At 69.0% G+C, this 57,671-nt stretch carries 45 protein-coding genes (1 of these 45 running past the window's edge); 14 read left to right on the forward strand and 31 right to left on the reverse strand.

Annotated elements, in window-relative coordinates:
* Positions 1-149 precede the first annotated feature (149 nt).
* Positions 150-1,067 (forward strand): EamA family transporter, encoded by a 918-nt coding sequence (locus KO481_RS41415; protein ID WP_215924047.1) that lies wholly within the window; start codon positions 150-152, stop codon positions 1,065-1,067.
* Positions 1,068-1,164: 97 nt separating this feature from the next.
* Positions 1,165-1,515, forward strand: a complete 351-nt coding sequence (locus KO481_RS41420; protein WP_308166987.1) for a metal-sensitive transcriptional regulator — start codon at positions 1,165-1,167, stop codon at positions 1,513-1,515.
* Positions 1,516-1,526: 11 nt separating this feature from the next.
* Here KO481_RS41420 and KO481_RS41425 read toward each other — a convergent pair whose 3' ends face one another.
* Entirely contained in the window at positions 1,527-2,075 is a 549-nt protein-coding gene (locus tag KO481_RS41425; RefSeq protein WP_245402272.1) for an anthrone oxygenase family protein, read from the reverse strand.
* 111 nt (positions 2,076-2,186) lie between these two features.
* Here KO481_RS41425 and KO481_RS41430 point away from each other — a divergent pair, with 111 nt between their 5' ends.
* Positions 2,187-3,092 (forward strand): LysR family transcriptional regulator, encoded by a 906-nt coding sequence (locus KO481_RS41430; protein ID WP_215924048.1) that lies wholly within the window; start codon positions 2,187-2,189, stop codon positions 3,090-3,092.
* A gap of 9 nt (positions 3,093-3,101) precedes the next feature.
* Here KO481_RS41430 and KO481_RS41435 read toward each other — a convergent pair whose 3' ends face one another.
* The gene (locus KO481_RS41435; RefSeq protein ID WP_215924049.1) at positions 3,102-3,935 is read right to left on the reverse strand and encodes an LLM class F420-dependent oxidoreductase; all 834 of its coding nucleotides are present in this window, start codon (positions 3,933-3,935) and stop codon (positions 3,102-3,104) included.
* Positions 3,936-3,976: 41 nt separating this feature from the next.
* Positions 3,977-4,849, reverse strand: a complete 873-nt coding sequence (locus KO481_RS41440; protein ID WP_215924050.1) for a hypothetical protein — start codon at positions 4,847-4,849, stop codon at positions 3,977-3,979.
* Between the two features lie 84 nt (positions 4,850-4,933).
* Here KO481_RS41440 and KO481_RS41445 point away from each other — a divergent pair, with 84 nt between their 5' ends.
* On the forward strand, positions 4,934-5,215 hold the full coding sequence (locus tag KO481_RS41445; protein WP_215924051.1) for a hypothetical protein: 282 nt from the start codon (positions 4,934-4,936) through the stop codon (positions 5,213-5,215).
* A gap of 9 nt (positions 5,216-5,224) precedes the next feature.
* Here KO481_RS41445 and truA read toward each other — a convergent pair whose 3' ends face one another.
* The 9 genes from truA to KO481_RS41490 form a co-directional block, all read right to left on the reverse strand.
* Positions 5,225-6,130, reverse strand: coding sequence for a tRNA pseudouridine(38-40) synthase TruA (gene truA, locus KO481_RS41450; RefSeq protein WP_215924052.1), 906 nt, complete (start codon positions 6,128-6,130; stop codon positions 5,225-5,227).
* A gap of 26 nt (positions 6,131-6,156) precedes the next feature.
* Complete coding sequence (rplQ, locus tag KO481_RS41455) at positions 6,157-6,669, reverse strand: 50S ribosomal protein L17 (RefSeq protein WP_215924053.1); 513 nt, start codon at positions 6,667-6,669, stop codon at positions 6,157-6,159.
* A 47-nt stretch (positions 6,670-6,716) separates the two neighbouring features.
* A complete protein-coding gene (locus KO481_RS41460; RefSeq protein ID WP_215924054.1) occupies positions 6,717-7,775 on the reverse strand; it encodes a DNA-directed RNA polymerase subunit alpha in 1,059 nt (352 codons plus the stop codon).
* 103 nt (positions 7,776-7,878) lie between these two features.
* Entirely contained in the window at positions 7,879-8,484 is a 606-nt protein-coding gene (gene rpsD / locus KO481_RS41465) for a 30S ribosomal protein S4 (RefSeq protein ID WP_215924055.1), read from the reverse strand.
* Positions 8,485-8,505: 21 nt separating this feature from the next.
* Positions 8,506-8,919 (reverse strand): 30S ribosomal protein S11, encoded by a 414-nt coding sequence (gene rpsK / locus KO481_RS41470; RefSeq protein WP_215924056.1) that lies wholly within the window; start codon positions 8,917-8,919, stop codon positions 8,506-8,508.
* A gap of 9 nt (positions 8,920-8,928) precedes the next feature.
* Positions 8,929-9,300, reverse strand: coding sequence for a 30S ribosomal protein S13 (gene rpsM, locus KO481_RS41475; RefSeq protein ID WP_215924057.1), 372 nt, complete (start codon positions 9,298-9,300; stop codon positions 8,929-8,931).
* 208 nt (positions 9,301-9,508) lie between these two features.
* On the reverse strand, positions 9,509-9,622 hold the full coding sequence (gene rpmJ, locus KO481_RS41480; RefSeq protein ID WP_056818299.1) for a 50S ribosomal protein L36: 114 nt from the start codon (positions 9,620-9,622) through the stop codon (positions 9,509-9,511).
* Between the two features lie 122 nt (positions 9,623-9,744).
* Positions 9,745-9,966: a translation initiation factor IF-1 gene (gene infA, locus KO481_RS41485; RefSeq protein ID WP_040804562.1), complete on the reverse strand. Its 222-nt coding sequence runs from the start codon at positions 9,964-9,966 to the stop codon at positions 9,745-9,747.
* A gap of 240 nt (positions 9,967-10,206) precedes the next feature.
* Entirely contained in the window at positions 10,207-11,460 is a 1,254-nt protein-coding gene (locus tag KO481_RS41490) for an MFS transporter (protein WP_215924058.1), read from the reverse strand.
* Between the two features lie 267 nt (positions 11,461-11,727).
* Here KO481_RS41490 and KO481_RS41495 point away from each other — a divergent pair, with 267 nt between their 5' ends.
* Positions 11,728-14,055 carry a MinD/ParA family ATP-binding protein gene (locus KO481_RS41495; RefSeq protein WP_308166989.1) on the forward strand — a complete coding sequence of 776 codons (2,328 nt, stop codon included), beginning with the start codon at positions 11,728-11,730 and terminating at the stop codon, positions 14,053-14,055.
* A gap of 207 nt (positions 14,056-14,262) precedes the next feature.
* Here the strand turns inward: KO481_RS41495 and tsaA are convergent, their stop codons facing one another.
* Entirely contained in the window at positions 14,263-14,688 is a 426-nt protein-coding gene (gene tsaA, locus KO481_RS41500; protein ID WP_215924059.1) for a tRNA (N6-threonylcarbamoyladenosine(37)-N6)-methyltransferase TrmO, read from the reverse strand.
* An 83-nt stretch (positions 14,689-14,771) separates the two neighbouring features.
* On the opposite strand from tsaA, the gene KO481_RS41505 reads away from it, so the two are divergent.
* Entirely contained in the window at positions 14,772-15,737 is a 966-nt protein-coding gene (locus KO481_RS41505) for a DUF3558 domain-containing protein (RefSeq protein ID WP_215924060.1), read from the forward strand.
* Between the two features lie 91 nt (positions 15,738-15,828).
* Here the strand turns inward: KO481_RS41505 and KO481_RS41510 are convergent, their stop codons facing one another.
* Positions 15,829-16,329 carry a DUF4254 domain-containing protein gene (locus KO481_RS41510; protein WP_215924061.1) on the reverse strand — a complete coding sequence of 167 codons (501 nt, stop codon included), beginning with the start codon at positions 16,327-16,329 and terminating at the stop codon, positions 15,829-15,831.
* A gap of 176 nt (positions 16,330-16,505) precedes the next feature.
* On the opposite strand from KO481_RS41510, the gene KO481_RS41515 reads away from it, so the two are divergent.
* Together KO481_RS41515 and KO481_RS41520 are read left to right on the forward strand one after the other, a co-directional pair.
* Complete coding sequence (locus KO481_RS41515) at positions 16,506-17,345, forward strand: GntR family transcriptional regulator (protein ID WP_215924062.1); 840 nt, start codon at positions 16,506-16,508, stop codon at positions 17,343-17,345.
* Positions 17,342-17,917, forward strand: coding sequence for a GNAT family N-acetyltransferase (locus KO481_RS41520; protein ID WP_215924063.1), 576 nt, complete (start codon positions 17,342-17,344; stop codon positions 17,915-17,917). Before KO481_RS41515 ends, KO481_RS41520 begins: the two co-directional genes overlap by 4 nt.
* Positions 17,918-17,933: 16 nt before the next feature.
* On the opposite strand, the gene KO481_RS41525 is transcribed toward KO481_RS41520, so the two are convergent.
* From KO481_RS41525 to eccD, 5 genes are all read right to left on the reverse strand, one after another.
* Positions 17,934-19,169 (reverse strand): DUF7373 family lipoprotein, encoded by a 1,236-nt coding sequence (locus KO481_RS41525; protein WP_215924064.1) that lies wholly within the window; start codon positions 19,167-19,169, stop codon positions 17,934-17,936.
* Positions 19,170-19,179: 10 nt separating this feature from the next.
* Complete coding sequence (locus KO481_RS41530) at positions 19,180-20,367, reverse strand: DUF7373 family lipoprotein (protein WP_215924065.1); 1,188 nt, start codon at positions 20,365-20,367, stop codon at positions 19,180-19,182.
* Positions 20,368-20,548: 181 nt separating this feature from the next.
* A complete protein-coding gene (gene eccCa / locus KO481_RS41535; RefSeq protein ID WP_215924066.1) occupies positions 20,549-24,598 on the reverse strand; it encodes a type VII secretion protein EccCa in 4,050 nt (1,349 codons plus the stop codon).
* 6 nt (positions 24,599-24,604) lie between these two features.
* Positions 24,605-26,032, reverse strand: a complete 1,428-nt coding sequence (mycP, locus tag KO481_RS41540) for a type VII secretion-associated serine protease mycosin (protein ID WP_215924067.1) — start codon at positions 26,030-26,032, stop codon at positions 24,605-24,607.
* Positions 26,029-27,504 carry a type VII secretion integral membrane protein EccD gene (eccD, locus tag KO481_RS41545; RefSeq protein ID WP_215924068.1) on the reverse strand — a complete coding sequence of 492 codons (1,476 nt, stop codon included), beginning with the start codon at positions 27,502-27,504 and terminating at the stop codon, positions 26,029-26,031. The genes mycP and eccD overlap by 4 nt, the downstream gene beginning before the upstream one ends.
* A gap of 216 nt (positions 27,505-27,720) precedes the next feature.
* Between eccD and eccA the strand changes: the two genes are divergently transcribed.
* Positions 27,721-29,544, forward strand: coding sequence for a type VII secretion AAA-ATPase EccA (gene eccA, locus KO481_RS41550; protein WP_215924069.1), 1,824 nt, complete (start codon positions 27,721-27,723; stop codon positions 29,542-29,544).
* 67 nt (positions 29,545-29,611) lie between these two features.
* Here eccA and eccB read toward each other — a convergent pair whose 3' ends face one another.
* Positions 29,612-31,237 carry a type VII secretion protein EccB gene (eccB, locus tag KO481_RS41555; protein WP_215924070.1) on the reverse strand — a complete coding sequence of 542 codons (1,626 nt, stop codon included), beginning with the start codon at positions 31,235-31,237 and terminating at the stop codon, positions 29,612-29,614.
* Between the two features lie 205 nt (positions 31,238-31,442).
* On the opposite strand from eccB, the gene eccE reads away from it, so the two are divergent.
* Entirely contained in the window at positions 31,443-33,242 is a 1,800-nt protein-coding gene (eccE, locus tag KO481_RS41560; RefSeq protein WP_215924071.1) for a type VII secretion protein EccE, read from the forward strand.
* 131 nt (positions 33,243-33,373) lie between these two features.
* Here eccE and KO481_RS41565 read toward each other — a convergent pair whose 3' ends face one another.
* From KO481_RS41565 to KO481_RS44615, 9 genes are all read right to left on the reverse strand, one after another.
* Positions 33,374-33,670 carry a WXG100 family type VII secretion target gene (locus KO481_RS41565; RefSeq protein WP_215924072.1) on the reverse strand — a complete coding sequence of 99 codons (297 nt, stop codon included), beginning with the start codon at positions 33,668-33,670 and terminating at the stop codon, positions 33,374-33,376.
* A gap of 40 nt (positions 33,671-33,710) precedes the next feature.
* On the reverse strand, positions 33,711-33,989 hold the full coding sequence (locus KO481_RS41570; protein WP_215924073.1) for a WXG100 family type VII secretion target: 279 nt from the start codon (positions 33,987-33,989) through the stop codon (positions 33,711-33,713).
* 86 nt (positions 33,990-34,075) lie between these two features.
* A complete protein-coding gene (locus KO481_RS41575; RefSeq protein WP_215924074.1) occupies positions 34,076-34,888 on the reverse strand; it encodes an ESX secretion-associated protein EspG in 813 nt (270 codons plus the stop codon).
* Positions 34,888-35,922, reverse strand: coding sequence for a PPE domain-containing protein (locus KO481_RS41580; RefSeq protein WP_215924075.1), 1,035 nt, complete (start codon positions 35,920-35,922; stop codon positions 34,888-34,890). The genes KO481_RS41575 and KO481_RS41580 overlap by 1 nt, the downstream gene beginning before the upstream one ends.
* A 5-nt stretch (positions 35,923-35,927) precedes the next feature.
* The gene (locus KO481_RS41585) at positions 35,928-36,254 is read right to left on the reverse strand and encodes a PE family protein (RefSeq protein ID WP_215924076.1); all 327 of its coding nucleotides are present in this window, start codon (positions 36,252-36,254) and stop codon (positions 35,928-35,930) included.
* Between the two features lie 31 nt (positions 36,255-36,285).
* Positions 36,286-37,836 (reverse strand): hypothetical protein, encoded by a 1,551-nt coding sequence (locus tag KO481_RS41590; RefSeq protein WP_215924077.1) that lies wholly within the window; start codon positions 37,834-37,836, stop codon positions 36,286-36,288.
* 4 nt (positions 37,837-37,840) lie between these two features.
* A complete protein-coding gene (locus KO481_RS41595; protein ID WP_215924078.1) occupies positions 37,841-38,146 on the reverse strand; it encodes a type VII secretion target in 306 nt (101 codons plus the stop codon).
* Positions 38,147-38,264: 118 nt separating this feature from the next.
* Positions 38,265-38,567 carry a YbaB/EbfC family nucleoid-associated protein gene (locus KO481_RS41600; protein ID WP_215924079.1) on the reverse strand — a complete coding sequence of 101 codons (303 nt, stop codon included), beginning with the start codon at positions 38,565-38,567 and terminating at the stop codon, positions 38,265-38,267.
* Between the two features lie 73 nt (positions 38,568-38,640).
* Entirely contained in the window at positions 38,641-39,105 is a 465-nt protein-coding gene (locus KO481_RS44615; protein WP_308166990.1) for a hypothetical protein, read from the reverse strand.
* A gap of 273 nt (positions 39,106-39,378) precedes the next feature.
* Between KO481_RS44615 and KO481_RS41610 the strand changes: the two genes are divergently transcribed.
* Genes KO481_RS41610 through KO481_RS41625 form a run of 4 tightly spaced genes read left to right on the forward strand, consistent with a single transcriptional unit; the run spans position 39,379 to position 43,212 of the window.
* A complete protein-coding gene (locus KO481_RS41610) occupies positions 39,379-39,774 on the forward strand; it encodes a hypothetical protein (RefSeq protein ID WP_215924080.1) in 396 nt (131 codons plus the stop codon).
* 34 nt (positions 39,775-39,808) lie between these two features.
* Positions 39,809-41,308 carry a hypothetical protein gene (locus KO481_RS41615; RefSeq protein ID WP_215924081.1) on the forward strand — a complete coding sequence of 500 codons (1,500 nt, stop codon included), beginning with the start codon at positions 39,809-39,811 and terminating at the stop codon, positions 41,306-41,308.
* Positions 41,305-42,141: an ESX secretion-associated protein EspG gene (locus tag KO481_RS41620; protein ID WP_215924082.1), complete on the forward strand. Its 837-nt coding sequence runs from the start codon at positions 41,305-41,307 to the stop codon at positions 42,139-42,141. The genes KO481_RS41615 and KO481_RS41620 overlap by 4 nt, the downstream gene beginning before the upstream one ends.
* Before the next feature lie 30 nt (positions 42,142-42,171).
* The gene (locus KO481_RS41625; RefSeq protein WP_215924083.1) at positions 42,172-43,212 is read left to right on the forward strand and encodes a serine hydrolase domain-containing protein; all 1,041 of its coding nucleotides are present in this window, start codon (positions 42,172-42,174) and stop codon (positions 43,210-43,212) included.
* A 22-nt stretch (positions 43,213-43,234) separates the two neighbouring features.
* On the opposite strand, the gene KO481_RS41630 is transcribed toward KO481_RS41625, so the two are convergent.
* Together KO481_RS41630 and KO481_RS41635 are read right to left on the reverse strand one after the other, a co-directional pair.
* The gene (locus tag KO481_RS41630; protein ID WP_215924084.1) at positions 43,235-44,839 is read right to left on the reverse strand and encodes a hypothetical protein; all 1,605 of its coding nucleotides are present in this window, start codon (positions 44,837-44,839) and stop codon (positions 43,235-43,237) included.
* A 152-nt stretch (positions 44,840-44,991) separates the two neighbouring features.
* On the reverse strand, positions 44,992-57,671 hold the 3' portion of the coding sequence (locus KO481_RS41635) for a WXG100-like domain-containing protein (RefSeq protein WP_443678008.1). Its footprint extends 12,901 nt past the window's final position; only the last 12,680 of its 25,581 coding nucleotides appear in the window; its start codon lies off the right edge, out of view — the gene reads right to left on this strand; its stop codon occupies positions 44,992-44,994.

A 57,671-nucleotide genomic window follows, 5' to 3' on the forward strand; every position in this document is an offset into this window, starting at 1 on the left:
CATCCGGTGCGAGACTTACGGCCCCCGCACCGGCCCGACAGATCAAATTAAGGACAACCCAGCAGGGCGTCAGTCGGACCCAGAGTCACGACCAGCGCAGGAACACGCCTTACATCATCAATGTCGGACCCTCGCGATACCGTCGCCGCGTGAGTGCAGTGCGGGCCGGTGTGTGGTTGACCGTGTTGAGTGGGTTGACGTTCGGGGCCTCGGGGGCATTCGCGAAGTCGGTGATGGGGGCCGGATGGTCGCCGGGGGCGACGGTGGCGGTGCGGCTGACGGGGGCCGCGGCGGTCATGGTCGTGATCGCGCTGATTGTGGATCGGCGGGGGCTGTTCGACAGCCTCGGGCAGGCGCGCACCGTGCTGGCGTACGGCACGATCGGCATTGCCCTGGTGCAGGCGACGTTCTTCTTCTCGGTGCGGTATGTGCCGGTGGGGGTGAGCCTGATGATTCAGTTTCTCGCGCCCATTCCGGTGATGGGATGGAACTGGCTGGCAAACGGCAGGCGGCCGAGTGCGGCGACGCTCGTCGGCGCGGTGCTCGCGCTGGTGGGCGCGGCACTGGTCATCGATGTCGTCCACGCGGGGCGGCTGAGCGTGGCGGGGCTGGCCTGGGCCACCGCATCGATGCTCGGCAACGCGGTGTTCCTGGTGCTGTCCGCGCACAGTTCCGCGATCCTGCGCCCGGTCGTCCTGCTGAGCACGGGCCTGACCGCCGCCGCGGCCACCGTCTGGGTGCTCGCGGCGGTTCGGCTGCTGCCGGTCGCCTTCGGCGATCATCCGACCACGCTGGCCGCGCATCGAATTCCCGTCGCGGTGCCGATGGCGTTGCTGATCCTGATCAGCACGGTCGTCGCCTACCTGTGCGGCGTGGCGGGTGCCGCGCGAATCGGGTCGACGCTGATGTCGCTGGTGTTGCTGAGCGAGGTGTTGTTCGCCGTGGTGCTGTCATGGCTGCTGCTCGGCGAGGCGGTGACACCGCTGCAGATGGCCGGCGGGGCCGGCGTCGTGGCCGGCATCGCGCTGGCCCAGCACCGGCGCGAACCGGCGCCGGTGCCCGTCTGACAAGACGAACCGGCCAGTGTACCCTAGGGGGGTATTAGGCGGGGCCGTGTGGGGCCCGAGCTGCAGGCCCCCGATGGACAGAAGCGAGGGAACACCGGTGACCGAGAACCAGACCGATCCCCCCGGCGAGGGCGCCGGCCAGGACGACACCGGGCACAACCATGCCGGGCACGGCTACATCACGGCCAAGGACGACTACCTCAAGCGCCTGCGCCGCATCGAGGGCCAGGCCCGCGGCCTGCAGCGCATGGTCGAGGAGGAGAAGTACTGCATCGATATCCTCACCCAGGTCTCGGCGATGACCAAGGCACTGCAGGCGGTCGCGATGGGCCTGCTCGAGGATCACATCAGCCACTGCGTCGTCGACGCGGCGGTGCAGGGCGGCCCCGAGGCCGAGGCGAAGATCAAAGAGGCCACCGACGCCATCGCCCGCCTCGTGCGCTCCTGAGGCCGTGCCCGTTACCGGGCCCGCAACAACGCCAGCGCGAAGGCGCCGAAGGAACCGGTGCTCACCAGGGCGCGGGCGATATTCCACGTCACCCACGGCCCCTCGAACCGGGCTCGGGCGCCGGCGGCGTCGGTCGGGCGCGCCGCGGCGAGCTGATCGTTCAACGGCACGCTGATCCCGCTGGTGATCAGGAACATGAGCACGTAGCAGACGAATCCCGCGATGATCAGGTACCGCACCGCCGGATCCCCGGTCCGCCAGTTCGTCACCACCGCGGCCAGCCCGACCGCCACACCGCCCATGAACAGCGTCATGAACAGCGGATTCACGATCGCGACGTTGATGTTCTGCATGACCTCGACGAAGGCGGCGTCTCCGCTGCGCTTCAGCCCGGGCATGACGGCGTAGGCGAACGCGGCGAACAACCCCGCCATCAGTCCCGCGACGATCGTCGCGACAACCAGTGTGGCCGAGCCGAACCCGCGCAGCGTCCCGCTGCCCTCGGCCGCCGCGACGGGGACGAAATGGGTGTTCTCGATCATGGCATTCCCTTTCTCCATGCATTTCCTTGGACAAGTGCCCGGATCAAGCATTAGAAATGGGGGTAACCGGGAACAACGACGCGTTGGGCAACGACCGTATAGACCCGCTCAACGATCGGGGACCAGGCAGTGGAGCGGCACGAGATCGAGGCCTTCCTCGCGGTGGCGGACGAGTTGCACTTCGGTCGGGCCGCCGAGCGCCTGCACGTGTCGACCGGCCGGATCAGCCAGACCATCAAGGTGCTCGAACGTCGTTTCGGCGCAGCGCTTTTCGAACGGACCAGCCGTCGCGTCGCGCTCACCCCGATCGGGCGGCAGTTCTACGAGGATCTGCTCCCGGGCGTCGAGCAGATCCGGACGGCGGTGTGTCGCGCCACCGCCGCCGGGCGCGGCCTCACCGGAACCCTGGACATCGGCTTCGTCGGGGCCGCCGCCGGAGAGCTGATCCTGGAGGTGCACAAGGCCTTCCGCGCCGAACATCCGGACATCGAGGTCCGCATTCGCGAGATCCAGATCAACGACGGCCTGGACGGGTGGCGGCGCGACACCTACGACATGGCGCTGACCGGCCGCCCGATCGTCGAACCCGATCTCGTCGTCGGCCCGACCCTCATCTTCGAGGACCGCATGCTGGCCCTGCCCGCCGCACATCCGCTCGCCGCCAGATCCTCGCTCTCACTGGAGGATCTGGCCGAGGTGACGCTGCTCCGCATGCCGCGCACCGTGCCCGATGCGCTCCTCGACGACCGGATCCCGAGCCACACGCCGAACGGCCGCCCGATCGCGCACGGACCGATCGCGCACACCTTCCAGGAGATCCTGGCCATGATCGGCGCCGGGACGGGCGCCTTCGTGGTCGGGGCCCAGGTCACCCGCTTCTACCTGCGCCCCGGCGTCCGCTACGTGCCCTTCCGCGACGCGCCGCCCGTCGAATGGGGTTTCGTCTGGCTTCGGGCCCGCGAGACCGTGCGGGTGCGCGCCTTCGCCGCGGCGGCCGCGCGACTCACGCGCGATTGCCGCAGCGAACGGAGTTGAGGCCCGCAACTACTCCCGGGCCGCCAGCGCGGAGGCGAGCGCGCGCAGGGTGGCGATGTAATCGGCATCGAGGGACTGGATGGCCACCTGATCCGCGCCCGCGTCCAGGTGGGCGGTGATGCCCGCCGCAATGTCGGCCGCCGTGCCGTGCAGGGCCAGGGCGTCGACGAGGCGGTCGCTGCCGGGCTTGGTCAGGTCCTCGTCGGTATAGCCGAGACGGCGCAGGTTGGAGGTGTAGTTCTGCAGGTCGAGGTAGAAATTGACGGTCTGTCGTCCGGTCTCGCGGGCCGTGGCCGGGTCGGCGTCCAGCACGACCTTCTGCTCGGCCACCAGCAGCGCGTCCGCGCCCAGGGTCGCGCGCGCCTCGCGGGTGTGGTCGGGGGTGGTCAGGTACGGCAGGGCGCCGGCGGTGCGGTCGCGGGCCAGGCGCAGCACGCGCGGGCCGAGCGCGGCCAGGGCGCGGCGGTCCTGCGGCACCCCGGCCTCGTCGAGGACATCGAGATACTCCACCAGCACGTCGTACGGCTTGCGGTAGACGTCGGTGTGCTCCGGGTGGCCCGCGCCGATGCCGAGAATGAACCGGCCCGGGAAGCGCGCATCGATGCGATGGAACGACTCCGCGGCATCCTTGGCCGGGGACGCCCACACGTTCACGATGCTGGTGCCGACGACCAGGTTCTCGGTCGCCTCCAGCAGCGACTCCGCCACCGGCAGATCCGCGCCCGGCGAGCCACCCAGCCACACCGTGCCGAAGCCCAGCCCCTCCACCACCGCGGCCTCCTCGGGGGTGACCCCCGAGAAGTGCCGCCATACGCCCAATCGGCCGAGCCCTCGATTCGTCATGCCCCGTCCCAACCTCGCCGGCCCGATCGGTATTCCGCGCCCTAGGCGGGCCCCAGCTCGAACTCCGGGTGCACATGCACCGGAAGCGGCTTCGTGGGTTCCGGCAGCACGCCCAGCCGCGCCCGCACCACCACCTCGACGACCTCGTGCGGAATCGAATCCTCGTCCTCGGGCTCGGCGATCTCGATGCCCAGCTCGCGGGCCGCGCGGTCGTGCAGCATCCGGGCGTCCAGGGCGGCCTGCACCTGCCACCGGAAGTCCTGGGCGCTCATCGGCTCCTCGTCGGCGGGCTCCTGCTCATCGGTCAGCCGCCGCGACTCCTCCAGCCCCGCACCGACGAAAGGAGCGAGATCGTATGCGGCGCCGCAGTTTTCGTCGTCGATGAAGACCAGGAAACCGTCCGTGCGGCCCGCGCGGACGAAGCTTCCGAAGAGGGTGGCCCCGGCGCCGTCGGTATCGGGCCAGCGGACGAACTCCCCGGCGGAGACCGGCTGGTCGAGCTCGCTCACCCACGCCGGAGCGACGACTCCGGCGCCCGCGAGCTCGGCGGCCGCCTCGCTCGCCAGGGCCCGCGCGGGCTCGGACGTCAGCTCCGCGACGCAGCGCAGGAACGCGACCGCGCCCGGCGAGGCCAGCTCCCGGGCCTTGTCGATGAACAGGCGCGCGAACACCTCGCGGTAGTCCTCGCTCTCCCCGTAGCCGACAGCGAGCAGCCCGGCCGCGAGATACTCCCCATCCACCGGCTCGTCCACCTGCTCGAATTCGGCGATGCGGGCGGCCACCTCGTCCATCATCTCGCCCATGCCGAGATCCTCGGGAGATGCGAGATCGCCGGAATCGGCCTCGACCGGGACCTCCGCCCGGTCCTGCTTCTTGGTCTTCTTTCCCTTGCGCCCACGGCTCACCGGACTCATGGGCTCCCAGTCTGCCAGCCCGCGTCGAGCAGACACACCGTAGTGTCGGGCGTGTCCGCGTTCAACCACAGTCCACGAGGAGCGATGAAGGAGACCCTGCACTTCACCGTCGAGCAGCACCGGGTCGATTACGTCTTCGATCGGACCTGGGGACATCTGCGGATACTCGTCGACGATGCACCCGTCGTCACCGACCGGATGCTGTTCTCTCTCCAGTACGTCAAAGAGTTTCGCTTCGCGGTCGGCGGCCACCCTGTGGTCATCACGAAGCGGCGCAGGCGTTTCCTGGCCGGATTCCACGATTCGGAGTACCGGGTCCAGGTGGACGGCCGACCGGTCGACGTCTCGCTGGTCACCGTGCCCTGACTCGAAACCTCAACCGCCGCAACATCCCCCGGGCACGGTCCGTATTTCGCGGGTCTGGGCGTTGCGGGCGGCCAGATCGGCATCGTCCGGATAATCGACCCCGATCAGGCTCAGGCCGTGCGCGGGCGCGACGGTCACCGAGCTCGAGCGCGCACGCTCGTCGAGCAGCCCGGCGATCCACTCCGGCGTGCGGCGGCCCTCACCGACCGCGAGCACCCCACCGACCAGGCTGCGCACCATCGACCAGCAGAATGCGTCGGCGCTGACGTACGCGGTCAGCAGCTCGCCGTCGGCCTCCCAGTCGAAGCGCTGGAGTTCGCGCACGGTGGTCGCGCCCTCCCGGCGACGACAGAAGGCCGCAAAATCGTGCAGCCCCAACAGCTTTCGCGACGCCTCGCGCATCGCCTCCACATCGACCGGGCGGCAGGGCACCACGCTGCGCGCGGCCAGCGGATCGGCGCCGAAGGGGGCGGTGGTCAGCCGGTAGGCGTAATGACGGCGGATCGCCGAGAAACGCGCATCGAAATCGGCGGGCGCGGGCCGAATTCCGGTGATGCGCACGTCCTTGGGCAGGAATCGGGCCATGCGGTGCAGCAGCTTCGGAAAGTCGATCTCCGCGGTCGTGTCGAAGTGCGCGACCTGTCCCTGCGCGTGCACTCCCGCATCGGTGCGGCCCGCGACGGTCAGCTGGACGGGCTCGCGCAGGACCTTGCTCAGGGACTCCTCCAGCACGCCCTGCACCGTCCGCAGCCCCGGCTGGCGCGCCCAGCCGGTGAAATCGGTGCCGTCGTAGGCGATGTCCAGCCGTACCCGAATTGCAACGATGTGCCCGGATGAATCGGGCTCAGTCACAGCGACCTCCTGGTTAACATGAGGAAAGCCCGCCGACCCGGAGGGGACGGCGGGCTTACTCATGGGCTCAGCCCCGAGGGGCAGATCCCCTACTCGCTCTTCTCGGCCTCGGCCTCGTCGACCGGGGCATCGACCGGAGCCTCGGCGGCGGCCTCTTCGACCTCGACCGGGGCGTCGACCGGAGCCTCCGCCTGCTTCTGCTGCGCGGCAACGCGGCGGGCGCGATCGGCCTCGTTGGTCACGGTCTTCTCCCGGACCAGCTCGATGATCGCCATCGGCGCGTTGTCACCCTTGCGGGGGACGGTCTTGATGATGCGGGTGTAGCCACCCTCGCGACCCTCGAACGACGGTCCGATGTTCGCGAAGAGCTCGTGCAGGACATCCTTGCTGCGGATGACCTTGAGCACCTCGCGGCGGTCGGCCAGCGTGCCGGCCTTGGCCTTGGTGACGAGCTTCTCGGCGTAGGGGCGCAGCGCCTTGGCCTTGGCCTCGGTGGTCGTGATCCGACCGTGCTCGAAGAGCGCCGTCGCCAGATTGGCGAAGATCGCCTTCTGGTGCGACGCCGACCCGCCGAAGCGAGCACCCTTCTTGGGCTTGGGCATTGGTGTTCTCCTTTGGGGAAGGCTCCCGGGGCTGCGGCCCCGAAGGCCTAAAGCTGTTCGGTCTCGGCGTAGTCCTGCTCGCCGTTGTCGGTGTCGCTGAACGTGCCGCTGTCGCTCCAGGTCCCGGTGGCGGCGTCGTAGCCGACGACGCTGGACGGATCGAAGGAGGCCGGGCTGTCCTTGAGCGACAGGCCCAGCGAATGCAGCTTGACCTTCACCTCGTCGATGGACTTCTGGCCGAAGTTGCGGATGTCCAGCAGGTCCGACTCGGTGCGGGCAACCAGCTCGCCCACGGTGTGCACACCCTCGCGCTTGAGGCAGTTGTACGAGCGCACGGTGAGGTCCAGGTCCTCGATCGGCAGCGCGAACGAGGCGATGTGGTCCGCCTCGGCCGGGCTGGGCCCGATCTCGATGCCCTCGGCCTCGACGTTGAGCTCGCGCGCCAGGCCGAACAGCTCGACCAGGGTCTTACCGGCAGAGGCCAGCGCATCCCGGGGGGAGATCGAGTTCTTGGTCTCGACGTCCAGGATGAGCCGGTCGAAGTCGGTGCGCTGCTCGACGCGGGTCGCCTCGACCTTGTAGGTCACCTTCAGCACCGGAGAGTAGATCGAGTCGACCGGAATCCGGCCGATCTCCGCACCCGACGCCTTGTTCTGCACGGCCGGGACGTAGCCGCGACCGCGCTCGACCACGAGCTCGATCTCCAGCTTGCCCTTGTCGTTCAGGGTCGCGATGTGCATGTCCGGGTTGTGCACGGTCACGCCGGCCGGGGGCACGATGTCGCCGGCGATGACAGCACCGGGGCCCGACTTGCGCACGTACATGGTGACCGGCTCGTCCTCCTCGGACGACACGACCAGGCCCTTGAGGTTCAGGATGATGTCGGTGACATCCTCCTTCACGCCCGGGACGGTGGTGAACTCGTGCAGCACGCCGTCGATGCGGATGCTCGTGACAGCAGCACCCGGGATGCTCGACAGCAGCGTGCGGCGCAGCGAGTTGCCGAGGGTGTAGCCGAAGCCCGGCTCGAGCGGTTCGATGGTGAACTTCGAGCGGTTCTCGGCCAGAACCTCTTCGGTCAGCGTCGGTCGCTGTGAAATCAGCATTTTCTTCCTCCTTCTGGACGCCCGCTATTTGACGCCCACGAACTGGATTGTGGGAGGCCCCATTCCGGGGAACACGGCCTCCCACCAGCGGCGCTGTTGCGCCTTACTTCGAGTAGTACTCGACGATCAGCTGCTCGTTCAGCGGTACGTCGATCTGCGCGCGCTCGGGCAGCTGGTGCACGAGGATGCGCAGCCGGCCCGGAACGACCTGCAGCCAGCCCACGTTCGGGCGGTCGCCGACGGTCTCGCGCGCCACCTGGAACGGCAGCGTCGGCAGCGACTTCTCCTTGACATCGATGATGTCGTACTGGCTCACCTGGAAGCTGGGAACGTTGACCTTGCGGTTGTTCACCAGGAAGTGGCCGTGGGAGACGAGCTGGCGGGCCTGACGACGGGTGCGGGCCAGACCGGCGCGGTACACGACGTTGTCCAGACGGGCCTCCAGCAGGCGCAGCAGGTTGTCACCCGTCTTGCCCTTCTGGCGGTTCGCCTCCTCGTAGTACCGGCGGAACTGCTTCTCCATGACGCCGTAGGAGAAGCGAGCCTTCTGCTTCTCCTGCAGCTGCATCAGGTACTCGGACTCCTTGATCCGCGCGCGGCCGTGCTGGCCGGGCGGGTAAGGACGACGCTCGAACGCCTGGTCGCCTCCGACGAGGTCGACACGCAGACGACGCGACTTGCGGGTGATGGGGCCTGTATAACGAGCCATTTTTCGCTAAATCCTTTCCCGCTAGACGCGACGCCGCTTGGGCGGACGGCAGCCGTTGTGGGGCTGCGGGGTGACGTCGGAGATCGTGCCCACCTCGAGGCCGGCGGCCTGCAGCGAACGGATCGCGGTCTCACGGCCCGAACCCGGGCCCTTGACGAACACGTCGACCTTCTTGACGCCGTTCTCCTGCGCCTTGCGGGCAGCGTTCTCGGCGGCGAGCTGCGCGGCGAACGGGGTCGACTTACGCGAACCCTTGAAACCGACATGGCCCGAGGACGCCCACGAGATGACGTTGCCCTCAGGGTCGGTGATCGACACGATGGTGTTGTTGAACGTGGACTTGATGTGCGCGTGGCCGTGCGGGACGTTCTTCTTGTCCCTGCGACGCGCCTTGGGCGACTTCTTGGGGCCGGAGGCCCGACTCTTAGGAGGCATTCGCTATCCCTACTTCTTCTTGCCGGCGACGGTCTTCTTCGGACCCTTGCGCGTGCGCGCATTGGTCTTGGTCCGCTGGCCGCGCACCGGCAGGTGGCGACGGTGGCGGATGCCCTGGTAGCACTGGATCTCGATCTTGCGGCGGATGTCGGCCTGCACCTCACGGCGCAGGTCGCCCTCGACCTTGAGGTCCGACGCCTCGATGTAATCGCGCAACCGGGTGACGTCGTCGTCGGAGAGATCCTTCGAACGCAGGTCGGGGCTGACGCCCGTGGCCGCGAGGATCTCCTTGGAGCGGGTACGACCGATACCGAAAATGTAGGTCAGCGCGATCTCCATGCGCTTTTCGCGCGGGAGGTCGACGCCCATCAGACGTGCCATGTGGCATTTCCTTCATGTTGCGGAGGTCTGCTCCCTGTCCGTCCCCTCGTGTGGGGCCCCGGCCTCCGTACCGGGGGTAGGTCTGGCATCCGCCCGCATGTCCTCACGGACGTTGCGGGCTCGCCGATGCCGACTGGCGCTGGGAGTTCTTCTTCTCTGCCAATCCGAACCGCGTTCGGTGCTTGGCCGGTGTGCGACGTGCCGGGGCTCAGCCCTGACGCTGCTTGTGACGCAGGTTGTCGCAGATCACCATGACCCGTCCGTGACGGCGGATCACCTTGCACTTCTCGCAGATCTTCTTGACGCTGGGGTTGACCTTCACGTCAAATCCAATCTGAGTCGGTGTCCACAGGCTGTGAACACAGGTTTTCCCCAGTCATACGACTGGGGAAGTTCTTGCCGGGGCCGAAGCCTCCGATTCCGCCCGGTCACCCGGCGGAAAAATCACTTGTAGCGGTAGACGATGCGACCGCGGGTCAGGTCGTAGGGGGAAAGCTCCACGACCACGCGATCCTCGGGGAGGATGCGGATGTAGTGCTGCCGCATCTTGCCACTGATGTGGGCGAGTACCTTGTGACCGTTCTCCAGCTCGATGCGGAACATCGCGTTGGGCAGCGGCTCGATTACACGGCCCTCGACCTCGATGGCCCCTTCCTTCTTCGCCATATCCTCCGCGATCCCGTTTGTGCTGAAACCCTGGTTGGTTGCAGCTGATCGGCTAGCTGTCACTGCCGTTTTCATCCACGAGCGGCGATTTTCGTGCACTCCCGCCGCCCTGGTGCCATACTCACCGGAGGACACATGCGGACATGAGCCACCGGCGGATAGGTGCACCGCCGACCTAGCTTACCCGCGCCCCCATCATCTGGCCAAATGCCCGCTTTCGCTCTGCGCGGACACCCGCGCTCAGGCCTCCAGCGCGGCGCGTCCGGTCCGCGGGCCCCACACCACGATCAGCGCGAGCATGATCACCAGCGCCGCGGTGATGACGGTGAACACCGCGCCGGGCCCGTGCCGGTCCAGCATCGGCAGCAGCACGAACGGCAGGATCGCGGTGCTGAGCTTGGACAGCGAGTAGGTCGCGCCCGAGGCGGTGCCGCGCACGCTGGTCGGGAACGATTCGGGTAGGTAGGTGTGCAGCGCGTCGGAGAAGACGTTGCTGGCCAGCGTGAACAGCCCGCCCGAGAGCAGGATCAGCGGCACGCTGGTGGCGAAGCCGAAGATCAGGCCGAAGATCGCCATCGCCGCGGTCGAGGCGAGCACCAGGTACTTGCGCTCCATCCGCTCGATCAGCGGGATCGCCAGCAGCGAGCCGATCGGATAGCCCAGGTACGTGATCGCCAGGTAGCCCAGCGAATTCACCACGGTGAAGCCCTTGTGCTGCAGCACCAGCACCGCCAGCGTGCCGAAGCCGTAATAGCCGAACACCTGCAGGATCATCACCGCGGAGAACAGTCCGGTGCGCCCGGCCAGCGGCCTGCGCAGAATCCGCGCGAACGGCACCCGTTCCCGCGCCCGGTCCCGGCCCGCGGTCCAGTGCGGCGACTCGGGCATCGCCCGCCGCGCGACGAACACCAGCCCGGCACCCAGGCCGCCGATCACGAACAGCCAGCGCCAGCCCGCGACTCCCAGCGGATGCAGCGGAACCAGCCAGCGCGCCAGGAAGCCCACCGCGGGCACCGCGCAGAAGCCCAGCGTGTACGCGATCGAGATCATCCGGCCGCGCACCTGCGGCGGCATGACCTCCGAGAGATAGGTGTCCGACAGCGTCATCTCCGCGCCGATGCCCAGACCCGCCAGCGCCCGGGTCGCCATCAGGAACCACACGTTCGGGCTGAAGGCACCCAGCAGCGTGAAGCCCGCGTACACCCCGATGTTGATCATGAACATCCGGCGGCGGCCGAAGACGTCCGAGAGCCGTCCCAGCACCAGCGCGCCCAGGAACTGCCCCGCGAAGGCCGAGGCGAGAATGCCGCTGAGCTCGGTGGTCGACAGGTGCATCTGCTGCTTGAAGACGCCGGTGATCGTCCCGGCCAGGAACAGCTCGTAGAGATCGAAGAACAGGCCCATGCCGACGAGGGCGACGAGTTTGCGGTGGACCGGCCGGATCGGCAGTTCGTCCAGACGCAGCCCGTCTCCGTTTTCCACCGACGTAGCCATCGCGCCCCGCTCCGATCTCGCAACTGCCCGGCAATCGCACGCGCCAGAGCGTGAGCCAGACTACACGGGGCACGGGTGCACTCCGGGCGAACTCGGCCGGACGGCAGATCCCTCCCAGTCGCCGGGGCCCGGGTAAACTGCGCACTGTCCAGACAACGGCCCAGCAGATCCCAGGGGGACACCAGTGAGCGAGCGCAGCGAGTCAGTTCCAGGCGCAGCGCACGCAGCCATGGCCCGCACCATCGAGATCGCCAGCGAGGTGCAGCTGTGAGTAACGAACTTCCCATGCTGCCGCCGTGGCTCTCGGAGGGCGAGGCCTCGCAGTCGGGTTACGAAGCGCCGGTACAGAATCTGCCGCAGCAGAGCCTCATCGCGGAGAAGGCGCCGCGGCGGCGGTTCGGCCGCAAGGCCGATGCCGAGAAGTCCGAGCCCGAGTCGCTCAAGAACAGCGGCAAGAAAAAGAAGAAGGGCAAGTCCGAGGAGGCGCCGGAGCAGCGCCCCTGGGGCGAGCCGCAGCAGGAATGGGGCCAGCCGCAATCCGAGGCGGCACAGAACTTTTCCGAGGGCGCCACGCAGACCTGGAGCGCGCAGCCGGACGGCGCTGCGCCGCAGCTGGATCCGCAGCTGCGCCCGCCGAATGCGCCGCACCCCAACGGGGATGGTGGCGGGTTCGCGCCCAACGGACAGCAACTCCCCCAGGGCTTCCCGCCTCCGGGCCCCGACCAGCAGCACCTCGCGCAGGGTTTCCCCGGCCAGGAACAGTACGGCCCGGGCCCGCAGGGCGGGTTCCCCGGCCAGCAGCCGCCGCCCGGCATGCCGCCGCAGGGGCCCCGGCAGTCGGGGCCGATCCCCCAGGTGCCCCCGCCCAACCGGCCACCGATTCCCGAGGCGCCGCAGGCATTCTCGGGTCAGGTCCCGGACGCCGGTGACGCGGGCGAGATGACGGTGAAGGTCGGCGGCCGTCCCGATCTGCCGCCGCCGCCCGAGGCGCCCCAGCGGCTACCGCTGCCCGAGCCGCCGGGCCCGGGCGAGCTCGCACCGCCCGAGGCCGCGGCCCGGCCGCACACGGCCCCGCCGCAGCCGTTCGTGGAGCCCGTCGCCGACGAGGCGCCCCCGTGGCTGGAGAGTCCGGAATCTGCTGCGGCACAGGTCGCTCCGGCCCCCGTTCCGCAGGATCCGAAACCCGCCGCGCCGCAGCCGGATACGGCCGCGCGCCCGGACAGCGGCAACTGGCCCGTCGCCCAGGGCGACGGCGACGGGCGGCATCGGGCATTCGATACCCCCGCGCCGACGCACCCGGGCCCCGAGGCCGATCAGACCGTCATGATGGGCCGCCAGGTCGATCAGAACGCGCCCGCGCCGTATCCGCCGGGGCCGCAGAACTTCCCGCAGGGTCCGCCCAACGGCTACGCCGGGCAGCCCCAGCCCGGGCCCCCGGGCCAGCAACAGCCGCCGCAGGGATTCGGTTCGCCGCCACAGGGATTCGGCCCGAGCCCCACGGCCCCGGGCCCCATCACCCCGGCCGACCCGCGGTTCGCGCCACCGGGCCCGCCGCCCGGGCAGCAGTGGCAGTCCCCGCCGGGCCAGCCGGCGCAGTACCAGGGGCAGCACCCCTATCAGCAGCAGCCACCACCGCAGCAGCAGTTCCGCGGCCCCCAGGGCGGCCCGCAGCCGTCGCTGGACGACGTCCCGGTGCGCCGGGCGAAGAAGGCGCCCGGCACAGGCTGGCGGCGCACGGTGCACCACGTCACCGGCGGCGCGATCAATCCCGGCATGTCGGCCGAGGAGCGCCGCCTGCAGGAGCTGGTGGCCCGCATCCGGCAGCCGGTCCAGGGCGATTACCGCATCGCGGTGCTCTCGCTCAAGGGCGGCGTCGGCAAGACCACCACGACCATGGGCATCGGCTCGATCTTCGCCTCGATCCGCGGCGACCGGGTCATCGCGGTGGACGCCAACCCGGACTTCGGCACGCTGTCCCAGCGCGTGCAGCTGCAGACCCGCTCCACGGTGCGGGATCTGCTGCTGGATCCGGCGATCAACTCGTACGGCGACGTGCGCCGGCACACCTCACAGGGCACCAGCCGACTGGAAGTGCTTGCCAGCGAGCGGGATCCGGCCGCCTCGGAGTCCTTCAGCGAGGACGAATACCGGCAGGTGGCGCGGATCCTGCAGCGGTTCTACAACATCATCCTCACCGACTGCGGCACCGGCCTGATGCACTCGGCGATGGCGGGCGTGCTGGAGCTGGCGCATTCGCTGGTGCTGATCTCCTCCTCGGCGATCGACGGCGCCCGCAGCGCCGCGGCCACCCTGGACTGGCTCTCGCTGCACGGGCACGATCACCTCGTGCGCAACGCGGTCGTGGTGATCAACCTGCCCCGGCCCGGCTCACCGAACGTGGGCATCCAGCAGCTGCGCGAGTACTTCCTCTCGCGCTGCCGCGCGGTGCACATCATCCCCTACGACCCGCACCTGTCCGAGGGCGCCGAGATCGAACTGGCCCGCCTGCACAAGAACACCAAACGCGCCCTGGTCGAGCTCGCCGCCACCGTCGCCGACGATTTCGCCACCGAACACCGGCGGTTCACTTACTGAACCGCCGGGCGGCGCTACGCGCCTGCGGCCGGATCGCATGTATTGCCGCGCAGTTGCGGCCGACGTGTGCGTATCACCGCGCAGTCGCGACCGGTCCGTGTGCCGGCGGGCAGTTGCAGCCAACACGCGATTCGCGGTACGCGTTGCCGGGTCGATGGCCGGGTGCTGTGCCGATCCAACCCGCGCCATGCCGCGTCGTTCCGCCCCTCACCGTTCGGCGATCGGCTCCAGGACGGGCTTGATGTCGATAATCGGCGTACCGTCCAGTGCCTCGAGTCCGTCGACTGTCACCGTCGTGCCCGCGACGGCGGTAACCGTCACCTCGTGCAGACCGATCGGGTTGGGGCGGTCGGGCGAGCGGGTGGCGAAGACCCCGGTTGCGGGGCGGTCGCCCTCACCGCGGGGGTGCACCTGCTGCACCGTGCGATCGGTGCGGTCCAGCCAGGTGAGGATCACGATGCGCAGGCCCGGACGCAAATCGGCTGCGGCGGTGGCGAATTCGGGATCGATCAGCAGATCCGCGGGCGGCGCGCCCTCATCGGCCTGCCGGGGGCCTTGGCCGCGAGTGGTCAGAATCGATTGCACGCGGCCGATCGGGCGCAGTTCGATGGCTAGGTCGGGCTGTGTCGTCATGCGGTGGGCCTCCTCGAATATTCACGGCGGTACCACACCATCATCCTTGCTGAATGCCGTTCCGCCGCGATAGGTTGCGCTGCGTGCTCAACAGACGTTTCGGGGTGGGGGTTCTCGCGCTCGCGCCGCTGGTCGCGGCGCTGGCGGGGTGTGGCATGAGCGGGACCGCGATACCCATGGTGTCGGACCAGCCGCTGGCGTCGTATCGCGCGCAGTTGAGCGCGGGCGATCAGCAGGAGCTGTCCGCCCGGGATCAGGAGCGGCTACTGGACCCGTGCGGGTTCGCCGACGCCACTGCCCTGGCCTCGCTGGGCAAGCCGGTGTCCATCGGCCCGGCGCAGAATTTCGAGGTGTGCTCGATCGACTACCCGAGGGGCACCTACACCGTCGATGTCACCCTGGGGCAGTGGGACGAATCCCCCATCCGGACAATCGATCTCGGCGACATCAAGCTCGGGGTGACGCCCAGTGGGACCAATACCTGCAGCATCACCGTGCCGTACCTGCCGCATTCGTTCAACTACGCGGTGACCAGTCACAACAACACCAACGCCTGCGACGCCGCGATCACCTTCGCCCGCGCGGCCCTGCCCCTGCCCAAGACCCCGCCGCTGCGCATGAACAGCAGGGTCAGCCTGAACACCCCGCTGACTCGCCTGGACCCCTGCGCCGTCCTGTCGGTCATCGGCAAGGACCGCCCACGCCTGCAGGTGATCACCAACACCACCCCCTACAACTGCGATTTCTACCTCGACTCGAACCACGACGCGACCCGCCAGGAACTCACCGAGAATCAGAAGCCCCTGAGCGTCCTCGCGGGCGAGCGCCGGCTCGGCAAGGTCACCGACATCAACGGCGTACCCGGTGCGGTGACCGACTCCGGGAGCGCAGGCGGCTGCCGGATCGACCTGTTCCTGGACCAGTCCCACCCGATCTCACGCGGCAACGACCAGTGGGTCGACGAGGTCGAAATGTCCGGCCACGGCAGCTGCGACTCGCTGAAGCGGACCGCGGCCGCACTGGTCGACGTCTACAAGAACATTCGCTGAGCGAAAACCAACGGCGAATTCCGCACAGGCGGGCGGATTTACGAGAGCCTGAACGCGGAAATCGTTGTGACGCCTGCGCGATCGGCGCCGCCTACCAGGCGGGAAGGCGGCGCCGGCCAGCCAGGACGTCGGCGACGAGGTCGTCGTAGGCATCGGCGAGCTCGGCCAGGTGATGCCAGGCGACGTGCAGGATCTCGTCGTTCGCGTCGAGGGTCATCAGGGCGTGGTGGGCGCGGACGGAGGCCTCGGCGATGCGGTCGATGACCGAGCCGATGGTTTCGGTGTGCAGGGTGGCGCCTAGGCGATGCTGCGGTATCGAACGGGAGATCCAGTCGTCGATCGCCATCACCAATTCGATACGGCGGCGGTCGATCTCGAGCAGCGTGGCCGGACTGGAGTCCGGTTCGGAACCGCCGTAGCCGATGAGGCGGCGCTCGTGCAGGACCGCGAGATCACGGGAGAACCACAGCAGGGGACCGCCGATGACGCGGTGACCGCGGCAGGCACGCAGGAGTAGGTCGGAGCCCGGCAGAATGCCGTTCATAAGGGCTTCCACCGCAGTCGCACCCTGCGGCACATCGGGAACTGCCATGACCATCGTATGAGTTGTCTCCGAACCCGCCACGTTGCCTCGCCGTCATCGCCGTACAACCCTCGTTCAGGACGTTCATTACAATAAACCTCTGAAAGTGAGTGTCAAGGGTCACACGCCACCGGGAGCAGCAGGGTAGACTTCCTTTCCTTGAAGTAACAACCCGTAGGAGCGAGATGGCGGACGGTCCGAGGTACCAGCGGATCGCAGACCTCCTCCGCGAGGAGATCCGCAACGGCACATGGAAGCCCGGAGATCGGCTACCGAGCCACAACGAGCTGGCCGATCAGATGCAGGTATCAATTACAACCGCTCGCAACGCAATTCAGGTTCTGGTAGCCGAAAATCTGCTCTACACAGCAACTTCGCGCGGCACCATCGTGCGAAGTCAAGAGGTGCTGGAATACATTGTCACCAGCTCGATCCGCCCCGACCGCCCCAAGTCCACCCAGGACATCTTCTCCGAGCTCGCCCGCGGCGTCGGCCGCGAGCCGTCCAAGCAGTTCAGCGCGCGCATGGAACCGGCCGCCCCGGATGTGGCGATGTGGCTGGGCGTTCCGGAGGACTCCTGGGTGGTGGCCCGCACGGTCGTGCAGTACCTCGACAACGAACCCTGGTCGTGGGAAATCAGTTTCTATCCACGGGACTTGGCAGAGGCCACCGGCGTCGACTCCCCCCACGACATTCCCGAGGGCACCACGCGCCGCCTGGCCCAGCGCGGCCACCCCGAATCCGCGCACCGCGACACCATTGTCGCGCGGCCGGCGAGTGCCGAGGAGGCCGCGGTGCTCGGCGTCGGTGTCGGCACCATGCTGCTGGATCACCTACGCATCGGCGCCAACGCCGACCGCGTCACCCGCGTGACCCGCCATCGCTCCATCGCCGCCCGCAACCGCCTGGCCTACGAACTCGGCGACGATGCCGGCACCGAGCTCATCCGCAAGACCCTCGGGACGCCGCAGCCCCCGGGCAATTCTCATTCCTTCGGTAACTCGCTGGTGCCGGGGCCGCCATGACCGTCCGCATTCGCCAGGCTGAGCTGTCCGATCTCGGCACCATTTGCCGACTACGGCTCCAGCGCACGGCCTGGCTTGCGGCCCGAGGCTCGGATCAGTGGACACGGCAGGGGCGTGGGCTCCCCATCGAGATATTTGCCCGCGCGGTGGGCCGCGCGGTAGACGCGCGCGAGACGTGGATCGCCGAGATCGACGGCGAACCCGCAGGCACCATCACCGTGAATGATCGTGCGGACGAAGGTCTCTGGTCCCCCGGCGAGCTCGCGGACGCGGTGATCGTGCACTACATGATCGTGGACCTGCGTTTCGCGGGCAACCGGGTGGGCTCGGCACTGCTGGCGCATGCGGCCGCCCTGGCCCGGCGGCGGCGCCGCACCTGGGTGCGACTGGATGCCTGGACGACCAACACCGGCCTGCACGACTATTATCGGCGCTCCGGATTCCAGCTGGCCCGCGTCGCGGGGCCCGACGCATCGGGGCCCTCGACGGCCCTGTTCGAGCGCCGCGCCGACAGCTGGCACCTGCCCACCCCGGCGCTCACCGCCCCCGCCCAGTTCGCGACCGAAGGCTGATCGACGAGGGTATTCGCTACTGCGCGTTGGCAAGCAGCGCGTACTGCGCGCTGGCGCGTTGCTGCACGTCGCTGAGCTGATCGCTCGACACCGTGGCCACATACCGGCGGTAGCGCACGCGGCAGGTGTAGCGGTTGCCGGTCGGACCGGCGTCGGCGTTCTCGCCGCAGCCCGCGGACGAGAGTCCGGGCGGGGTCTGAACGTCCTTGGGGGCGGTGGCATTCAGCGATTTCCACAGCGACGCCGCGGCCGCCTCGTCGCGCGCGCGCATCAGCACCGTGCTGCCGGACAGGGCGACCCGGTCGACACCGTCGGCGGCCAGCAGCGCCTTGGTCGCGGCGGGCTTGGATAGCCGGTGCAGCAGCGCCCGCGGATCCATGTCGCCCTCGGCCATCGTCGACTGCGGATCGAACCGGGGCTGCTGGTCGGGCGATACCTTCAGCGTGCGCCGCATCAGCCCGTCCGGGTCGTAGTCCAGGTGCAGCACATCCCTGCGCGACAACGGCTTCAGCGAGTCCAGCAGCGGCAGCTGGACATCGAGCGCCGTTGCGCTCAGCGCCGTCAGTGCGGCCAGGTCGGGCTGCGGGGTCCGGGCGAACAGGTCGACCACATAGGAGCCGTGGGCGATGCGGGCGCCCATCGTCCGGATATCCGGCCGCCAATGCGCCTTGGCCGCAGGGTATTTCGCCAGCTGCACGGGGACATTGCCGGGCGCCACGGCGAAGTCGACCGCCTCGAGATCCCCGGCCGCCGCAGCCGCGGAGGCGTCGTCGGGGAATTGGAATACGGTGAGCGACAACGCGGTATCCCCCGCCACGGCGTGCGCGTCCGGTTCGGAGCGGTCGGCGCCGTCCGCGCCGAATCCGAACAACATGCCGTCCCGCTGGAGCACCGCCCGAAATTGGTCCTGCGCCACCGAGGACTCGTAGTCGCCGGGCTCGCGCAGCACGCTCATCCCGCCGCCGACAAGCGCGGCCGGAATGAAAACGCCGGCGCCGACCTGCACCGACACCTTGATCTCGGACCCGAGCGCCACGTGCCCGGCCAGCCGGATGATCGCCAGCTCCGTCCCGGCGTCCAGGCTGTGATGGAACTCCGAACGGAACTCGAGCGGCTGGTCCGAGTACGCGCCGATGTCGAGTGTGCGGACATCGAGCTCACCGGCCACGGGACTACCGGGCACCGACATGCCGCAGCCAGCCAGGGCGATCGCGGCCACCGCCGAAACCGCCAGTACCCGTACCGTCTTCATCGCCGCCACCTCACTTGCTCCGCACCAGCCGCGCGTACTGCGCGGCGATCCGCTGCTGCGCATCGAGGAGCTGATCCGACCACACGGTCGCGGCGTATCGGTCGTGCGCGACGCGGCAGTAGTAGGGAATCAGGCCGAAGGTCGGATGCAGATCCTTGACGCACACCGCCGCGGGCAACCCCCGCGGCGAGGCCTGGCGCCGCAGAAACTCGTCCTGTGATTCCGCCATCACGAAGCGCTGGGCACCGCGGTAATCCCTGGCGCGCACCAGGGTTCCCCCGGCGTAGGCCACCCGGTCGATACCGGACTCGGCGAACACCCGCGCATAGCGATCCGGATCGGCCTCCAGCTGCAGATCGCCGCGCGCGTCGTAGACTCCCGGCATCGAGGTCCAGTCGTCCTGCTGCGGGCGTACCAGCGACCGGGCGAGCATCCCGTCGGGGTCCAGCGCCATCGCGCCGAGCCGATCCGGCGGCGTCGCGGGAAAGTCCTTCAGCCGGGCCGGAATCGCGTCGAGGCTGCGGTCGGCGGGCGCCTCGAGCGCGGGCAGATCCGAGACCTGCAGCAGCTGGTTCTCCTGGTTGTACACGACCGTGGCGAGCACGAACCGGCCGGTGGGATACCACGCGGTCAGCACCTGCTGCCCCGGCAGCCACGCGGCTCGCACATCGGGATGCCGCGGCAACTGGGCGGGTTGGGCGGGCCCCTTGCGCGGCTCGAATCCAGCCTGGGCCATCTCCGTGGCCGCCGCGGACGCGGAATCGGCATCCGGATAGAGGAATACGGTGTTGGACACCGTGTACCCGAGGGCCGTGTAATCCTCGTCCGACATGCCGGTACTGCTGAAGGCGCCGATCAGTCCGTGCGTGTCGTGGTCGATGGGATCGCGCGCCGCCCACTCGTACATCATCCCGACCGGGGTCCGGTTCCCGCCCGCGAAGACCTGTGTGGACCGGGTGTTGTTGTACTTCAGCGCGGGATCGATCTCGTGCGGCAGCGGAATGTAACTCGCCATCCGCTCGGCCTCGAACAGGCCCGCCACGAACCTGGGATCGTTGGTGTGAAACGGCTTCGGCTGGGACGCATAGGGTCCCGGATCCAGCCGCGCGAGATCCACGGCGGGCTCCGGGTCCCCGCCGCCGGCGGGCGACCCGCACGCCGCCGCGCCCGTCAGCAGCAGCGCGGCCACGGCAGTCACCACACAACGCTTCACGATCGAGCCCACCTCCCCGCCGAACCCTAACAGCCGACCAGGTCGCGCGGTGCCTCACTGCCACGCCCACCGACGTGCCCAGCAGAGCCGCATGCGCGCCGGGCAGGTGTGGTCGCCGGTGCGAAATGCCCCGTGCCGGCCCAGTTCAGCGGCGAAGCGTCTCCGCTTACAACGGCGGCAGATAGGCGATCTGCACCATCTCCTGGCCCGCGGTACGCGAGACCAGCACGCCGCGCCCGGGGGGCAGCTTGGTGGGCCGCACATCGCCGATGATCTTGCCCTCGTCGCGCGGACCGCTCATGATCAGCGCGGCCACCGACATGTTCTTCATGCCGCCCAGCACGGGATCGAACAGCGCCCGGGACACACCGCCGGTGCGGCGGGTGACGATCAGGTGCACACCGATATCCCTTGCCTGCGGCAGGTATTCGTTGAGCGGCAGCAGCGGGTTGTTCGAGCCCTGCACGACCATGTCGTAGTCGTCGACCAGGATGTAGATCTCCGGGCCGCTCCACCAGCTGCGCTCGCGCAGCTGCTGCGGGGTGATGTCCGCGCCCGGAATCCGCTCGGCCAGAAAGCCGACGACGTCCTTGATCATCGCGCCACAGGTCTGCGAGGAGGTGGAGTAGCCCGCCAGCTGCTCGCCCTCGACCACGCCGAGCATGGTGCGGCGGTAGTCGATCATGATGATGCGCGCCTGCTCGGGCGTACAACTCTCGGTGATGCCCATGGCGATGTTGCGCAGCAGCGTGGTCTTGCCGCACTCCACGTCGGCGAAGGCCATCAGGTGCGGCTCGGCCCCGAAATCCAGGACCAGCGGCTCCAATTCGTTCTCGCCGAGGCCGACCACGATCTTGGTCGAGCTCTGCTCGATACCGCGCGCCGCGGCCAGCTGCAACAGCTGCTCGCGGGAGAACTGATGCGGCAGCATGCGCACCTCGGGCGCGCGGCGGGTGCCCCACAGCTGTTCCATGCCCTGCTTGGAGAGCGCGACGCCCTCGGACACGGTGGCGGGATCGGTGCGGGAGTCCAGGCGCGGCAGCGCCATCAGCATGTGCAGTTCCTCGGGCGTCAGACCGCGGCCGGGACGCCCGACCGGGACCAGCGCCGCGGTCCGGCGGCCCATCTCCGAATCCGACGGATCGCCCAGGCGCAGCTCGAGCCGCGTGCCGATCTGGTCCTTGACCACCGCGCGGATCTCGCCCCAGCGCGACGCGGCGAGCATCAGGTGGATACCGAAGGACAGGCCCTGCCCGGCGATCGCGTGGATCGCCGGCTCGAGCGTCTCGAACTCCTCGCGGATCGTCGCCCAGCCGTCGATGACCAGGAAGATATCGCCGAACCTGTCGTTCTCCAGCGGATTTCCGGGCGGCATGGTGCCGTCGGTGCGAATCTGGGAGAACTTGCGGCGCCGGAACTCGGTCATGGATTCGATGCCGAGTTCGCTGAACCGCTCCTCGCGCTGGCGCATGATGGTGGTCAGCTCCGCGAGCGTGCGCCGGACCCTGTCCACGTCGAGGCGGCCCGCGACCGAGCCGACGTGCGGCATGCCGACCAGGCCCGCCATGCTGCCGCCACCGAAGTCCAGGCAGTAGAACTGCACCTGCTCGGGCGTGTGGGTGGCCGCGGCGGCCATGATGATGGTGCGCAGCGCGGTCGACTTGCCCGACTGCGGACCGCCCACCACCGCGACATGCCCTCGGGCGCCGGACAATTGGATGGTCAGCACGTCACGACGCTGCTCGTACGGCTTGTCGATGATGCCGATCGGCATCCACAGCTGGCCGTGCCGGTTGGCGGGCGAGCGCCAATCCGGGTCTGGCAGCAGCATGTCCACCGAGGGCGACTCCTCCAGCGGCGGCAGCCACACCTCGTGCGCGGGACGCCCGTGCCCGGTCAGCCGCTTCACCACGACGGTGAGCAGCGAATCCGGAATGCCCTCCTCGGCCAGCGCCTCGGGGGTCGGCGGCTCCGGCAGTGCGAGCGGATCGAATTCGGGCTCCGGCTCTTCCGGCGGTTCCGGGATCTCCACCGGCGAGGCGGTGAACACCGTGGGGCGCCCGCCGTGAATCCGCCCACCCGGGCCGACGACCGGCCCGGAGGTGGCCGGCGCCACGTACGGGCCCGAGACGTAGGTTGCGTTGAACCGCAACGGATCCGCGGCGTCGGTCTTCAGGTAGCCGGCACCCGGCACGCTGGGCAGGTGGTAGGCGTCGGTGATACCCAGCACCGCGCGGGATTCGTTGGCCGAGAAGGTACGCAGGCCGATGCGGTAGGACAGGTGCGAGTCCAGGCCGCGCAGCTTGTTCTCCTCCAGGCGCTGCGAGGCCAGCAGCAGATGCACGTGCAGCGACCGGCCCAGCCGGCCGATCATCACGAACAGATCCGCGAAATCGGGCTTCTGCGAGAGCAGTTCGGAGAACTCGTCGACGACCACGAACAGCGCGGGCAGCGGGTCCAGCGGTGTGCCCGCGGCGCGGGCCTTCTCGTACTCGGTGACGTTGGCGAAGTTGCCCGCCGAGCGCAGCAGCTCCTGACGGCGGTTCATCTCGCCGGCCAGGGCGTCCTTCATACGGTCGACCATGGACAGCTCGGCCTCGAGGTTGGTGATGACCGCCGCGACGTGCGGGAGCGGGTCCAACCCGAGAAACGTTGCGCCACCCTTGAAGTCGACCAGAATCAGGTTGAGCGCGTCCGGGGAGTGCGAGGCCACCATCGACAGCACCAGCGTGCGCAGGAACTCCGACTTACCCGAACCGGTTGCGCCGATGCACAATCCGTGCGGGCCCATGCCGTTCTCGGCGGACTCCTTGATGTCCAGGTCGACCGGCGTGCCGTCGGGCGTGATGCCGATCGGTACCCGCAGCCGCTCGCGCGGGGTGCGCGGGCGCCACACCTTGGCCGGCTCGATCTGCGCGGCGTCCGGGATCTTCAGCAGTGCCATCAGGCCCGGATCGGCGCGGGTCTCGTCGCCGAGGCTGACGATCTGCGCCGCGGTCGCGATCCGGTATCGGGCCAGCGAGCGGGCGAAGGTCTCGGCCTCGGGCAATCCGATCTCATCGACGGTGGCGAAGCGCTCCACCCCGGCCACGCTGCGCGCGCTGACCGCGCCGTCGCCGACGACCAGCTGCAGGCCGCGCCGCGCGGCCAGGCCGTTCTCGGGGGCGGTCAGGTCCAGCACCGTCACCGAGTCCAGGCCGGACTCGCTGACCAGTCGCTCGGTCCCGTTCACGTAGCCGTCGTCGATGACCACGAGCAGATGCGTGCGGCCCTGTGTTGGTTGCGGATTGCGCATGAACCGCCCGCGCTCCATCAGCTCCGCCGACAGCGAGGTCTCCAGCTCGCCCAGCGAGCCGTACATCATGCGCATCGAGCCCATGCCGTCGCGCGCGCTCGGATGCTGCAGGTGCGGTAGCCATTTCGCCCACGACCACGCCGGGCCGTCCGGATCCGCGCAGACGATCGCGACCGCGACGTGATCGGGACCGTGAAATGCGGTGAACTCCATCAGCATCGCGCGCACCAGCATGCGCGAGTCCTCGTCCGGGCCCTCGATGTTGATCGCAGGGAAGGCGCGCAGCGACACCGCGGTCGGCAGCTGGTGCACCACCGAATGGGTGCGCACGAACCGGCGCAGCGCGACCGTCGACACCGGCTCCAGGTCCTCGATCGGACCGGTCTCCGGACGGGCGAGTTTCGTTGCCAGCCGATGGCTTCCGACTCCGACGCGCACGTGCCCGAAGTCCGGGTCGTTGGGGCGGCGCTCCCACATCCGGCGGCTGCCGACCATCGATTCCAGGTCGACCGGTTCGGGATGGCTCCAGGTCAGCGATTCCAGCTGCTTGAGCCCCGTGCGCCGGACGTCCCGGCGGATCTGGTCGAGATAGCGGAAGTAGTCCTTGCGTTCCTCGTTCAGCTCACCGGCGGACTTGTTGCCGCCGCCGCGGCTGAAGCCCATGACCATGCCGACCATCGACATCATCATCATCATCGGGAACATCATCATCATCGGGTTGCTCAGCAGCGACTTCCCCTGCGTCGCAAACATCGCCATCATGCCGACGACGGCCACGATCATGACGACCGGCATGATCCGGGCGATCAGCGGGCCGGGCACCGGCCTGGTGACCTCCGGCGGCGGGCTGAGCGTCACCTCGCCACCCGGCGCCCGCGGCGGAGCGATGCGGGGACGGCGCACAAAACCTTCGGTAATCATGTTTCCCTACAGCTCGCTATCTGGAGAATCACCGGAACGCTTGCGGCGCAGCGGAATCGCCAGCAGTACGCCGATCCCCAGCACCGACAGGCAGGTGATCGAGCCGATGATCGCGTATTCGCGCGGGCGCGGATCCGGCGGCGACGGGAAGTACGGCGTGGGCAACGCGTGGGCCTTCTGGGCGCCGGTGCCGACGGGCTCGTCCGGCAGCACCTCCGTGAGCGCGGCCACCGGATCGATAAGACCGTGCCCGACCTTGTCGTCGCGCCCTCGGCCGGGTGCGTGGGCGGTGCGCTCGATGCGGTCGATGACCTGTCCGGCAGTCAGATTCGGAAAGCGCGACCGCACCAGCGCGGCCAGGCCCGAGACGAAGGGCGCGGCGAAACTCGTCCCCTCGATGGGCCGCACGCCGTCGGTGCCGTTCACGCTGTCGACCAGTCCGGTCCCGCCGGGCTTGCTGTCCAGGGACACGATCTGGCGCCCGATCGCGGCAGCACCCATCCACGGGCCCTGCAGCGTCAGATCCGAGACCGCTCCGCTGGGATCCACCGAACCGACCGACAACACGTATTTATCGAACCACGCCGGACTCGGTATCGTCTGCACGTTTTCCCAACCGGAATCCGAGTTCTGGGTCTTGCACGGCCCGTCCGACTGCATGTTGCCGGCCGCGGCGACGACCACCACATTGTGGTTGTAGGCGTATTGCACTGCCGCGCCGAGGGTTCCGTCGGCAGTGTCCCCGCCGGCCTGGGTGCAGGCCACCTCGGACACGTTGATCACGGTGGCGCCCATATTGGTTGCCCGGACGACGGCGGCGGCGAGGGTGAGCACATTGCCGTAGCCGGCATTGGCGATGGCGCCGGGCGCCGAGGACGACGACGAGTTCGCGGCCTCGTAGGCCAGGCTCAGCTGACGGATGGACATGATGGCGGCATCCGGTGCGACACCGGCGAATCCGTCGGTCGTGCTGGGCCGCGCGGCGATGATGCCCGCGACGATGGTGCCGTGGCCGTCGCAGTCGGTGAGGCCGTCGCCACCCGCGACGACGTAGTCGCCGCCGGGCTGCACCGGGGGCAGCCGCGGATGCGGATTCACGCCGGTATCGATGACCGCGACCTTCTGCCCGTCGCCCTTCGAGAACTTCCACGCCGTCGGAAGATCCAGCACCCGCTGCGCGATCGGCGCGTCCGCCGGGGGCGAGCCCGACAGCATCGGCGTGGCGCAGACGGTCTTCTGCTTGGTCGGCTCCAGCGGCCCGGGCCGGCCGCTCAGGTCCAGGGCGGGGCCGAGCGCGCCGGGATTCACCGACGGCGGGGAGACCGCCGTCGCGGGCCCCGGCACCCCGAAGACGGCCGCGCCGAGAATCGTTGCCGCGCAGGCAATCCGCAGGCCACCGCGCCGGACGCCGCCGGCGTATCGCGCCCCACTCATATGCCGCGGGCCATCCCGTATACGCCCATGATCCACAGCACCAACGGAATCACCGCGATGATCAGGGCGTACTCGAACAGCTCGCTGAGCCGCCGCATGACCGGGGTGATCTCGAGGTGCGGGCCGATGATGCCGAAAACCACCACCGCCGCGGCGAACAGCAGCAGCAGCCCCACCGCGAGCAGCCGGGCACTCGAATCGCCCAGCGCCACACCGGCCGTGGTGGCGACGAAGGTCACCGCGCCGCCGGCGATCAGCGCCCCGGCCTGGGTCAGGTCCGCGAACGAGCGCCCGCGCAGGGCCAGGATGATCGAGGCCACCGCGGCCAGCGCGATGCCCGGCCAGTGCGCGCCGCCGAGCGGATCGGCCGACCCGACCGCGCCGACCACCCCGGCCAGGGTGCATCCGGTCAGCACGCCGGTCTGATATTCGTTGGCCGCCTTGGCCCGTCGCCCCAGGCCGATGGCCGAGGGCAGGGCGGTGGCGCCGATCGCGCCGATGCCCTCGATCGTGGGGCGCGGCTCGTGGTCGGCCGGGTCGATGGCCCCGCCGGCCGTGGGCACCGGCGGGACGGGCAGCCGCGCCAGCACGGCCGACAGGCGCGGCACCGAGGAGACCACGACCAGCGCGCCCACCAGGAGCCCGGAGGCGATCTTGGGCAGCGCCGGATCCCAGATCATATGCACGGCCGCCGCGATCGCGCCGAATATCGAGACCGTGATGGCCGCCGAGAACAGCGTCGCCGCAACGCCGGTCGCGCGATAGCCCGCGGTCGCGACCAGCAGGGTCACGCAAAAGCCCAGCAGCACATGCGGACTGCCCAGCGACCCCGGGATGAACAGCGCCCCGGCGGTGAACATCAGCACCAGCCCGGCCAGTGAGAGCCAGGTGGCCGACAGCGCATCGCCGTAGCGGCGCACCGCGATCGCGGCGGCGACCATCGCGGCGAGGCCGACGCCGAGCGCGATGAACGGCGCCGCCAGCCCCTCGCCCTCGGCCCGTCCGCCGGCCAGCAGCAGCATCGCGATCACCGTCGCCACGACGGCGGCGACCAGTCCGGTCCACCGGGCGGCCTGGGGAGTCCAGCCGCGGAACGAATCCGCCGTCAGCCGCGATACGGCATCGATGACATCGTCGAACAGGGCGGGCGTTTCCTTCGCGCCGACCGCCCGCAGGACCAGCAGCTCGCCGTCGAAGACCTCGGCCTCGGTCAGGGTGCGGTTCGGCGAGATGGGCTCGCGGCCAAGGCGCGCCAGCGTCCAGTGCTGGGTCTCGAGCGATCCGGCGTCCTCCTCGGTGTCACCGGGATCGGGATTGCGCGATTCGATGAGTTCGACCAGCTCGCCGATGAAGCTGGCGACGGGTATCGCGGATGGCAGCCCGACGTCGAGCTGGGTGTTCCCTCCGATGACCGACACGCGGCACAGTTCGGGCTCAGCGGCGGTCCGGCCGCCTGGTGATGGTGTGCTCATGAGACAGTCAACCCCGATCCACGGTGACCAACGGTGCTCCGCACGACGATCTGCGTGCTGGCAGAACCACTCTCACCCCGTCAAATGCGTTCACGTTGCAACCTTTCGGCAGCGAACCTTAATCTATCCGACAGGAGGGCGGGGCGCGATCGGTAGGCTGGTCAGGAGAGATACTGGAATGGCCCAACTTCTAAGAAACATCGGGGTTCGACTGTTATGACCGGCAACCGCCAAGCACAGCGCGCCTTCGACGCCGGGGTCCTGTCGCTTGGGCTGACCATCGATGGGCAAGAGGCGACGCGCGATTTGGACTACGCCAAACTGGCGTTTCAACGTGCCACCGAGTGGGATCCGACGATGTGCGACGCCTGGCTGGGCCTGGCCGCCGCCGGCGACACGTCCCGCGAGGTGCTGCTGAATCTGTACAAGACCAGCGGCACCACGCTCTATCGGGAGCAACGCCGGCTCGGGCTGCAGTCCCGCGCGCTGTCCGGGCGGTTCGTCACGGGGTTGTACATCGACTATCCGCTGGCCAACTACACCGAGATCTGGTGCGCGCAGGCCGGTCAGCTGATCGCCGACAAGGAGTACGACGAGGCCGAGCGGGTGCTCGATGAGCTCGCCAATTTCCGGCGCGGACAGGCCCCGGGCCCGGACACCGAGGCCGACAATCGCCTCACGGCGTACCTGCGCGGCGTCATGCACTACAACTCCCAGCGCTGGCCCGATGTCATGACGGTGCTGGCCGGATCCGCCGAGTGGGACGATCCGTACATGGCCGCCGGTGCGCACGTCATGGTCGGCTCGGCCTGCGCCCAGCTGGGCCTGTTCGGCGAGGCCATCCGCCGCATGGAAAAGGCCGAGGAGGGCCCGATCCCGGCCGCCCGCACCACCGCCATGTTCTGCCGCGGCCTGTGCCTGCGGGAGACGGGCGAGGAGCAGCAGGCGCTGGCGCTGTTCGAGAAGGTGTACTCGCAGGCGCCCGATTTCGCCGCCAACACCGAGGCGATGCGCGACCGTACCTACCGGATCACGGTCACCTCCAAGGAGACCATCGCCGCGCGCACCGACCGCTGGGATCCCGCCTCCGCGCCCTCGATGCAGGAGAAGGAGGAGGCCGACAACCAGGACCGCGCGAAGAAGGTGCTGGAGCAGGCTCAGGAGCAGCTCAACCGCCAGATCGGCCTGAAGTCGGTGAAAACTCAGGTGGCTCGGCTGCAGTCGAGCGCGCAGCTGGCCAAGATCCGCGCCGAGAAGGGCCTGGCGGCCGCCGCGCGCGGCAACCACCTGGCATTCACCGGCCCGCCCGGCACCGGTAAGACCACCATCGCCCGCGTGGTCGCCAAGATATATTGTGGCCTCGGCATTCTGAAGACAGACAAGGTCGTCGAGGCCAAGCGTGTCGACTTCGTCAGCCAGAATCTCGGTGGCACCGCCATCAAGACCGAGGCGGTGATCGACAGCGCCATGGACGGTGTGCTGTTCATCGACGAGGCGTACACGCTGATCCAGACGGGCCTGTCCGGAGGTGACGCGTTCGGCCGCGAGGCCGTCGACACCCTGCTGGCCCGGATGGAGAACGACCGCGACCGGCTCGTGGTGATCATCGCCGGATACGACGGCGAAATCGATCGGTTCCTGGCCGCCAACGACGGTCTGGCGTCCCGTTTTTCCAAGCGCCTGCAGTTCCCCTCCTACAACGCCGAGGAGCTCGGCCAGATCGGCGGCGTCGTCGCCAAGGCCCGCGACTCCGAATTGTCCACCGAGGCACAGCAGATCCTGGTCACGGTCTGCGAGCGGCTGTACAACCTGGAGAGCACCGATCAGAGCGGCAACCCCCGCCGCGGCGTCGACCTCGCCGGCAACGGCCGCTTCATCCGCAACGTGATCGAGGCCGCCGAAGAGGAGCGGGAATTCCGTCTCGCCAACGATGATTCGGTCGATCTCAGCCAGATCGACGAGTCGGCGCTGATGCGCATCGAGGCTCCGGACATGCACGCGGCCCTGTCGACCATACTGTCCTCGCTCGGCCTCGCATAGCCTGCAGCCCTGAACAACTGAGCCCCTGCGCGACGAACGTCGCACAGGGGCTCAGCTTTTCGTGCCGTCAGTTCATGTTCGCCGCCGGGACCGCGTTGGGAGTCGGGATCGGCTGCGGGCGCGCGACCGGGGTGGCCGTCGAGGTCGGGGTGGCCGACGGCGTGGACGCGTCCGGGGAGCCGTCGGAGCTGTCGCCGGTGGGCAGGGTGTCGTAACTGGTCAGGGCGTTCTTCTGGGACAGTGTCGGGCCCGGGATCAGCTGCCCGACGATCGACCAGGGCGCCAGGTGCGGGGTGCCGCCCAGGCCCAGCATCTTCCCGGTGGCCAGATCCGGTATGCCGAAACGGATTCCGTTGTCGGTGATGTAGAACAGTCCGTCGCGGCGCAGGCTGCCCGAATCCATCCCGGTGGTCTGCACGTACTCCCCCGTCATCGGCTTGACGTAGACGTTGTCCACGTGGTCCGCGGAGCCGGTCGGGCTGGACAGCTTCACCGGTTGGTCGGTGCCCGGCAGCGGCAGGTGGGTGCCGACCAGCAGCCGCACGGTGGCCTTGTCGGCCGGATTGCTGGAGTCGGTCACCGTCTGCGTCGCCTGCCCGGCGCTCTTGTTCCACGACACGCAGGCCACCGGATCGTCCTCGGCGGAAATGAGTTTCGGGATCGCGTTGGGGAAGTGCGTGATGGGCAGCGAGGTGATCACCGAAATGCCACCCAGCACATCGGGTGTCACGGCCTTGACCTCACTCATCCCGTGCGAGTCGGCGTTGCGGATCATCTGCGCGGCGAACGGGCCGATCTTCTGCACGCCATCGGAGAGCACCACGTACATGTCCGGCGGACCGCTGCCGTCCGCGGCGGCCACCGAAATGACGCCTCCCACAGGCACACTCGACAACTTGCCGGGGCCGGGCGCCCCGGCCTGCGGAATGGTCGGCGGAGCCAGCGGCGGCTCCGGGTTCGCGACGTCGAGCAGGGCCGTGCCCGTCGGGCGAGCGGGATGGTTGGCCAGGTTCAGCGTGCGCGCGACAACCGTATCGTTGGGATCGATCTCGGAGCGCTTGCCGTCATACAGCAGGTACTCCTTGTCGCCGTGTTTGACCAGCACCCCCTCGTTGTTTGTCGCGATGCGGGCCTGCGAACCCAGCTGGGGCGGCCCTGCCACCACGGTCGAGGTGGTGGTCGAGCTGCCGAAGGCGTTGCCGTTCGCCGAGAGGGTGACCGTCTCGCACATCGACCAGTCCGAATGCTGGCCCTGCGCGGACCCCGGCAGCGCGGCGGGCGCGCCCGGAATCCCCACCAGCGGACCGAGGGTGTACGAGCTCAGCTTGTCGTCCGCCACCGACGTCGGGGTCTCGGCGCTCCCGGCAATCAGCCTGGCGGAGGCCAGATTCAGCGCCGGATGCAGCGCGGTGGTGCCCGACTGGTCCTTCACGATGACGTACAGCGCGCCGCTGGTCTTGCCGAGAATAATCCGCGCGTTGCCGATCGAGCCCTGCGGATGGATCAGGGCCAGGATCGCGGCGCCCGCCACCCCGAGGATGCCGAGGATGGCGCCGATGATCAGCGAGCGGGACTGCGAGCGCATCGGGTCGTGCAGCATGCGCACGTCCCGGCGGACCATGGCGTGGTCGAGCCGGCGCAGCAGGAATCGATAGCCGTTGACCTGTGCGCGGGTGGTGAGCTGAGCCGGCACTGGATCTCCCTCGAAACGCTAGGTCGTCGCCGCACCCGGTAAAACGGTGCGCCCCTCATGTCAAAGCCTATGTGGTTGTCCCTGTACCACGCCACTCGCAGCCGGAACAGGTAACGTAATCCGGGAAACCGGCCGATCCCACCACACGGGCGCCGCCGGTTTTGCACCATATTCTCATGAGCACAGTGGGGAAAGCCCGGTAACGATGACCGAAGAAGCGATCGTCTACACGGGGCCGAATCCTGCCCCCAACGCCGGCGCACCGACCGGTGCCCCCGGCCGCGCCCGCACCCCGGTGGCGCTGCACGATCAGGATTTCTGGTTCTTCCGGAATTTTCCGCTGCGGCTGGTCATCCCGGTGCTGCTGCTGGCCGCGCTGGCGGGCTGGATCGCTATGGCCTTCAAACTGCCCTGGTACTACTGCGTTCCGATCGGCGTGGTCGTCGTGCCGATCGCGCTGGCGCCGGTACGCCGCCGGCACCCGCGCTCGATCGCCGCGATGATCGCGGGCGCCATGGCCTTTCGCCTCAACAAGTGGCAGCACGATCCGAGCAAGGAGCCGCCGGAGGCGTTCGACGTGCCGCTGCCCGAGGGCGGCAGCTACGGCGTGCGCTGGGACGACGACCGGCTGATCACCATGCTGCGGATCGAGCCGCCGCCGGACTCGATGACCTGGCTGCGCCCGGGTTCGCTGGGCTCGCGCCAGGACCTGCAGCTCAGCGAGATCGCCAGCTGCCTGGGGCAATTCGACATCACACTCGATTCGATCGACATCGTCAGCACCGGGGCGCGCACCGCCAGCAACGGCGCGGTGGCCTGGCTCTACGACCGGATCCTGGGCCCGCTGCCCGCGATCGGCCGCCGCACGGTGTGGCTGGTGTTGCGGCTGGACCCGCTGGCCAACGCCGAGGCGGTGGACAATCGCGGCGGCGGCGGAACGGGCGCGCTGCGGGCGGCCATCATCGCCACCCGCCGGGTATCGAATCGTCTTGCGGCACGCAACATTACGGTGTCGGTGCTGACGGCGAGCGAAATCAACAGCGCGGTACGGCAACTCACCCACGGCATCAGCCCGGACCAGTTCAAGGAATCCCCGGATACGCTGGAATATCAGGGACTACACCTGACCAGCTACGCGATCGGGCGCGATCTGATCGCCTCTCCGGGTTTCGCTGACCTGTGGGCCGCGCCCAGCCTGTCCACCACCATCACCGTGCGGCTGCGGCCCATGCCCTCGCGGGCCGGGCGCGAGGAGAACGGCCAGCCGACCATCTCCCTGCACGCGCTGGTGCGCTTCGACACCATCCGCGAGCCCGCGGAGGCGCCCGTGCCGGGCCTGCGCCGGCTGCCCGGCCAGCAGCTGCGGGCGCTGCTGGACAGCCTGCCCATCGCCACCCCGCGCGGGGACACCCCCGACGATCACCGCGGTCCGCTGGACGCGCTCAACGGCCTGGTCGTACCCACGGCCGGCTGTGGCCAGCTCATCGGCGCCGACCCGACCGGCCGCGGCATCGCGGTGCCGCTGATCGGCGAGGGCACCAGGCATCTGGAGGTCATCGGCAAGCTCGACCTGGCCCAGCAGGTGGTGCTGCGCGCGATCGCGCTGGGTGCGCACACCGTGGTGCACACGATGCGCCCGGACGCGTGGAACACCATGGTCACGAACGTCGGCGCGCCGGGCTCGCTGTCGCTGGCGCCGCGCTCCGCGGGCGCCAGCCATCACCCGCCGCTGCCCGCGGTGCAGCCCGGAAGTCCCTATCCCACAACGACGGTCGTGGTATTCGACGGCATCACGCCCACCGCCCTGCCCGGCGGTGCGACGATCCTGCACGTGCGCGACGAGAACGGGCCGGAAAGCCCCTTCGACCCCGATGTCACGCTGTCCCAGGATCCCTCGCAGCCGAATATGATCACCGTGCGCACCGCGACGGATGCGGCGACGGTGCAGATGGTCACCACGCCGGACGAAATGCAATACATCGGTGAATCACTGGTTATGCGTTAGCATTTCGTCGCTGTACGGGAAATGAACGCCGGCGATACAATTCGGAGAATTACCGAGAACAATTCGGCCGGTCGGGCAGCTGCCCGACCGGCCGAATCTGTGTAGTCGTCCTACACGGTCCGGGGACCGCATCAGAAAACGTTGAACCCCTCGCCAACCGCGGAGTCCGCCGCCAGCGCGCGGTGCAGCGCGTCCTCGACCGACTGCTGCAGCTGGTTCAGCACCTGCAGCTGGTCGTCGTAGTCGTTGCCCCACTTCTTGAACACCGCGTCGAAGTTCTGGTTCGCGTTGTCACCCTGGAGGGCGTTGTGGAACTGAGCCGCGTAGCCCTTGAGGTTCTCCGCCTCGGTGTGCAGCGTGGAGCCCGAGTGCTGCAGGTCGTCGTACAGGGTGTTCATGGTCTGCGGGTCGTAATAGATTTCACCCATTGATCATTCCTCCGTTCGGCAAGTATCGAATTCGCCTGAATCAGGCGTTCTGCTGATCCATCGAGATCAGCTTGTTCAGGCCGTCGTTCACCGCTTTGGTCAGCGCATCGAGATCATTCTCGAGCGTGGTCGCGGTGTCGTGCCAGTTATTGGTGGCCTTGATGAACGCGCCGTTCGCGTCGCCCTTCCAGCCCGCCTTCGCCGCCTCGGCCGCATCGTCGATCTTCGAGATCTCGCTACGGATGGCAGTGATGGACTGCTCGAAATTCTGTGCCAGCGTCTTGACGGCGTCTATATTGGCGCCAACTGCTCCAGCCATTGTTCACAACCTCTCATCTTGGTTACTTATCGGAGACCGCATCCGATCTCCCTCAGAATAAGGGACTTTCGCACATATTTCAGGACTTATTGCCGCAGCCACCTTCCCCCGGGCAGCAATTCGATCAGCGCCGAAATCGCCTGCGCGACTCGCTGATCCGTGCCCGGTGTGACCGTCGACCACGAGGTCTGGTCGGGTGCGATGCCCGGCGTTACCACGATCCGGCCGCGGCCGGTGTCGTAGACCGCGATCGCGCCCGGCGCTCGGGTCGTGATGCCCTCGTCATGGTCGTAGGCCACGATCTCGGCATAGGCATGGCAGGACTCGAAGGCGAGCCCGAGTACGGTGGCCTCGCGGCCCGGCACCCCGAGCGCGAAGCACGCGTCGGCGTAGTCGGCGGCGGTGGTGGCCTCGTTGAGGCGCTCGCTCAGTTCGTGTGAGTGCGCAGAGAATTCGGTGATCTCGGCGGGTGTGCCGGAGCCCAGCACGCTCAGCAGCGGGCGGGCCAGCGAAGCGGCCGAACCGTCGGCCCAGACGGACTGCACGTCGAATTCGTCGCCGGTGCGCACCGCGAACGCGTGGTCGTTGCCACGCAGAGCCAGGCAGGCCCGCACGACGACGGTTGGGGCATCGGGATTCTCGGGGGTGCGGAACGCTCGCACCACCAGTTCACGTTCCGGCTGCGACAGCGTGAACAGCGCCTGCGCCAGCTCGGGGCTCACCTCGCCGTAGGAGTCGAAGATGCCCGCCGCGGTCAGCCCGGCGACGGTCTCCTCCTGAGCGTTTCGCCACTCGTCGTACGAATCATGCTGCGGCGCAACGGCCAGGGCCACGGGCAGGGTTTGCACCCCGAGCCGCTCGGCGACCGCGAACAGGCCGTCGTTGGTCAGCGTCGTCATCAGGCCGCCCCGGGCTGCGGGTTGCCGTGGGACTGCGTGTGTGTCTGCGTCTGCGCGGGCGGCGCCGCGGGGGCCGACGTCGCACCGCCGAGAACGGCCGGGGCGCTGACGACTCCGCTGTCGACTCCGAGGTGGTCGGCGCCCTCGATCGTCAGCCCGGCGCGATGCTCGACCTCGACCTGGGATGCGGGCATGGCGGGGGCGCCCGCCGCGACGGGGCCCGGCAACGGCGTGGCGGGCACCTGGCCGACGGCGTCGGCCGTCGCCGCGACCGGAACCTCCTGCGCCACTTCCTGCGTCGCGGGCGCGTCGTCGTATGCCGGTGCGACGTAGGCGGTCGGCGCCGGCGCGGGCATCGCGGCGGACAGGGCCGCGGGGTCGAAGCCCTGCGGCAGTGCCGCGGAGGAGATCTGGGGCATCGACGGCAACTGCGACATCGGCGAACCGGCCCGCTCGGCGATCAGCGCAGCATCGGAGGTCAGCACCGGCGGATGGTCCTGCGACCAGGGGGTGGCCAGCGGTTCGGTCGCGGCCTCGTAGATGCGCATCACCCGCGACGCCGCGGCCTTGGCGGCGTCGGCATTGGTGTCGGTGACCGCGGCGACGGCGTGGATGGGCGAGCCGAGGGCGGCGCCCATCGACTGCAGCATCTGCTGCGCCTGGACGATCAGCTCGATCTCGGCCATGTTCGGCATCGTGAGCCGGGCCAGCTCGTTGGCCGCGGCCTGCTGCTCGGCCTTGGCGGCATTGGCAGCCGCGGCCTGGGCCGCGCCGCCGAGCCAGTCGCGCAGGCTCGAAAGCCGGTCGTGCACATCGGCACTGGAGACCGACTGCCAGGCGCCACGCAGGGAGACCAGGATGGCCTCGTATTCGACCACCGCGGCACCGAAGCTGGCGGCGAGGCGCGACCAGGCGACGCCCGCCTCAGCCATCGGCAGGGGGCCGGGACCGGTGCCGAGATCGCGCGCGAGCCGGTCGGGCTCGCGCGCCTCCCAGACCACGCCGGTGAACCCGGACTGCGGTGGTTCGATCATGGCGCCTATACCTGCCGCGCCGATTCGATCCCGGCGGCGTTGTCGCTCTCCGCCTGACCGAAGTGGTTGACCTGCGCACGCAGCGAGGCGGCCAGCTTCTGCAGTTCGTCGACACCGCCGTCGGCGCTGGTGTTGAAGGAGCCCGCGACATCGTTCATGGTGCCCGCCGCGCGCAGCGACACCTCGTCGGCGCCGGCCGGCGGGACGGTGAGCGCGGCCTTGCTGGCGGTCAGGTCGTCGCGCAGGCGCTGGGCCAGCGCGTCCAGGCGACCGGCTGCCTCGGTGGCGGCCTGGGGGTCGAAATAGACTCCGTCGGACTTGTTCTCGGTCATGACGTCCTCACAATCGGTTCGACAATCACCATCACAACGTCAATTCTTTGTCCGGTGGCGCCTCGACGGTCTGCGGACTGGCGAGCGCGCCGACCACCGGCATCGTCACACCCTCCATCGGACCGACGACCGCGTCGCCGTTGTTACTCGTCACCAGGTTGTGGCCCGCCGCGTCGCCGATGGCCGAGGCCGTCGTGCTCTTCGTCGCGCCCATCGCCGCCGCACCGCCGCCCATCGGCATCATGGGTGAGGACCCACCGACCGACGAGGCCTCCACCGGCTCGGCGGCGACGCCCGTGCCCGCGGTCGATGCCGGAGTCGCGGTACCCGCGGGCGCTGTGCCCGCCCACGGGCTGAGCGGGGTGGCCGGCACCGCGGCCACGGCACCGCCGCCACCACCGAGACCGAAACCTCCACCGCCCAGCGAACTTCCGCCGGACTCACTCTTGTAATCGCCGAGTGCCGCGGAATCGTTAATGGGTTTGGCCGCGGCGCTCGGGTTGAGCGACTGCCCGACGCTGGCCAGCTGCTGCGCCGACTGCATGCCGGTGCTGAGCAGACTGCTTGCGGGAGAGAGCAATTGCATGAGCTGCTGCAGCGAGCTGCCCGACGACGAGGAGCCCGAGGACGACGCCGCGTCCGCCAGCGAGGAGACCGACTTGACCCCGGTGGGCGCGGCGGTGACCTTCACCTTCTTGCCGGCCGCGGTCATGTTCACCGAGTGGACCGCCATCTGCGCGCGCGTATTCGCCGTCACCCCAAGGCCTTCGGCGATCGCCTCCGCCGTCGCCTCGAGCAGGAATGCCTGCCCGCCGGGGACGACGAGAAACGGCGCCGTGATCGCGGCGGTGGTCAGGTACTTGCCCATGACCGCGGCCATCTGCGCGCCGCCGAGGGCCACCGATCCGGCGCCCGCGCCGAGAATCGCCTTCTGGCTGCCACTCTGGGTGGCCAGCTCGGTACCCGACGAGGCCGCCTTCGCACCGGTCGCGGCCGCCTGCTGTGAACCCTGGCCCTGCCACAGCTGCATCAGCAGCGGCAGGGCGGTGCTGCCCAGCTGCAGGACGGTCTGCAGGCCGGTGCTGATGGCCTGCAGGACCTGGGTCGGATCGGGCGTGTTCGGATGCGAAGCCTGGCCGGAGCCAGGCGCATTCGACCCCGCGGGCGCGCCCGGCTTGCTGGGCTGCGGCGAATTGTTCGTCGCCGCGGGCGCATTCGGGGTCGCGGGCTTGCTCTGTGGGTTCGCCGGGGAGTTACTCGCCGCCGGGGCGTGCGAGACGGCCGGGGCGTTGCTGGTCGCCGGTGGAATGCTCGGGGCCACACCGACCGCCGGATGCGTGGCGCCCCCGCCGAAGTGTCCGGTGCCGAAGGCCGAGGCCATGTCCGTCAGCGGGCGGACGATGGCCGTCAGGTCGATCTGCGGCAGCGGCGGCAGCCCCGGCAGCGGCGGCATCGGGGGAAGCTGCGGCAGCTGCGGCAATCCCATGCCGTGCAGGATGTGGCTCACCGGCTGATCCATCATGGGCGCCAGCGAACTACCCCGCAGCAGACTGGAGATGCTCGGGTCGATGGGGGCGTTCATCGGCTCAGACCGAACCGATGTGACCGGCCGACGAATCGTCGGTGTTCTGATAGTGATTCGCGGCGTCGTACGCGGTCAGCGCGGTGCCCGCATGCACCTCGGCCAGTTCGTTCACCGAGGAGATGTGGTTGGCCTGCGCATAGGCGAAGGAGGCCAGGAAATCCTGGCCGATCAGGCCGAAGACCGGGACCGCGGCGCCTACCGTGGCAGCCTGGTCGACGTTCCCAACCGTGGCGATCGTGGTCGCCATGGTTGCCGAAGCGTCCCCGTATCCTCGAATGGCATCTGGTGTCGCGGCAAGACGGTCCATCGAATTCCCCGCTCTGGTAAGGCAAACGTGTTGTAACAATGGTAGACAGACTGACCGACATCTCGCCAAGGTTCGCCTGCCCCCAATACATGGGTTCGGCGACTTCGCCCTGCAAGATTCACCAGCTGGCAACCTCGTCGTTGAAAGTATTAACCAGATCGGCCCGCTCGGCGAATGCGTTACGCGCCGCGGCATAGGCCGTGGTCACGAGGGTCTGCTCGAACTGCTCGGGCGTCATGCGCGAAATCCCGTCGGACAGTTCGAGATCCAGCAACGCGCCGTTGCCGTCGACCTCGACGGTCATCGAGCCGTCCTCGGACGTCTCCCGGCCGCGGATCGCGGCCATGTCGTCGCCGAGATCGCGCATGCGGTAGAGCCGCTTACGCACGCTGGCCTCCAGCTCATCCATCGACTCGTACATACTGCTCCCTCATACCGTTCCCCCCTGAACTCTTCGTCAACCCTGTCGCCGTCCAGGTACCGGCCGGCCCGTGTCAGATGGACCGCAGCCAGCTCTCGGGCTCGGTCTCGTACTCGTCTTCCTCGCGCAGCTCGGCCTGCGCGACCTCCTCGGTGGTGGGAAGACGCATCAGCCGCAGCATTTCCGGTGCGACCCCGGCCTCCTCGAACTCGGTGCGCCGGGCGAGGGCGGCCCGGTTGGCGGCCTGTTTGCACAGCCGCACCACCTCGCTCGCCAATGCCCGTGGGTCGCGCTTCAATTCGGCCGGATCGACCGAGATACCCAGCGGCAGGCCCTGTTCTGTGGTACGCACCGTGATGGAACCGGTCCGCGAGCTCGCGGTCCACTCGGTGAGCACGGGCTGCTGCTGCTCGACGCCCGGATCGCCCGAATCATCGGGACCCTCATCCGATCTCCCGGATTCGCCGACGATCGCATCGCTGACCACCGCATCGCTGACGACCCGGTCGATGTCGAACCCGGCACTCTCGGTACTCATCCGGTACCCCCATACTCACTCGCCCGGCCATATCCAGCGAACATGGTTCAGGGTACGTCCAAGACCGTCAAGCTCGCTCGTCAACTACAGCGCGCCCGGTGGCACCGGCGCGGGTCATCGGACCCTTGGCCCCCAAAACCAGTGGCACGTTACTGCGTGGCCTTGGCCGCCGGCATATGCCAGGATTGGACCAGACACGGTAGCCGATGAGGAGAGACGCTGTGGCCGGCGAGGATCTCCGAACCGTCGCAGGAGGGCCGAACGATGGCAGACATGAGCGATTTCACCAACCTCACCAAGGCCGCCCAGGGTAACTACATCCGGCTGGACCCACAGGCCGCGCAGGACTGCGCCAGCCTGTGCCACGATCTGATCAAAGAACTCACCAACACGATCAACGACATCCCGAATCTCGACAACGTCCAAGGCTTCGGCCTCGGCGTCCAGAACGCGATCGATCTCGCCAATGCCTACAACGCCCTCACAACCGAAGCGAAGGGTGGCGACTCCTCGCTGGAGCATGCGCTGAAGAAGCACCGCGACGTCGTAACGGACATGTTGGATACCTTCGCCGCCGCCGGCCGCGCGTACAAGACGAACGAACACGACTCCGCCGCAGAGCTTTCCAAGTACGACAAGATGATGGACGGATACAAGTCGCAGTCATGAGATTCCAGCCGTCCTTGCCGCATGGAGGTGACCGATGAGCGGCTCAGATCCCAATGTGAAGGTGAACGACTTCACACCCAAGAGCGAGACCGCCGGCCCGAGTCAAGTGCTCGGCACCACCAGCCAGATCGGAACCTTGGTCGACACGATCAACTGGACCACGTTTGGCGGGACGCTGGATACCCTTGTGCCGTACCGCAATTCGATTCGCACCGACCAGATCCGGGCCATGGCGGGGACCTGGAGCAAACACGGCGACAAGTTGAATGCGCTCTCCGCCCAATTCTATAACGAAGTCAATGCGAAGATTATCGATTCCTGGGATTCGACCGGCGGTGGCGTCGCAGCACAGGCCGTCAAGAACTACGCCAACCAACTGGTCCAAATCGCCGCCGTCGTCAGCGGGATCGCGAACAGCCTGAACTTCGCGGCAGATTTCCTAGACGTCGTGCGAACCAACATTCCCGACGGCCAGGGCATGTTGATCGACGGCACGTCGACGATTGTGACGGAAATTACCGACAACATAGACTGGCGCCGCATGGACACCTCCGGCGGCGACTACGCCGGGAACTACGACTACTATTACAACGCGTACAGCAACCAGGTTCATCAGCTGATGAAGCAGGCGTTCACGAAGCGGGCCAACGACGTCATGAACGAGGTCTTCGTTGCAGGCGGGAAATCCGTGGCCGCGGCCATGCCGATGTTCCCGCTCCCGCAGTCGGTGACGCAGGGGCTCCCGGACCCCACCGGCAAGACCACCAATCCGGGCCCCGGTCCCGGCGCCGGCCCGGGAGCAGGTCCCGGGCTGGGCCCCGGAGGCACGCCCAGCCTCACCCCCATGTCGGGTACCGGCCAACTGCAGTCCGACCTGGCCAAGCAGGAGGCCGCCCAGCAGGCGCAATTGCAGGCGCAGGAAAAGGCGCAGCAAGACGCGTACGCCAAAGAGCAAGCGGCACAGCAACAGCAGCAGCAACAGCAGGCCGCGCAACAGCAGCAACAGCAGCAGCAACAGCAGCAGGAGCAGCAGGCCTCGCAGGCCGCGCAGCAGGGTCTGCAGGCTGCGCAACAGGCGGCGCAGCAGGGTCTACAAGCGGCGCAGCAGGCCGCGCAGCAGCTGACTCAACCCGCCTCCGCCGATCTCGCGAAGGATCTCGCCAACGGCATGGGACTGGCCGGCATGGCCGGCTCGGCACTGTCCGGACTCAAGGGCGGATTCGGCGGCGGTGGCGTCGGCGGTGCGCTCAACAACGTCAAGGGCTCCCTGCTCGCCGCGGAAGAGCAGGCCTCCAAGCTGTTTCCCCGCGCCGCGATGGTCGCCAAGGCCGAGGAGGCCGCCGCGGAGGAGGCCCGCGCGGGATTGGCATCGTCGGGCGGCATGGGTTCGATGGGCGGCATGGGCGCCGCCGGACGCGGTCAGCAGGAGAAGGAGAAAGAGAAGAAGCGCGCCGAATTCCTGGATTCGGAGGAGTGGCTCGAGCAGGTCATGGGTGAAGCCCCGCTGACGTCGAAGCCGGTCGTCGAGGGATGACCGTTTACCGGGGGCGGCTGACTTCGCTCGAGCTCGTGGTGCTGTGGGAGATGCTGTCGGATGACAGCCTGCCGTTCCCGCTGATGCACTGGCCGGAGCAGCAATACGAGCAGGACTACATCCGCGCGAAAAGGGAAACGGCGGACCGGCTCGTGGGGAAACCGCCATTCCATGCGCCGCGGGGGTGGGAGTCCGTCGATCTGATGCGCCTGTGGAAGGCGGCGGTCAACCCGGACATTCTCATCCGGGCGGCGGGTGAGGCACCCGGCGACGAGACGGACATGTCCGCGGTGACGCGCGTTGTCGGATTGCGGCGCGAGGGCTTTGCGGTGGTCCTGGTCCAGCATCCGGGCGAGACCATCGACCGCGGCGGTAACGTCGACGTCTACCAGACCGACGTCGTCGGGTTGGCGAAGGCCGTGATCGAACGGCTGCCGAGGGTCGAGCGCGGCAAGCACGCCGAAATCCCGCTGCCCCCGCGGGAGCCCGAACCGATGGAATACAGCTACGGCGCCTCGCCGGTGCTCAATTCGAGCGCCGACCCGACCCGTCAGCGGGCCGACCGCTGGTTCAGGGCGAAGGCGACCCAGGTCGGCGAGCTGAGGATCGAGCCGGGCAGTGGGGTGCACTGGATCCAGGAACGCAACGGTTTTCTGGTGCACTGGCGTGACGTCGCCGACGACGGCCGCTACCTGATCGAGCCCAAGCCGAGTCCGGTCGCGGTTGCGGTGGACGACAACGCATTCGAGATATTCGTCAACCAGCGAATCGCCGCACTGGTCCGGCGGATCCGGGAGGACAGGCCCATCGACCGCGGCTTCCGAGTCTCCTAGCGCTGACGAAGTCATGTGATGTTCGACGAGATGACGCGGGACAGTCTCGACTTCTTACTCGAGACCGAGCTCTACGACAGACACCTGCCCGGCCTCGGCGCGGTGGTCGAGGTGGGCGATCAGCGATGGGAACTCGCGCTCGGCGTCTCGGACGTGACCACCGGCGAGCCGTTCCGGATCGGCGACCACTATCGCATCGGAAGTGTGACGAAATCGTTCACCGCGACCGCTGTCCTGCAGCAGATCGACAGTGGCCGACTCGGTTTCGACGACACGCTCGAACGCTTCGTCCCGGGAATCCCGAACGGCGAGCGCATCACGATCAAGCACCTGCTGAGCATGACGTCCGGCGTCCCGGACTTCGCCGATGTGACGGACTGGCTGCCGACGATCGAGGGCCTGTCGTTCGACAGCCCCGACGCGGATTGGCCGCAGGAGCGCAAGATCGACGTGATGCGAAGCAGGCCCGCGGCTTTCGAACCGGGCGCCAAGGCACACTACTGCGACAGCAACTACATTCTGCTCGGACTCGTGCTCGAGCAGGTGACCGGCAAGCCCGCGGCCGACGTGATAAACGGCGAGGTCGTCGCGGCGCTGCCCGGCCTCACGAGCACCGAATTCCCCTCGGCCGCGAAGCTTCCCGACCCGCATCCAAAGATCTACGCTCTCCTGCCCGACAACCACACGCTGCGCGAGCTCGGCGACATGAACCCCAATATCCTGTGGACGGCCGCCGCCATGACCTCGACGGTCGAGGACCTCCTGATCTGGGTGCGCGAGCTCGCCGACAGCACACTGCTGTCGGCGGACCTGCAGCGTGAGCGATTGACGCCGCGACACCTGGACGGCCGGCGGGCCATTCATCGGTACGGGCTCGGGGTGCAGCGCATCGGCGCGCTGGTCGGCCACAGCGGCATGACGCCCGGTTCCGCGGTCGCGGCGTACCGCTATCCCGCCGAGGACACCTCGGTCGCGGTCGTGACGAACGCGGGGGCGAACGACAACATCATCAGCATGGAGATCGCCCTCGCGCTCGTACGGGCGCTCTACCCAAGGTTTCTCGACGGCTGAACCGGCCCCCGCCCCGGCCGACTCAGAGCGTGAAGTCGGCCGCGGCGCCGGTCTGCCGCCGGTTGAAGCGTTCCTCGAACCCCTCGATGTAGATGGATGGCGCCGTCGACGAGGACGACTGCTCGATCACGCCGTCGTCGGCGATGTAGAAGATGGCGCGACCGATCGCGATCTCCCCCTCGGGGACCGGAACGAAGACCATCCAGCCCACATTCAGGCGCTCGGCGACCAACTCGTCCAACGGATATCGCGACGTGTCGATCCCCAGGCCCTGAATGTGCTCGCGGACAAGGATGATCGCGCGATCCTGCGCTAGTGCGACCGGCACCGCGGTGACGAGGCCCGCGAGCGACAGCTGATAGAGGGCGCCGTCGACATCGTCGGACGGGTCGTCGAACAGCGCGGCGAGCGTATTGCGGGTCACCACACCGGCTTCCGCGGCCGCCACCAGGTTCGCCGCCGCCGTGCGCTGCTCCTCGGTGGGATCCGCGCTGACGACGCCGCACACCACATCGGCGACGGTCTGCGCCGACCACACCCCGGGCACGGCCGCGCTGATCCGGTCCGACGTCGGAGACTCGCCGCGGTACCAGCTGCCGCGGTCCCACCAGTAGCAGAACGAGAGCATGCCGCGCGCGGCGCGCGGGTTGAGCACCTGGTTCGCCACCCACTCCGGGGCGCCGGCATACACGTCCGGCATCGGCTCGCCGTCGTTGTAGGCCGCGTCCAGTTCGGGGGCATCCCACACGCCGCCGGAGAGCACCGCGCGCCCGCCGGGCAGCACGTACAGCGTGGAGCCGCTGCGCGCGGAACCCTCGAAGACGCCCAGCGCGGGCAGGATTCGCGGACCCCACTCCGAACCGATGGCCACGAAGGCCGCCGCGATCGTCGCCCAGCGCGCCCACAACACCGGCAGCACCGGGAAGTCGTCGGACGAGGCCACGGCGGTGATGCCCGCCTCCTGGTCGTTGCGCGTCTGCGCGGCGGCCTGCTGCGGCGTGCGCCACTGGCGGTTGTCGTGGCCGATGTAGGCCGCGAGCCAGACCGGCACCCGATCGCGCGGGAAGGCCTGCAGATCGGCCAGATACGCGTCCGGGATCAGCAGCTGATCGTCGGGGAAGGGCTCGTCGCCGTAGTCGTAATCGACCTCGACCTGACCGGTGACGTCGAGCTGCACCACCATCCGCCACCACGGGCCGTCGCCCAGCTGCGCGGACAGCTCGCGCTGCATGCCGACGAGTTCGAGGATCTCGGTGGAGGGTTCGAGCCGCGCGACGCGGTCGGCGTCGTCGTAGTAGAGGGTGTAGCTCACCCCGCCGGCGACCGTGAGCGCGAAGATCGCCTCGAGCCGACGCCACCCCTCCGGGCCCGCGACGGCCAGCTCCCGCGCGATGCTGTGGGCCAGCTGGGTCGCCTGCTCCTCGACCGAGGACGCGGCCGGTTCCTGCGGCGCCTCGGAGTCAGCGTCGACTAGCGACTTCTCCGCTGCGGGCTCGGCGGATTCGCCGGCGGCGGGGGCCTGCGCGGCGGGCGGCGGCGCAGACTGCGCACCACCGAGGCCACTCAGGCTGAAGTTGACGTCCGGAGCCTCGCCGCCCTCGGCGGGATCCTGCTGCGGATCGGTCATATGGTCACGTCCTCCTTGTTGCCGCAACGGTCTGCCTCATCGCCGGCAACGGCAATCTTGCCGCGTGCGCCGCCGTCACGCCATACAACGGTATCGCCTCTCGGCGTCGACGAGGAAGTAACTGGGTGTCGTTGTCTCATTGACAGTCTCCATCAGCGGAAGATTCCGGCCCGGCGCCGCTCATCGGCCAGCAGATCACGCAACCACAGCCCGAAATCGAATTCGGCGGGCAGTCGACGATAACTGGTCTCGAATGCGCAGACTCCATTCCAGCCGACCTGGAATCTGACGTGACCCACATCCGGGTTACCCCAATAGATTCCGGCCGAGCCGCCGTCCAGATCGAACAGCCGGTCCCGCACGCGCAGCACCAGCCTGCCCCGGTCCCGGTAACACGCCACCGGCAAATCGCCTACGGTGCCGTAGAACCCGCTTGTCGGGCCGATGGGCCCGCGCGGTGTCAGGACCGCGCCGGTCGCCGGGTCCAGCATCGCGGTGCCGCCCGCGCCGTCGAACGACTGCAGGAAGACCGGTGCGGGAGCCTGTGGTTGCTCCGGTGCGTAGTATCGGCGCCCCTGAGCGTGCTGGGCGGCGGGCCGTGCCTGTTGCACGGGCATGGGCGGGGACATTCCCGGGGATTGGGGCATGCCCTGCTGCGCTGCGGATGTTCCCGGATCCTGTTGTGATGGTTGATTATTCGGGTCCTGCTGGGCGCCCTGCCACGAGCTGTCGCCGCCCTGGTTCCAGTGGCCGCCGTTCGGTGCGGGGCTGTACTGCGGGGAGTTGTACCCCGGGAGGCCTTGGCGCGGAGCACCGTTCGGTGGTGCGACACCGTTGGGCGGCTGGTTGTACTGCGGGGCTTGGTCATTGGTTCCGCTGTTCGGCCACTGCTGGTTGCCTGGTATACCGTTGCCCGGCTCGCCATTGCCAGACTGCCCGTAGCCTGGCAGGCCACTGCCCGGCTGGTCATAGCCTGGCAGGCTGTTGCCCGACTGGCCATTCCACTGCTGGTCATTTCCCGGGATACCGTTGCCCGACTGGCCGTTCCACGACTGACCACTACCTGGCTGACCGTTCCACGGCTCACCACTGCCTGGCTCACCGTTGCCCGGCTGGCCATTCCACTGATCGCCGCTACCCGACTGCGCCTGACCCAGCCGGCCCAGTTGTTCGACACCGTTCAGCACCTCCGACGGGATCGAGCCGAGCGCCTGTGCGAGCCCGGACAGGTCCGGGCCGGTCGTGCCCTGGCCGGTCGAGGACGAACCACCGCTCGGCACAACGCCGTTCGGCGAGCCCGACGGACCGGATGCGGCCACCGAGGCACCCTGTGTGGGGGTTCCACTCAGGCCCTGCAATCCGCCGGTACCGCCCGACAAGCCGAGCCCCGACAGCCCACCGGTCGGCGATCCGCCGGTTCCCATGGCACCGAATGACTGTGCGCCACCGTAATTCACCGCGCCACCGGACTGCGCAGGGCCATTCGGACCACCCGGATACCCGGAACCGCTCGTCCCCTCGGAGCCTGGCCCCCCGGGCCCGCCGGGTGCCTGCAGCTGCGGCGGTGGCGGCATGGTGAGGGACGGCCCCCGCACGGGACCATTGGGCAACTGCACCTGCGGACCGGGCGGCGGCAGATGCGGCATCCGCGCCATGTGCTCCTGCGGCGGGTGCGCCCCGGGCACGGTCCCCGGCTCGAACGCGGGACGAAGCGCAACAACACCGCTCGCACCGGCCTCACCACTCGACTTCCCGGAACCCTCACCCGACCCCGAACCCTGCTGCCCGGACTTCGAATTCGATCCTTCGTCCTTCGCCTCGCTGCCCTTACCCGTCGAATCCGGCGCGGGCTGGGACGTCTTGCCGTTCGCGCCGTCGCTGGACGAATCCGGCCCGAGCTGCGACGACTTGCCCTGCGCGCCCTTACCCGTCGAATCCGGCGCGGGCTGAGACGATTTACCATCCGCGCCCTCGTTGGACGAATCCGGCCCGAGCTGCGACGACTTGCCCTGCGCGCCCTTACCCGTCGAATCCGGCGCGGGCTGGGACGTCTTACCGTTCGCGCCCTCGCTGGACGAATCCGGCCCGAGCTGCGACGACTTGCCCTGCGCGCCCTTGCCGGTCGGATCAGGTGCAGGCTGCGGCGATTTGCCCTCGGCACCGTTACCGTTCGAATCCGGTCCGGGCTGGGACGATTTGCCCTTCGCACCCTCACTCGTCGAATCAGGTTCGGACTGCGGCGACTTGCCCTTGTCACCCTCACCCGTCAAACCCGGCCCAGGCTGCGACGACTTGCCCTGCGCGCCCTTGCCCGTCGAATCCGAGCCAGGCTGAGACGATTTGCCCTTCGCACCCTCACTCGTCGAATCCGGACCAGGCTGAGGCGATTTGCCCTTGGGAGGGTTACCTGTCGAACCCGGTCCGGGCTGCGGCACCTCGCCCTTCGCACCGTTACCCGTCGAATCAGGTTCGGACTGCGGCGATTTGCCCTCGGCACCGTTACCCGTCGAATCCGGCCCGGGCTGCGACGGCTTGCCCTTGTCGCCCTCACCCGACGAACCCGGCCCAGGCTGCGACGGCTTGCCCTTGTCGCCCTCACCCGACGAACCCGGCCCAGGCTGCGACGGCTTGCCCTTGTCGCCCTCACCCGACGAACCCGGCCCAGGCTGCGACGGCTTGCCCTTGGGAGGGTTACCTGTCGAACCCGGCCCGGACTGCGGCGACTTACCCTTCGCACCGCCACCGGTCGAACCCGGCCCAGGCTTCGACGGCTTGCCCTTGTCGCCCTCACCCGACGAATCCGGACCGGGCTGTGAGGCTTTGCCCTTGGGGCCGTTACCCGGAGCGGGTTGCTTCTTGGTGGGCGGCGCGGGCGGATCGCCGTGATCGTCGCCGGAATCGCTGCCGTCCGAGGACTTCCGGACGACCCCGCCGCCGCCCGGCTTGCTGAAACGGGCCGTTACGCCGTTCGTTTCGCCGACCGGCAGCGCCGGATCGTCGGGGTGGACCGTCACCTCGGTGAAGCCGAGTTCGCCCGCCAGGCGTCCCAGGACGGTGTGGCGGGCGGCGTCCTCCGGGCTCATCCGACCGTCCCGGATCGCGTTCGTGAAGGCGGTCAACTCGTCGGAGAAGCCGTCCCCGCCATGCCACGACGCCTCGATGTGCCGCACGCGATCGCCGAGCGCGTCCATCGTGTCGCGGAACATGGTCTCGGCATCGGGTGTGCGCGGGCCGACGGTGATCTCGGCGCGGAGCACCCCGTCGTGATCGACCGTGGCGCGCACGCCGTACGCGACATCGGGGCTGTAGTGGCGGGTGTAGGTCAGCCCGTGCGCGCCCTGCGTGATGATCGCCAGACCCGCCTCGCGCACCGCGGCGTCGTGTGCGGCCTCGGCGGCGTGCTCGGCCTCCCGCGCCTGCCGCAGTTCCTCGGCGACGCGTCCGGCCTCGGCCTTGGCCGCTGCGTACCGCTCGGCCGCCTGCCCCAGCGCCTCGGCGGCCTTCTGGCGCGGGTCGGTCTGTCCGGCCACCCGGGTGCGCTGCGCGGCATCCTGGGCCCGCCCGACCATCTCCGGATCGTCCAGCCGCCCCAGCTCATCCGAGGTGATCGGCAGCGCGCGCAGGGCGCGAGTACGGGCCGTCTCGCCCGCGCGACGTGCCGCCTCGAGCAGCTGCCGCCGGTGTGTCAGTTCGGATTCCAGGCGCTGACGCGTCTCGCGTGCGGTCCGCAGCACCTGCTCGGTGCCCTCGGGACCGGACGGCAGCGCCGGATGTTGTTGGGCGGGTTCGAGTTCCGGGCGCTGGTCGATGCCCGACAGCAGCGAGTCCCGCGCGGCCGCGGCGACCGCGTGCTGCGCATCGAGCTCGGCGTGCAACCGGGCCAGCTCCCCGCCCTGCTCGCGGGCCCGGACCAGTTCCTGCTCCAGGCTCACGACCACGCGCCGGGCCCGCAAGTGTTCCAGGGCGGCATCGGCGAACGCGCCCACCCGCCGGTGGTGGGCGTCGACGGGCTCATGCGGGGGCCGCGGCGGCGGGTCCGCCCGCAGCCGATCGGCCAGCGCCCGGACGTGGCCCTCTTCGGTCAGCCCGTCCAGGGTCGCGTGATCGATGCCCAGGGCCGCGGCCGCCTCGGCGCGGGCCTGCTCGGCGCCGCGCAGCAGCGCCTTGTGTTGCGCCAGTTCGGATTCCAGTCGATCCTGCAGCTCCCGCAGCAGGCCGCGGGCGTGCTGATAGGCCAGGGCCGACGTCGCGGGATCGGCCTCCTGCGCCCGCTGCGCCTGCTCGGTCAGCTCCCGGATCTGCTGCCGCAGACCGGGCAACAGCTCGGCCTCGGCCCGTGCCGCGGCGAGCCGGCGCTGCTCCATGGCGGCGCGAACCTCGGCGTTCTGCAGGCCGCGCTCGTGCGCGCCGAGCCGGTCGTTGGCCTGCTGCAGCTCTTGCTCGCGGTCCCCGACGACCGCCTGCGCCTGATCCAGCTGCCGCTGCACCCGCATCATGTCGCGGCGCAGCCGCACCACCTCGCGGGCCGCGTCCGCGAACCGCTGGATCGCCGCCCGGTCGGGCGCGTCCGGCGCACCGCTATCGGCCCGCCGATTCAGCTCGTCGACCAGGGCATCGACCCGCTTACGCTTGGTCAGGCCCGCAAGGGTTTCCGGCTCCAGCCCCAGTTCCGCACCGGCCTCATCGCGCCGAATCGTGGCCTGCTGCACCAGATCCTGCTGATGATCGAGGTTCTCCTGCTGCACGTCGCGGGCTTCGAGCGCCTCCTGCAACGCCCGCTGGTGCGGCTCGAGCGCCTGTTCCCTCGGCCCCTCCACCAGCTCCGTGCGCAGCTCCGCGCGACCCGCCGCGGTCAGCTCGGACCGCGCGAGGACACCCTCCACCGCGGCGAGATGGTCGTCGGCCGCCTCGAATTCGCGCACCGCCCGCTCGAGCGCGTTCACCTGCTCACGGCCCTGCGCGTCGGATTGCCGCGCCCGCAGGCCGTCGAAGTAGTCCCGCCCCTTGCCGATCGCCTCCACCGGATCGGCCAGCCCGACGGCCCGTGCGGGGGCGTCCAGCGCCTTCGAGGCCCGCGACAGCCTCGCTTCGGCGTCCGGTAGTGCCAGCCGGCTCCGATCGCGCGGCAGGAAGGTCTCCAGCGGATCCAGTCCGGTGTGCAGCCGGGACGGCATCTCGGCCCCGCGAGTGGCGTGGGCCAGGCGCGCGGCGGCCTCGTTACGCTCGACGATCGCCGCCTCGAGCGCCTTCACCCGGGCCGCACCCGCCGCGTCGGCGTGCTGCGCCTTCAGCGCATCCACGTACTCCTGCAACGCATTCCGCTTCAGCACTTCGCGGACCTCGTCCGGCTCCGCGCCCGCCGTGCGCGCCGCGTCGTCCAGCGCCCTCCCTGCGACCTTGGCCTGCTCGGTGGCGGTGGGGCCCTCCGCCTTCTCCGCCGTGCGGTACTCCGCGATCGCCTGCCCGAGCTCGTCGACCCGATCCAGGCCCGCGCGCCCGGTCTGCCGCTCCCGCAGCGCATTCAGGAAGTCCTGGGCCGGATCGTGGGCCAGCGCGTCCAGCACCTCCTGCGGATCGCGGCCCAGCGCCCGGGCGGCCGCGTCCAGCACCACCGAGGCGCGCTCGAGCCGCTCGGTGGCGCGCAGGCCCTCCAAGAGTTCCGCGAGATCCGAGCGATAGCCGATCCGGGCCCGCCAGTCCGACATCTCCGGACGATGCGTATCCCAGTCGAACTCGTCGGCGGCGGCGGTGGCGTTCGCGGCGTACCAGGTGCGCTGCGGATTGTCCTTGCTGTATACGGCCTCGGCGAGGGCATCGTGCAGCAGGAGCACATCGGCGGTCAGCGGATTGCGCAGGCGCGGAATCGTGTTGTCGACCAAGGGTTTCACGTCGATGAGCCGGTTGATCGCCTCGGCGACATCGGCGAGCTGATCCATGCGCCGCGAGATCAGCCGACCGTCGGGGTCGAGGTGATCGTGCACCCAGTGCTCGTTGTACAGCAGATGCTTGATCGCCATCTCGACCTGCTCGCGGGTCAGGTCCAGCGCGGGCGTCTTGGAGATGCCGACCACGTCGTCCTCGCGCGCGAAGTCCTCGCGCATCTCCTTGGCGATGCCCTCGGCGGCCCGGTTGATCACCTCATCGGTGATCTTCCCGGACTCCCCGTCGCGCACCAGCTGCCGGTACACCGAGTCGACGAGGGCGCGGATCTCGCCCCGGTCCTCGCTCTGGAACGCGTCGGACATCCGCTTGAACCGCGAGACGCCGGCCTTGGAACCCTCGCCGAACATCCGCTCGCCGTGGTCGGCGACCTTCTGCTCGCCGATCTCGCGGAGTTGCTCGGTGGTCAGTTTGCCCTGCTCCGACTTGCCCAGGTTCGAATCGGCCAGGCTCTTCAGGTATTTGTCGATCCGTCCCTTCAGTTCCGCGGCATATTCCGCGCTGGTGCGATCACCGATGAGCAGATGCTCCAGGGTCGCCTTCACCTGATCGCGGGTCAGCGTCTCGTTGTGGCCCAGCTTCTGCCCGGTCATACGCTCGTGGACAGCGGCGAGCGTCTCGTCCGTCTCGGCGACCTTGGTGGAGTGCGCGCGCGAGAAAATGCGCTCGAATCGCGGCTTCCCCTCGTCCGCGGGGGCGGTGAGATCGCCGAGCGTCTTCGGTATCGGGTTCTTGAGCTTTCGAACATCTTCATCCCGCAGCCCGGCCAGGAGCTTGTCGATGCTCTTGGGCAGCTTCTGCTCGAATTCGGGATGCTCCCGATCGGCCTTCGGGATGCCGTCGATCAATTCCTGACGAATCCGCGCCACGAGGGCCCGGGCGGCCAGCACCCGTTCGTTCTGGGCATGCTGTTTCAGCCCCTCCATGATCTTGTCGACCAGCTGCGGGTCCGCGCGGAACATTTCGTAGTTCCGGTCGGTCCACGACAGCAGCCGCCACTGATCGGTGATCGGGTCGCCGCCGACGAAATCGCTGCTCATGTGCGGAGTCAGCACCTCGACGATCCGGTCGACGACCGCGCGTGGCGCCCATCCGCCGGATTTATAGTCGATCAGAATCTTCTGCAGATCCGTCAGCGTCTTCCGGACGATCTCCGGATTCCCGTCGCGGAATGCGGGCCCGAATTCCTTTACCCCGGACTCGATATGGTGGCCGAGTGCGTCCACCAGGTCCGGGCGACCCGAGGAATAGATCTTCACCATCTCGGTCTGGAATTTCGTCACGACGTCGCGCGCAGCGAGCGCCTGCATCCGATGCCGGAATTCCTCCGGTGACAGATTGCGCAGCTGCTCGTACAGGTCCTGGACGTGCGCGGGCCATTCCTCACGCTGCGGATCGAGCGAATTCTCCCCGACGTGGCGTTCCGGGAACGGCGGCTGCGGATCCCATTCCGTCCCGCGGTGCCAGGCGTATCCGGCCAGGATGGTCGAGAACGGCGGCTTGCGCATGAGCCAGGGACGTTCCTTGATCCAGTCCCCGATCTCCGGATGGTTGTGGATGTACTCCTTCGCCAGCGGATGCTTCAACGCCATGATTATGTTGCGGAGCTGGCGCTGATAGAAGTTGAATTCACCGAATCCGGTGGCGATGTCCGGGGTGTACAAGTCGTGCGCGGGGATGTCACCGGTGAAATACGCATTGCCGGGGCCGACGAGGAACATGTTGAACTGGAACATATCCTTCGGATATTCGCCGGCCGGAATGTGCGAGAACGGCAACCCGAGCTGGTTGATGAAGTGCCCCAGACCGCCGAACCAGTCCGGGTCGCCCGGACGGTACGCCTCGAGCTTGTGCGTGTCGTCACTGCGCCGCCAGTGCGCCATGTCCGGATCGATCGAATGCCACTGTCCCCGGCTGTCGCGCCATTGACCAAGGTGCACACCGGCATTGCCGCGGTCGGGGCCGCTGTCGAAGTAGCGGCGATCGGCGCTGCCCGGGCCGTCCAGCGACTCGACGTGCACCCGCGCCGGACCGGCGACCATCTGCCGGTATTCGATGGTCGGATTCTCGAGCATGGCCCGGGCGACCCGCGGGTTCGTCTCGATCGCGCGCTGCAGCGCCTTGTCGAATTCGGCGCGACTGCCCTCGTGGTCCAGCCGCGGCCCCAGCACGATGACCCGCGGCGGCAACACCGGTCCCTCCGCGCCGGGTTCGGACGAACGGCCCTCGACGACCACGACGTGATCGGTCGTCTTCGCGAGGCCCTCGTCGGACAGCACGCTGTCCCACCCCCCGGTCAGGCGCGCCGCCTCGTCGTCGAGCCGTCCCAGGTAATTCTCGATGGGCCGCAACGCATTCGCGGTCTTGTGCAGCTCGTCGAGCATGCTGCGCACGTACTCCCCGGTGCCGTCGTTGCGGGCGGCCGCCTCCGCACGATGCGCGGCCAGCACCTCCCGCAGGGTGTCGGCATTCGCATGCGCCTGCGCATCGGAGATGTCGACGCCGTTGCGCCGCAACCGATCCAGCACATCGGACAGCCGCGCACGAAGCTCGCTGGCGTTGGTCCGCAACTCGTCGCCGTTGCGCTCCAGCTGATCCAGCAGGCGCAACACCTCCGGCCCGCTGCCGTCGGTCCGCAGGGTGACCACTCTGCGATGCGCATCCAGTATTGCGCGCAGGGCGCCGGGATCGCCGTTCAGCTCCACATCGGTGATCTTGATGCCGTTGCGCCGCAACTGATCCAGCAGCACGACCCGGCCCGCATCCGGGCTCTCCAGCAGCTTGGCGCGCTCGGCATCCAGGCGCAGCAGGTCCCGGGCCACATCCGCGGGCCGGGGGACGCCGTTGCCGACGCCGTCGGTCGCCAACTCCTGCAACCGTTCCTCGAGGATCCCCTTCTCCGCCCCGATGTTGTCGATGGTGGTGACCAGCTCCATCAGCTTGCGAATCTGCAAGCGCCGCTGCGCGATCTCGCCGGGCGAGGCCGGGCGGTGCTCGACCGTGCCCGGATTGTCGATGGTGGCGGGCACGACGATCCGGCGATCCTGCGCCTCGCGCAGCCGCGCCAGCACGGCCTGCTCGTAGTCGCTACCCGTGTGGTCGTGCACGTGGACCTTGTCCGCGAGCTCCTTCAGCTGCTCCTGCGCAGCCTGCTGTCGCTTGCTCAGGTCCTTCCAGCGCTCGACGAGCCGATCGTGCTCGGACTGCACGGACGGGTCCCTCTTGAGGGCCTCCACCTCGCGGTCCAGCGAGGCGATGCGCTGATCGTGCAGCGCGATCTCGCGGCGCGCGTTGATCAGCTGCGGGACGGCATCGAGCTCGTCGTAGTGCTGCAGCCCGGCCCGTTCCCGGACCTCCTGCAGTGCCGCGCCGAAGTTCTCGTCTCGTAGCGCCCGCCAGTTGCCCGTGTCGGGAATGCCCAGCTCGGCCGCCAGCGCGTTGCGCTGTTCGAGCCAGCTGGCGCGGGCCTCCTCGAGCGCCTCGCGGCGCCCGTGCAGCGCATGCAGCCGGGCGCGCGCGGGATCGTTCGCGTGTGGATCGTTGGGATCGATCGGATCCGGCTGTCCGCCGGCGGAATCCGGGTGCTCCTCGCGCTGCACGGCCAGGTTGCCGTGGTCGTCGGGGACGATGCGCAGCACCACCACCCGCGCGGGATCCTCGGCCAGCTCACCGATTTCGGGGTAGTGCTCGGCGGCGCGATCGAGAACATCGGCGGCGGACGCGGAGTCGTCCCAGAGCACCACGACCACCCGGCGGCTCGGGCCGTCGATGACGCCGATGTGTGGCTGACCGGGCACCGCGGTCGCGTTGACCGTCCGCAGCGCGGTCTGTTCGGCCACCGCCTGCATGTGGGTGAAGGCCGTCGCCTCGTGCTGGGCCGCGGCGCTGTAGGCGCGGAACGCATCCTCGAGCTCCTTGTACGCGTCTTTGCGGGCCTGGTTGTGGCCCTCCTGCACGGTGTCGCCCCGCACGGTCGTCGTCGTCTGGCCCCGTAGCTGCGCGATCGCGAGCTTCCCGCGCTGCGGATCGCTCATCTCGTTCCAGTCGACCCCGGACGTGTGCCGCTCGCCGCGCGCGTTCGCCGCGGCCTCGAGCCGGTTGACCTTGGCGATGGCGTCACGCAGCGGCCGCTCGGCCTCCACGCGCGGGCGCACGGCATCGGCGGCGGCCTGCTGGGCCTCGATCAGCCGCTGCGCGCGCTGCTCGTCCTGGCGCGTCCGCGTGGCGTCCACGCGGCGTTCCTTCGAGGACTCGACGGCGGTGGCGCTCGTGACTACCCGGCCCTTCTCGTCCAGGTGCACGTTCTCGGTGATGTATCCGTGGGGCCGCGCCACCGACGACGGCGGATCTCCGTGCAGCACAGCATGAATCAGGTCGGTGAGCGGTCCCTCGACGGTGTCACCGGTGCCCCGCCGGGCCAGGCGTCCCAGCGCGGCGGCGATCTTGCGCGGGCTGGGTCCGAGGTTCTGGTACTCGAACTCGGTGGCCCGTCCGTACCGGATGCTGGCCGCCGACGCGGACCGCTGGATCTTGCCCCCGACCCGCACCGGGCGCATCTTGTACCGGATACCGGTCATATCCAGCGCCTGCAACAGGCGGGAGCGCGCCGTGGCGACGGCGATGCTATCCCCGTGCGTGCCGTGGTCCGTGCTGGCGAGCAGGGCGGCGACCAGCGCGCGCCGCTGCCCTCGGGTCAGTCCGGGTCCGAGCAGCAGGCGGGTCAGATTCTCCTCGGTGAGCGGGAAATTCCCGGCCGCCTTGGTAAAGGCCGCGCGCAACAGTTCGTCGGTCTCGTTGCCGCCGGTGTGCGCGAGGTCCGTGCCCGGGTCCGGCGAATGCTGCTGGGAACCGGTCGATTCCGACCCTGTCGTACCGCCGGAGCCGTTGTCGCCCTCGCCCTCCTCGCCGGTTCCCTCCTCGTACCGGCGCACCGCCTCGGCGACCTCTGCCTGGCCGCGCGCCGCGCGCTCGGCCATGTCCGCCATCCGCCGCAGTGCCTCGTCGTCGGGGTTCGCGTCCGACTCGCGCCGCAGATCCGCTGCCCACCTGGCGGTTTCCCGGGCCTCCCGGGCTACTCGGTCGGCCTCGGTCTCCGGGCCCGACAACTGCCGCAGCCAGTCGGTCAGCCCGCGATGCTGGTCGGCGGTCCACTCGGCCTGCTCGGCGAGCTGGCGCTTGAGCCAGTCGTCCGGATCGGCATCAGATTCCCGGCGCGCCTGTTCGGCACGCACGCCCGCGTCGTGCGCGAGCTGTTCGGCCCGGTCGAGTTGCTCGGCCCGCTGTTCCTCGGGCGTCTGGGACATGTGGCGCGCCCAGTCGGCGTACTCGGTGTTGTTGCGCGCCAGCCACTCCGCCGTCTCCGCCCTGCCCTGTTTGCGCCAGTCGCCGGGGTCGGCGTCGGCCTCGCGACGCAGCTGCTCGGCGTGCTCCCGCGCCTCGCGGGCCGCACGTTCGATCGGACTCTCGGACTCGCCCTCGCCGCCGTCCGGTGGTTCCCGCGTGGCACCGACGCCCACCCGGTCCGGATCGTCCAGGTGCTCGATCGCGCGGTGGGTCATGGCCGCGCGCAGGTTTTCGCTGATCGGATCGACCGCGCGACCGTTGCGGTCGAACAGGATCGCCTTGGTCCGGACGTTGTCCGGCAGGCGCGACAGATCGGTGAATTCCTCGCCGGTGGTGAGATCCCGGACGACGGCGGTGCCGCGATCGTTGATCATCAGGTAGGCGTGGCCACCCACCCCGTACCGGTCAGTGACGCCGTACATGTCGACCAGCAGCGCGGCCGCACCGTGTTTCGCGCCCCGCGCCTGCTCCTCGGGCGTACCGAGCAGCGCGTCGGCGACCTCCTGATGCGATCCGAAGCCCCGCAGCCGGCCACCGGCGCTGGCCTCGATCTCGCCCTCGGTCATGCCCTCCACGCCGATCAGGCGCGAGGGCAACCGGATCCCGGTGGTCTTGTCGGCGAAGTGTCGCAGCAGATCCCGCAGCGCCAGCACCGCGCAGCGCCCGCGACCGGGGCCGATGCCGGCGATCGGGCCGTCCGAGGGGTGCACCGTGACATCGGAATGATCCACCGCCACAGCGGTATCCGCACGCGCACCGTCGCCGAGCGGGCGGGGTTCACCTGCCGCGGGCGATCGGCTCAGGCCCGAATCCTGCTGTGCGGTCCGCTGATCCGTAAACGCGGCCCGCGCATGCTCCTGCGATGGCCGCGGCCCGGAGGTACCGTCCCCGGTGAGCCGTGCCGAGCGCCGCCATGCCTCCCGGTCGTATTCCGGGCCCTGCCGCCGGACCTGCACGGTGCCGTCCGTTCCGGGGTCCACCCGCAACACCACGGCCCGATCGTGCTGGGGACCTACCAGTTCCGCGATCTCCGGATGATCACGGACCGCCTGTTCCACCGCGGCCCGGGCATCCTCGCCGTCGCGCACCACGACGGCGGCCTGCCGCGGCGGCCCCTCGATGATGCCGACCCGGTCGGTACCCTCGAGGGGGGTCGCCCCGGCGACGCGCAGCGCGTGCTGGTCCACGGCGTGATCGAATTGCACGTTCGTGCGCATGGCCTCGGCCACCATGTTGGGCAGATGACGTGCGGCGCGTTCCAATTCGTCGATCGCGTGCAACCGCTCGGCCGCATCCGGAGCGTCCTCCGGGACCCCGTCGCGCAGCCGATCCAGCACGTCCCGCAACTGGTCGGGATGGCCGAGGTCGCCGTCCTCGAACGACACCCCCTCCCGCGTTTCGACCTCCTGCCGCGCCTGCCGCAACCGGGTATCGGCCGCGGCGAGGTTCGCGGCCGCCTCGTGCTGCAGGCGCATCGCATCGCTGAGCCCGGACGGTGCGACCGCGCGCCGGTACTCCTCGATCAGCTCGGCGGCCTTCGCCAAATCCT

This window comes from Nocardia albiluteola (assembly GCF_018860155.1).
In the GTDB taxonomy this organism is placed as follows: domain Bacteria; phylum Actinomycetota; class Actinomycetes; order Mycobacteriales; family Mycobacteriaceae; genus Nocardia; species Nocardia albiluteola.

Coding starts and splice junctions, on each gene's coding strand:
- KO481_RS41425 (WP_245402272.1), bottom strand. CDS start 2,075: ATGGAGAAAGGGAATGCCATGATCGAGAACACCCATTTCGTCCCCGTC.
- KO481_RS41435 (WP_215924049.1), bottom strand. CDS start 3,935: ATGACGAATCGAGGGCTCGGCCGATTGGGCGTATGGCGGCACTTCTCG.
- KO481_RS41440 (WP_215924050.1), bottom strand. CDS start 4,849: ATGAGTCCGGTGAGCCGTGGGCGCAAGGGAAAGAAGACCAAGAAGCAG.
- KO481_RS41445 (WP_215924051.1), top strand. CDS start 4,934: ATGAAGGAGACCCTGCACTTCACCGTCGAGCAGCACCGGGTCGATTAC.
- truA (WP_215924052.1), bottom strand. CDS start 6,130: ATGAGTAAGCCCGCCGTCCCCTCCGGGTCGGCGGGCTTTCCTCATGTT.
- rplQ (WP_215924053.1), bottom strand. CDS start 6,669: ATGCCCAAGCCCAAGAAGGGTGCTCGCTTCGGCGGGTCGGCGTCGCAC.
- KO481_RS41460 (WP_215924054.1), bottom strand. CDS start 7,775: ATGCTGATTTCACAGCGACCGACGCTGACCGAAGAGGTTCTGGCCGAG.
- rpsD (WP_215924055.1), bottom strand. CDS start 8,484: ATGGCTCGTTATACAGGCCCCATCACCCGCAAGTCGCGTCGTCTGCGT.
- rpsK (WP_215924056.1), bottom strand. CDS start 8,919: ATGCCTCCTAAGAGTCGGGCCTCCGGCCCCAAGAAGTCGCCCAAGGCG.
- rpsM (WP_215924057.1), bottom strand. CDS start 9,300: ATGGCACGTCTGATGGGCGTCGACCTCCCGCGCGAAAAGCGCATGGAG.
- infA (WP_040804562.1), bottom strand. CDS start 9,966: ATGGCGAAGAAGGAAGGGGCCATCGAGGTCGAGGGCCGTGTAATCGAG.
- KO481_RS41490 (WP_215924058.1), bottom strand. CDS start 11,460: ATGGCTACGTCGGTGGAAAACGGAGACGGGCTGCGTCTGGACGAACTG.
- tsaA (WP_215924059.1), bottom strand. CDS start 14,688: ATGACGACACAGCCCGACCTAGCCATCGAACTGCGCCCGATCGGCCGC.
- KO481_RS41510 (WP_215924061.1), bottom strand. CDS start 16,329: ATGGCAGTTCCCGATGTGCCGCAGGGTGCGACTGCGGTGGAAGCCCTT.
- KO481_RS41515 (WP_215924062.1), top strand. CDS start 16,506: ATGGCGGACGGTCCGAGGTACCAGCGGATCGCAGACCTCCTCCGCGAG.
- KO481_RS41520 (WP_215924063.1), top strand. CDS start 17,342: ATGACCGTCCGCATTCGCCAGGCTGAGCTGTCCGATCTCGGCACCATT.
- KO481_RS41525 (WP_215924064.1), bottom strand. CDS start 19,169: ATGAAGACGGTACGGGTACTGGCGGTTTCGGCGGTGGCCGCGATCGCC.
- eccCa (WP_215924066.1), bottom strand. CDS start 24,598: ATGATTACCGAAGGTTTTGTGCGCCGTCCCCGCATCGCTCCGCCGCGG.
- mycP (WP_215924067.1), bottom strand. CDS start 26,032: ATGAGTGGGGCGCGATACGCCGGCGGCGTCCGGCGCGGTGGCCTGCGG.
- eccD (WP_215924068.1), bottom strand. CDS start 27,504: ATGAGCACACCATCACCAGGCGGCCGGACCGCCGCTGAGCCCGAACTG.
- eccA (WP_215924069.1), top strand. CDS start 27,721: ATGACCGGCAACCGCCAAGCACAGCGCGCCTTCGACGCCGGGGTCCTG.
- eccE (WP_215924071.1), top strand. CDS start 31,443: ATGACCGAAGAAGCGATCGTCTACACGGGGCCGAATCCTGCCCCCAAC.
- KO481_RS41565 (WP_215924072.1), bottom strand. CDS start 33,670: ATGGGTGAAATCTATTACGACCCGCAGACCATGAACACCCTGTACGAC.
- KO481_RS41570 (WP_215924073.1), bottom strand. CDS start 33,989: ATGGCTGGAGCAGTTGGCGCCAATATAGACGCCGTCAAGACGCTGGCA.
- KO481_RS41575 (WP_215924074.1), bottom strand. CDS start 34,888: ATGACGACGCTGACCAACGACGGCCTGTTCGCGGTCGCCGAGCGGCTC.
- KO481_RS41580 (WP_215924075.1), bottom strand. CDS start 35,922: ATGATCGAACCACCGCAGTCCGGGTTCACCGGCGTGGTCTGGGAGGCG.
- KO481_RS41585 (WP_215924076.1), bottom strand. CDS start 36,254: ATGACCGAGAACAAGTCCGACGGAGTCTATTTCGACCCCCAGGCCGCC.
- KO481_RS41590 (WP_215924077.1), bottom strand. CDS start 37,836: ATGAACGCCCCCATCGACCCGAGCATCTCCAGTCTGCTGCGGGGTAGT.
- KO481_RS41595 (WP_215924078.1), bottom strand. CDS start 38,146: ATGGACCGTCTTGCCGCGACACCAGATGCCATTCGAGGATACGGGGAC.
- KO481_RS41600 (WP_215924079.1), bottom strand. CDS start 38,567: ATGTACGAGTCGATGGATGAGCTGGAGGCCAGCGTGCGTAAGCGGCTC.
- KO481_RS44615 (WP_308166990.1), bottom strand. CDS start 39,105: ATGAGTACCGAGAGTGCCGGGTTCGACATCGACCGGGTCGTCAGCGAT.
- KO481_RS41610 (WP_215924080.1), top strand. CDS start 39,379: ATGAGCGATTTCACCAACCTCACCAAGGCCGCCCAGGGTAACTACATC.
- KO481_RS41615 (WP_215924081.1), top strand. CDS start 39,809: ATGAGCGGCTCAGATCCCAATGTGAAGGTGAACGACTTCACACCCAAG.
- KO481_RS41620 (WP_215924082.1), top strand. CDS start 41,305: ATGACCGTTTACCGGGGGCGGCTGACTTCGCTCGAGCTCGTGGTGCTG.
- KO481_RS41625 (WP_215924083.1), top strand. CDS start 42,172: ATGACGCGGGACAGTCTCGACTTCTTACTCGAGACCGAGCTCTACGAC.
- KO481_RS41630 (WP_215924084.1), bottom strand. CDS start 44,839: ATGACCGATCCGCAGCAGGATCCCGCCGAGGGCGGCGAGGCTCCGGAC.